The 54,757-nt window shown below is 40.9% G+C and carries 52 protein-coding genes and 1 pseudogene; 29 read left to right on the top strand and 24 right to left on the bottom strand.

Annotation, left to right across the window (positions count from 1 at the left end; translation table 11 throughout):
* Positions 1 to 405: 405 nt before the first annotated feature.
* From ESV85_RS20585 to queA, 5 genes are all read right to left on the bottom strand, one after another.
* Positions 406 to 1,131 (bottom strand): LytR/AlgR family response regulator transcription factor, encoded by a 726-nt coding sequence (locus ESV85_RS20585; RefSeq protein WP_146920971.1) that lies wholly within the window; start codon positions 1,129 to 1,131, stop codon positions 406 to 408.
* On the bottom strand, positions 1,128 to 2,168 hold the full coding sequence (locus ESV85_RS20580; RefSeq protein ID WP_223276072.1) for a sensor histidine kinase: 1,041 nt from the start codon (positions 2,166 to 2,168) through the stop codon (positions 1,128 to 1,130). Before ESV85_RS20580 ends, ESV85_RS20585 begins: the two co-directional genes overlap by 4 nt.
* Before the next feature lie 26 nt (positions 2,169 to 2,194).
* Positions 2,195 to 3,040 carry a LiaF transmembrane domain-containing protein gene (locus ESV85_RS20575; protein ID WP_146920969.1) on the bottom strand — a complete coding sequence of 282 codons (846 nt, stop codon included), beginning with the start codon at positions 3,038 to 3,040 and terminating at the stop codon, positions 2,195 to 2,197.
* A gap of 218 nt (positions 3,041 to 3,258) precedes the next feature.
* Positions 3,259 to 3,948 carry a 2-C-methyl-D-erythritol 4-phosphate cytidylyltransferase gene (locus tag ESV85_RS20570; protein WP_146920967.1) on the bottom strand — a complete coding sequence of 230 codons (690 nt, stop codon included), beginning with the start codon at positions 3,946 to 3,948 and terminating at the stop codon, positions 3,259 to 3,261.
* A gap of 100 nt (positions 3,949 to 4,048) precedes the next feature.
* Positions 4,049 to 5,098 (bottom strand): tRNA preQ1(34) S-adenosylmethionine ribosyltransferase-isomerase QueA, encoded by a 1,050-nt coding sequence (gene queA, locus ESV85_RS20565; protein ID WP_146920965.1) that lies wholly within the window; start codon positions 5,096 to 5,098, stop codon positions 4,049 to 4,051.
* A gap of 117 nt (positions 5,099 to 5,215) precedes the next feature.
* Between queA and ESV85_RS20560 the strand changes: the two genes are divergently transcribed.
* Positions 5,216 to 6,463: an ABC transporter permease gene (locus tag ESV85_RS20560; RefSeq protein ID WP_146920963.1), complete on the top strand. Its 1,248-nt coding sequence runs from the start codon at positions 5,216 to 5,218 to the stop codon at positions 6,461 to 6,463.
* Positions 6,464 to 6,546: 83 nt separating this feature from the next.
* On the opposite strand, the gene recA is transcribed toward ESV85_RS20560, so the two are convergent.
* Entirely contained in the window at positions 6,547 to 7,584 is a 1,038-nt protein-coding gene (gene recA, locus ESV85_RS20555) for a recombinase RecA (RefSeq protein WP_146920961.1), read from the bottom strand.
* A gap of 180 nt (positions 7,585 to 7,764) precedes the next feature.
* Here recA and ESV85_RS20550 point away from each other — a divergent pair, with 180 nt between their 5' ends.
* The 8 genes from ESV85_RS20550 (at position 7,765) to tsf (ending at position 14,125) form a co-directional block, all read left to right on the top strand.
* The gene (locus ESV85_RS20550; protein ID WP_146920959.1) at positions 7,765 to 8,556 is read left to right on the top strand and encodes a DUF3108 domain-containing protein; all 792 of its coding nucleotides are present in this window, start codon (positions 7,765 to 7,767) and stop codon (positions 8,554 to 8,556) included.
* 151 nt (positions 8,557 to 8,707) lie between these two features.
* Entirely contained in the window at positions 8,708 to 9,400 is a 693-nt protein-coding gene (locus ESV85_RS20545; protein WP_146920957.1) for a response regulator, read from the top strand.
* The gene (locus tag ESV85_RS20540) at positions 9,401 to 10,477 is read left to right on the top strand and encodes a sensor histidine kinase (RefSeq protein WP_146920956.1); all 1,077 of its coding nucleotides are present in this window, start codon (positions 9,401 to 9,403) and stop codon (positions 10,475 to 10,477) included.
* A gap of 78 nt (positions 10,478 to 10,555) precedes the next feature.
* A complete protein-coding gene (locus ESV85_RS20535) occupies positions 10,556 to 11,266 on the top strand; it encodes an RluA family pseudouridine synthase (protein ID WP_146920954.1) in 711 nt (236 codons plus the stop codon).
* A 181-nt stretch (positions 11,267 to 11,447) separates the two neighbouring features.
* Entirely contained in the window at positions 11,448 to 11,891 is a 444-nt protein-coding gene (gene rplM, locus ESV85_RS20530; protein WP_092896200.1) for a 50S ribosomal protein L13, read from the top strand.
* Between the two features lie 11 nt (positions 11,892 to 11,902).
* Complete coding sequence (rpsI, locus tag ESV85_RS20525; protein ID WP_146920952.1) at positions 11,903 to 12,289, top strand: 30S ribosomal protein S9; 387 nt, start codon at positions 11,903 to 11,905, stop codon at positions 12,287 to 12,289.
* A gap of 42 nt (positions 12,290 to 12,331) precedes the next feature.
* Positions 12,332 to 13,093, top strand: a complete 762-nt coding sequence (rpsB, locus tag ESV85_RS20520) for a 30S ribosomal protein S2 (RefSeq protein ID WP_146920951.1) — start codon at positions 12,332 to 12,334, stop codon at positions 13,091 to 13,093.
* A gap of 201 nt (positions 13,094 to 13,294) precedes the next feature.
* Positions 13,295 to 14,125 (top strand): translation elongation factor Ts, encoded by an 831-nt coding sequence (gene tsf / locus ESV85_RS20515; RefSeq protein WP_146920949.1) that lies wholly within the window; start codon positions 13,295 to 13,297, stop codon positions 14,123 to 14,125.
* Between the two features lie 73 nt (positions 14,126 to 14,198).
* Here the strand turns inward: tsf and thiL are convergent, their stop codons facing one another.
* Both thiL and mce read right to left on the bottom strand, forming a co-directional pair.
* On the bottom strand, positions 14,199 to 15,227 hold the full coding sequence (gene thiL / locus ESV85_RS20510; RefSeq protein WP_146920947.1) for a thiamine-phosphate kinase: 1,029 nt from the start codon (positions 15,225 to 15,227) through the stop codon (positions 14,199 to 14,201).
* A gap of 227 nt (positions 15,228 to 15,454) precedes the next feature.
* On the bottom strand, positions 15,455 to 15,859 hold the full coding sequence (gene mce, locus ESV85_RS20505) for a methylmalonyl-CoA epimerase (RefSeq protein WP_146920945.1): 405 nt from the start codon (positions 15,857 to 15,859) through the stop codon (positions 15,455 to 15,457).
* A gap of 90 nt (positions 15,860 to 15,949) precedes the next feature.
* Here mce and ESV85_RS20500 point away from each other — a divergent pair, with 90 nt between their 5' ends.
* The 5 genes from ESV85_RS20500 to ESV85_RS20480 all read left to right on the top strand — a co-directional run bounded on the left by ESV85_RS20500 (position 15,950) and on the right by ESV85_RS20480 (position 21,485).
* On the top strand, positions 15,950 to 16,276 hold the full coding sequence (locus ESV85_RS20500; RefSeq protein ID WP_091697428.1) for a HesB/IscA family protein: 327 nt from the start codon (positions 15,950 to 15,952) through the stop codon (positions 16,274 to 16,276).
* A 107-nt stretch (positions 16,277 to 16,383) separates the two neighbouring features.
* Positions 16,384 to 17,478 carry a glycine cleavage system aminomethyltransferase GcvT gene (gcvT, locus tag ESV85_RS20495; RefSeq protein ID WP_146920943.1) on the top strand — a complete coding sequence of 365 codons (1,095 nt, stop codon included), beginning with the start codon at positions 16,384 to 16,386 and terminating at the stop codon, positions 17,476 to 17,478.
* Positions 17,479 to 18,192 (top strand): 2-phosphosulfolactate phosphatase, encoded by a 714-nt coding sequence (locus tag ESV85_RS20490; protein ID WP_146920942.1) that lies wholly within the window; start codon positions 17,479 to 17,481, stop codon positions 18,190 to 18,192. It abuts the gene before it with no gap.
* Positions 18,193 to 18,377: 185 nt separating this feature from the next.
* Entirely contained in the window at positions 18,378 to 19,856 is a 1,479-nt protein-coding gene (locus ESV85_RS20485; protein WP_146920940.1) for an alpha-amylase, read from the top strand.
* Positions 19,857 to 20,006: 150 nt separating this feature from the next.
* Entirely contained in the window at positions 20,007 to 21,485 is a 1,479-nt protein-coding gene (locus ESV85_RS20480; RefSeq protein ID WP_146920938.1) for a sulfatase, read from the top strand.
* Positions 21,486 to 21,488: 3 nt separating this feature from the next.
* Here ESV85_RS20480 and ESV85_RS20475 read toward each other — a convergent pair whose 3' ends face one another.
* The gene (locus ESV85_RS20475; RefSeq protein WP_191322073.1) at positions 21,489 to 21,827 is read right to left on the bottom strand and encodes a nucleotide pyrophosphohydrolase; all 339 of its coding nucleotides are present in this window, start codon (positions 21,825 to 21,827) and stop codon (positions 21,489 to 21,491) included.
* Positions 21,828 to 22,082: 255 nt separating this feature from the next.
* Between ESV85_RS20475 and ESV85_RS20470 the strand changes: the two genes are divergently transcribed.
* From ESV85_RS20470 to ESV85_RS20460, 3 genes are all read left to right on the top strand, one after another.
* Positions 22,083 to 23,180 carry a VanZ family protein gene (locus ESV85_RS20470; protein WP_146920936.1) on the top strand — a complete coding sequence of 366 codons (1,098 nt, stop codon included), beginning with the start codon at positions 22,083 to 22,085 and terminating at the stop codon, positions 23,178 to 23,180.
* A gap of 140 nt (positions 23,181 to 23,320) precedes the next feature.
* On the top strand, positions 23,321 to 24,880 hold the full coding sequence (locus ESV85_RS20465; RefSeq protein ID WP_146920934.1) for a M81 family metallopeptidase: 1,560 nt from the start codon (positions 23,321 to 23,323) through the stop codon (positions 24,878 to 24,880).
* A gap of 56 nt (positions 24,881 to 24,936) precedes the next feature.
* Positions 24,937 to 25,320 (top strand): iron chaperone, encoded by a 384-nt coding sequence (locus ESV85_RS20460; protein ID WP_223276071.1) that lies wholly within the window; start codon positions 24,937 to 24,939, stop codon positions 25,318 to 25,320.
* Between the two features lie 94 nt (positions 25,321 to 25,414).
* Here the strand turns inward: ESV85_RS20460 and ESV85_RS20455 are convergent, their stop codons facing one another.
* From ESV85_RS20455 to ESV85_RS20440, 4 genes are all read right to left on the bottom strand, one after another.
* Positions 25,415 to 26,683 carry an aminotransferase class V-fold PLP-dependent enzyme gene (locus ESV85_RS20455; RefSeq protein ID WP_146920933.1) on the bottom strand — a complete coding sequence of 423 codons (1,269 nt, stop codon included), beginning with the start codon at positions 26,681 to 26,683 and terminating at the stop codon, positions 25,415 to 25,417.
* Between the two features lie 399 nt (positions 26,684 to 27,082).
* Positions 27,083 to 27,472 (bottom strand): DUF302 domain-containing protein, encoded by a 390-nt coding sequence (locus tag ESV85_RS20450; protein WP_146920931.1) that lies wholly within the window; start codon positions 27,470 to 27,472, stop codon positions 27,083 to 27,085.
* Between the two features lie 141 nt (positions 27,473 to 27,613).
* A complete protein-coding gene (locus ESV85_RS20445) occupies positions 27,614 to 27,997 on the bottom strand; it encodes a PIN domain-containing protein (RefSeq protein WP_146920929.1) in 384 nt (127 codons plus the stop codon).
* The gene (locus ESV85_RS20440; protein WP_146920927.1) at positions 27,994 to 28,200 is read right to left on the bottom strand and encodes a DUF2191 domain-containing protein; all 207 of its coding nucleotides are present in this window, start codon (positions 28,198 to 28,200) and stop codon (positions 27,994 to 27,996) included. The genes ESV85_RS20445 and ESV85_RS20440 overlap by 4 nt, the downstream gene beginning before the upstream one ends.
* 139 nt (positions 28,201 to 28,339) lie before the next feature.
* Between ESV85_RS20440 and ESV85_RS20435 the strand changes: the two are divergent.
* Both ESV85_RS20435 and ESV85_RS20430 read left to right on the top strand, forming a co-directional pair.
* Positions 28,340 to 29,308 (top strand): annotated as a pseudogene (locus ESV85_RS20435) (alginate lyase family protein); the annotation flags it as partial.
* 162 nt (positions 29,309 to 29,470) lie between these two features.
* Positions 29,471 to 31,042, top strand: a complete 1,572-nt coding sequence (locus ESV85_RS20430) for a right-handed parallel beta-helix repeat-containing protein (protein WP_223276073.1) — start codon at positions 29,471 to 29,473, stop codon at positions 31,040 to 31,042.
* Between the two features lie 108 nt (positions 31,043 to 31,150).
* On the opposite strand, the gene ESV85_RS20425 is transcribed toward ESV85_RS20430, so the two are convergent.
* The 8 genes from ESV85_RS20425 to ESV85_RS20390 all read right to left on the bottom strand — a co-directional run bounded on the left by ESV85_RS20425 (position 31,151) and on the right by ESV85_RS20390 (position 37,771).
* The gene (locus ESV85_RS20425; RefSeq protein WP_223276070.1) at positions 31,151 to 31,504 is read right to left on the bottom strand and encodes a 3D domain-containing protein; all 354 of its coding nucleotides are present in this window, start codon (positions 31,502 to 31,504) and stop codon (positions 31,151 to 31,153) included.
* Positions 31,505 to 31,883: 379 nt separating this feature from the next.
* Positions 31,884 to 33,353: an ATP-binding cassette domain-containing protein gene (locus tag ESV85_RS20420; protein WP_146920923.1), complete on the bottom strand. Its 1,470-nt coding sequence runs from the start codon at positions 33,351 to 33,353 to the stop codon at positions 31,884 to 31,886.
* A gap of 77 nt (positions 33,354 to 33,430) precedes the next feature.
* Positions 33,431 to 34,909, bottom strand: coding sequence for a sulfatase (locus ESV85_RS20415; RefSeq protein ID WP_146920922.1), 1,479 nt, complete (start codon positions 34,907 to 34,909; stop codon positions 33,431 to 33,433).
* 94 nt (positions 34,910 to 35,003) lie between these two features.
* Positions 35,004 to 35,456, bottom strand: coding sequence for a D-aminoacyl-tRNA deacylase (dtd, locus tag ESV85_RS20410; protein ID WP_146920920.1), 453 nt, complete (start codon positions 35,454 to 35,456; stop codon positions 35,004 to 35,006).
* Positions 35,453 to 36,172, bottom strand: a complete 720-nt coding sequence (locus tag ESV85_RS20405; RefSeq protein ID WP_146920918.1) for an NAD-dependent epimerase/dehydratase family protein — start codon at positions 36,170 to 36,172, stop codon at positions 35,453 to 35,455. The genes dtd and ESV85_RS20405 overlap by 4 nt, the downstream gene beginning before the upstream one ends.
* A gap of 9 nt (positions 36,173 to 36,181) precedes the next feature.
* A complete protein-coding gene (locus ESV85_RS20400; protein WP_146920916.1) occupies positions 36,182 to 36,802 on the bottom strand; it encodes a thioredoxin family protein in 621 nt (206 codons plus the stop codon).
* Positions 36,803 to 36,833: 31 nt separating this feature from the next.
* On the bottom strand, positions 36,834 to 37,247 hold the full coding sequence (locus ESV85_RS20395) for a YkvA family protein (RefSeq protein WP_146920914.1): 414 nt from the start codon (positions 37,245 to 37,247) through the stop codon (positions 36,834 to 36,836).
* A 2-nt stretch (positions 37,248 to 37,249) separates the two neighbouring features.
* Entirely contained in the window at positions 37,250 to 37,771 is a 522-nt protein-coding gene (locus ESV85_RS20390) for a hypothetical protein (protein WP_146920913.1), read from the bottom strand.
* A gap of 109 nt (positions 37,772 to 37,880) precedes the next feature.
* Between ESV85_RS20390 and ESV85_RS20385 the strand changes: the two genes are divergently transcribed.
* The gene (locus ESV85_RS20385) at positions 37,881 to 38,195 is read left to right on the top strand and encodes a HesB/IscA family protein (RefSeq protein WP_146920911.1); all 315 of its coding nucleotides are present in this window, start codon (positions 37,881 to 37,883) and stop codon (positions 38,193 to 38,195) included.
* Positions 38,196 to 38,345: 150 nt separating this feature from the next.
* Positions 38,346 to 38,840: a DUF6265 family protein gene (locus ESV85_RS20380; RefSeq protein WP_146920909.1), complete on the top strand. Its 495-nt coding sequence runs from the start codon at positions 38,346 to 38,348 to the stop codon at positions 38,838 to 38,840.
* A gap of 224 nt (positions 38,841 to 39,064) precedes the next feature.
* Here ESV85_RS20380 and ESV85_RS20375 read toward each other — a convergent pair whose 3' ends face one another.
* The 3 genes from ESV85_RS20375 to ESV85_RS20365 are packed head-to-tail and all read right to left on the bottom strand — an operon-like array spanning position 39,065 to position 41,876.
* A complete protein-coding gene (locus ESV85_RS20375) occupies positions 39,065 to 40,450 on the bottom strand; it encodes an NAD(P)(+) transhydrogenase (Re/Si-specific) subunit beta (RefSeq protein WP_146920908.1) in 1,386 nt (461 codons plus the stop codon).
* A complete protein-coding gene (locus ESV85_RS20370; RefSeq protein WP_092896151.1) occupies positions 40,447 to 40,734 on the bottom strand; it encodes an NAD(P) transhydrogenase subunit alpha in 288 nt (95 codons plus the stop codon). Before ESV85_RS20370 ends, ESV85_RS20375 begins: the two co-directional genes overlap by 4 nt.
* 20 nt (positions 40,735 to 40,754) lie before the next feature.
* Positions 40,755 to 41,876: a Re/Si-specific NAD(P)(+) transhydrogenase subunit alpha gene (locus ESV85_RS20365; protein ID WP_146920906.1), complete on the bottom strand. Its 1,122-nt coding sequence runs from the start codon at positions 41,874 to 41,876 to the stop codon at positions 40,755 to 40,757.
* Positions 41,877 to 42,287: 411 nt separating this feature from the next.
* Here ESV85_RS20365 and ESV85_RS20360 point away from each other — a divergent pair, with 411 nt between their 5' ends.
* From ESV85_RS20360 to ESV85_RS20325, 8 genes are all read left to right on the top strand, one after another.
* Complete coding sequence (locus ESV85_RS20360; RefSeq protein ID WP_146920904.1) at positions 42,288 to 43,754, top strand: Gfo/Idh/MocA family protein; 1,467 nt, start codon at positions 42,288 to 42,290, stop codon at positions 43,752 to 43,754.
* A 304-nt stretch (positions 43,755 to 44,058) separates the two neighbouring features.
* Positions 44,059 to 44,292 carry a hypothetical protein gene (locus ESV85_RS20355; protein WP_146920902.1) on the top strand — a complete coding sequence of 78 codons (234 nt, stop codon included), beginning with the start codon at positions 44,059 to 44,061 and terminating at the stop codon, positions 44,290 to 44,292.
* A gap of 314 nt (positions 44,293 to 44,606) precedes the next feature.
* Positions 44,607 to 45,116: a heme-binding domain-containing protein gene (locus ESV85_RS20350; protein ID WP_146920900.1), complete on the top strand. Its 510-nt coding sequence runs from the start codon at positions 44,607 to 44,609 to the stop codon at positions 45,114 to 45,116.
* Positions 45,117 to 45,375: 259 nt separating this feature from the next.
* A complete protein-coding gene (locus ESV85_RS20345) occupies positions 45,376 to 46,377 on the top strand; it encodes a Gfo/Idh/MocA family protein (RefSeq protein WP_146920899.1) in 1,002 nt (333 codons plus the stop codon).
* Between the two features lie 99 nt (positions 46,378 to 46,476).
* Entirely contained in the window at positions 46,477 to 47,271 is a 795-nt protein-coding gene (locus ESV85_RS20340) for an SDR family NAD(P)-dependent oxidoreductase (RefSeq protein WP_146920897.1), read from the top strand.
* Between the two features lie 67 nt (positions 47,272 to 47,338).
* The gene (locus ESV85_RS20335) at positions 47,339 to 49,546 is read left to right on the top strand and encodes an alpha-galactosidase (protein ID WP_223276069.1); all 2,208 of its coding nucleotides are present in this window, start codon (positions 47,339 to 47,341) and stop codon (positions 49,544 to 49,546) included.
* A 915-nt stretch (positions 49,547 to 50,461) separates the two neighbouring features.
* A complete protein-coding gene (locus tag ESV85_RS20330; RefSeq protein ID WP_146920895.1) occupies positions 50,462 to 53,269 on the top strand; it encodes a PQQ-dependent sugar dehydrogenase in 2,808 nt (935 codons plus the stop codon).
* An 830-nt stretch (positions 53,270 to 54,099) separates the two neighbouring features.
* The coding region (locus ESV85_RS20325) for a DUF2231 domain-containing protein (protein WP_317130811.1) at positions 54,100 to 54,757 on the top strand (658 nt) is incomplete at its 3' end.

Here is a 54,757-nt window from a genome sequence, read left to right as displayed (position 1 = left end):
CAGGAAAGACCTCACCTAAGTCTCAATATGAAAACCCCAAATGAAATCCATCAAAAAACCGAGGAAGAAAATCTCCCTCGGCTAATTTTACTAACTTAAATCTGTCAATCTATTTCAGGACGGGTCAGATTGAACTTTAACCGCAGATTTGGCAGATGCTCAGTTAGTTCAAGTCTTCAGACCACTTGGTTCAAGTCTCATGACTTGGACCAAAAGCATTGCAGTCTTCAGACTGCATTTCAGTGTGATTAGGATTAATTTAACTATAGCAGTCTTCAGACTGCATTTCAAAAGGCACAAGCCTGCCTGCTGCAGGCAGGTCTGAAGACTTGCGCCAGCATTATCCACAATTGGCAGGTTTGCGCTAGCCTGTGCCTGAAAACTGAGACTGACCACTTTCCCTCCCTACAACCCAAGCACCTGCCTAAGCCTAGCATAGCCCGTCTTACTCACTGGTACTTTTTTACCATCCCGAAGTAACACAAGGTAATTATCTCGCTCGTACGGCTCTATTTTGGTGATCTCATTCAGGTTGATCAGGTAAGATCTGTGCACCCGAACAAACTTGGCAGGATCTAGCGCTTCCTCAAGGGACTTCATCGTCATCTTCTTTAGGTATTTGCCAGATGAAGTATGAATAGCGATGTAATCATCTTCGGCTTCGAAAAAACTTACCTCATGAGTTGGAATGATTTTGATCTCATTTTTCACCCGAACAACTAAACGATTTCGCTTCTCGGCCAATTCATTTAGTTTCTGAGTGGATTCTCTATTTCCTCCTTGCTGAGCTAGGAATTTTTCTATGGATTGGTCAAAACGATCTTGGGAAAACGGTTTGAGTAAGTAATCAATTGCCATTGCATCAAAAGCTTTCAAAGCATATTGGTCAAAAGCCGTTGTAAAAATCACAGATGGAGGTCCATCAAGTAATTCCAGCATTTCAAATCCTGTGATTTTGGGCATCTGAACATCCAAAAAGATCAGATCTGGCTCATGCTCTTGGATGGCTTTCAGTCCTTGAAATCCATTTTGACAAACACCTAAAAGTTCAAACTGTGGGTAATTTGCTAAAAACTCTTGCACTATACTCGCGGCCAAAGGCTCGTCATCTATGATTAAAGTCTTGATCATTTCTGTTGGGGGATTTTTAAACTAACTGTAAATAGTGAATCCACAGATTTCGATTCGAGCAAATCCTTTCTACCAAAAAGTAAAAATAATCTACGGCCTACCGAGCTCAAACCGAAACCTGTTCCTTTGGGTGCTGCCACCTCAGGATCATAAGGGTTTTCAATTTTTAGCATCAAATAGTTTTGGTCCTTATACGCTTGAACAATGATTTTCACATCTTCAATAATGCCGTAAAGTCCATGCTTAATCGCATTTTCAAGAAGCGGTTGAATCAGCAATTGAGGCAAACGCATCTGCTTCACCTCATCTGTCACCTCAAATTCTATCTCGAGTCTATGTCCAAACCGAACGCGCTCGATATCCAGATACATTTTCAGATAACTCAGCTCCTCTTCCAAACTGACCCACTGCTGATGATCCTTTCTGATCGTTCCCCGAAGAAAATCTGAAAGCTGCAGCACCATTTCACGAGCCTTCAAAGGCTGCGAAACGGTCAGCGCACTAATGGAATTAAGACTATTAAACAAAAAATGCGGCTGAAGCTGCTGCCTCAGTTGTGTCAATTCTGCCTCTCTCGAAAGCTCATTCATCATGGCTTCCCTCTTCTGAGTTTCATCCTGCTGTTCGAGCTTCGATACTACGATAGCGATCAAAGCAACAAGAACTTCAGCCAAACCCAATATAGCCCAACGAAGGTAAAAGTGAGATTTAAGAAAAACTAGATAAGCTTCTTTGTCCGAATACACCCATTTAAGCAAATATTGATGTCCCAAAACGGCGATAAAACTATATAAAAGAGGTAGACCAAGAAGCAGCCAATTGTTACTTCCTTTGGGAATGTAAAACCCAAAAACCCGATCCAGCATTTTTACTCCTAGAGAGAAAAACAAGGCGAAAATCAAGGAGTCTACGATGGCTATGGATTGCTCAATACCATAAAACATGAACAACCCAAACGTAGCAAGAAACCAGATTACTCCGGCTCCTTGTACGATCCAATTACTTTTAGAAGGATTTGAAAATGCTTTTGAGAACAATCGATTGGGGATTTATGGGAATTTCGTTAATAAGATTTGATTTCCAAACCTCCGAAGAATACTGTTCCTCTTATCACCAATACTTTATCAGGATCAACTTCAGACTGACGATAAGCACGCTTATCTTCTACTCCCGCAGCTATATTGGTCACTTCTACACGCACATCCCAATGTGGAGGAACTACAAGCTTGATCGCACCAAAAATAACATCAACTTGAAGCGTCACCATCCCTGAGAAGTCCGCTTGAGTTAAATCCAGATCAATACCTCCAAATGCAGCGGTTAATTTTCCACCTTGAAAATTCTTGGTCAGCATTCTCTTATTGATGCCGCTCATGATAGAATCTATAGACACACTATCTGAGTAGCTTGTGCCTGAGACACCTGACATGCCTGCATAAGATTTTGCTCCGCTGGCTTGGCTGGAGAAAGTAGACTTTTCCCCTTTATTGTATTCCTCTCCTATTTTATATTCCTCGGTTGAAGCTGTCGAAGATGTAGATTTAGCCCTGATTTTTTCTTGGATATCATTGAGCACCTGCTGCTCCTTACGCTTCTTGGTGATCAGGTAAATCCCTACGAAAATCAGAGCAATCGGGAATACAAATCGCTGTAGCCCAAAATCAAAATTAAACTCTCGCTCAAAGAGAAAGTACATTCCTAATCCCAGCATCATTACTCCAAAAAAACTTTTGAATTCGTGCTTAACCAATGTAATCACTCCGACGCCTATTAATATCATTGGCCAGGATAGTAACCAATCAGGATAAAAAATATCCAGTTTCCTTAATAAAATCAGGACTCCTACAGCGAGGATTATAAATCCAAAGATCATCCCTCCATCATTATTGTTTATGCGATTTCGTTTCATCTGTTTATAATTTGTTTTTTTAGGCCAGATGGAATCTCACATGGTTGATAATCATTTCATGGTGTAACACCTGAGTCATGTTCGATTTCATCGTTTTATTGTTTAATTGATGATCGAAAGTAGTCTAAGCAATTACACCCTGAAATAATCAAAAGGCCAATTCATCCTAAAAGTCGGTAAAGCCCACTAAAAAGTCGGTGAAATTTCACCACGAAAACTTACCGATCAGCCAATTGCTTAGCGGCGATGAATTCAGCATAATCCATGTCTTCAGGTGTGGTTATCTTGATGTTTTCTGGATTTCCCGAGATCAAAGTCACTTGCCAGCCTTGGTTTTCATAGACTGTAGCATCGTCGGTAAACTGTTGTAGTTCGGTCACGGCAAAAGCTTTCTTGATTTTTTCTACTTGAAAAGTCTGTGGAGTCTGCACTAAACGATAATATTGTCGCTCCTCATAGAATGACTTCCCGTCATCTTTAAGCTTCCTGATAGAATCCTTCAATGCGATCACCGCAATGGCACTTCCTGCACGTTCTGCTACCTCAAAACTCTCCTCTATCACTTTTTGACTAACAAAGGGTCTTACTCCATCATGGATCGCCACCAGTTTAGTGTTAGAATCCAGAGAACTCAACCCATTTCTCACTGATTGAAATCTAGAATTTCCACCTGCTACGAGACGATGAGGGATAGTAAATCTATATTCCGCACATAATTCCTCCCAGTAAGAAAAATCACTTTCTGGCAAGACCAGAATCAAATCAATCGAAGGGTCTACCTGATAAAAAACAGAAAGTGTACGCATCAGTACTGGCTGCCCTGCAACTGGTAAATATTGCTTGGCGATTGGCCCACCCATTCTTGTACCTCTACCTCCTGCTACCAGGATCGCTGCTTTATTGGTCATACTTATTTTTCGCAAAAGTAAGGATTGAAATCGCTAAAGGTTTTACTGCAAAGTTATATCAGTGTGAACATAAAAAAAGCTCCTTTCGGAGCTTTCAGTATTAAAGGATCAACATCGCATCTCCATAGGAGAAGAATCGATATTTCTCTTTGATGGCTTCTTTGTATGCTTTCATTACCAAGTCATATCCCCCAAAAGCTGATGCAGTCATCAGCAAAGTTGATTCTGGAAGGTGGAAATTGGTGATCAATGCATTAGCTATTTTAAACTCGTAAGGAGGAATGATAAACTTATCTGTCCATCCGCTACTTGCTTTCAATCGACCATTTGCAGTCACAGAGGACTCAATGGTTTTCAAAGATGTAGTTCCCACAGCTACCACTCTCTTTTTGGCATCCAATGATCTATTTACCAACTCAACAGTCCCTTCAGGAATGCTATAGTTTTCTGAATCCATTTTATGCTTAGTCAGATCTTCCACATCTACCTGACGGAAAGTACCCAAGCCAACATGAAGTGTGATTGGAGTCACATCCACACCTTGAAGTTCTAGTCTTTTCAGCAAATGAGGAGTAAAGTGCAAACCAGCTGTTGGCGCAGCTACAGCGCCCACGTTCTTCGCGAATACAGTTTGGTATCTTTCTTTATCTTCTGCTTCTACTTTTCTTTCGATAAATTCTTTCAAAAGTGGCGTCTCACCAAGCGTATCGATAGTCTTATGGAATTCTTCATCAGTACCGTCAAACAAGAAACGAATTGTTCTACCTCTAGAAGTAGTGTTATCAATCACCTCTGCTACGAGATCTGAATCTCCGAAATAAAGCTTGTTCCCAACTCTGATTTTACGTGCTGGATCTACCAACACGTCCCAAAGCTTCAATTCAGCATTTAATTCTCTCAATAGAAAAACCTCTATTTCTGCACCGGTTTTCTCTTTGTTGCCATATAATCTAGCTGGGAAAACTTTGGTATCATTAGTTACAAAGACATCACCCTCACCGAAGTATTCGGTAATATCTTTGAAAATTCTGTGTTCAATTTTACCTGTATCTCGATGGAGTACCATCAACCTGGATTCATCCCGGTTTGCCGCAGGATAATGAGCTACTAGTTTCTTTGGAACGTCAAATTTGAAATCCGATAATTTCATAGATAAGTTTTAGATGTCTTGAGTGATTTAGAATAACTCTAAAAAATGCAAAGATACTAACAATATCAGGCAAAATCAGCTAACTTGATAAATTGTTTTAAACCAACTATATAACATATGCTGTTTTTCAAACTCACATGGGAAAGTTTTCGCTTCGCGATTTCAGCATTAAAAACTAGTCTGACCCGTACAATATTGTCTCTATTGGGAGTTACGGTGGGTATTTTCGCAATTATTGCGGTATTCACTTTGGTTGACTCACTTGAAAACAATATTAAATCTTCCTTCTCTTTTTTAGGGACTAATGTAGTGCGAGTAGATAGATTTCCCTTTGCAAATGGCCCGCAAGACTATCCATGGTGGAAATATTTCCGCAGACCTCCAGGAACTGTGGCAGAATATGAATTTCTCCAACAAAGACTCACTTCTGCAGAAGGAGTGACTATCTCAGCCTCATCCACCACCACGGTAAAAGCAGGAAGCAATGCCTATGAAGGTATGGCTCTCACAGGCGCAGTTTACTCCTATCAAGATGTTTATGAAATCTCTTTGGAGGAAGGCAGGTATTTCTCGCAATCAGAAATAAATGCTTCAAGAAATTTTGCAATAATAGGAAGGGAAATAGCAAACACGCTGTACCCTCAGCAGGAAGTTATCGGTAAACAGATCAAAATCAAAGGGATGAAATTCGTCGTAATTGGCGTATTTGAAGAGGAGGGCGAAGGATTATTCGACACACCTTCCAAAGATCAGGCATGTTTGATTCCTTACGGTGCTTTTAGCAAAATGTATTATACAGGAAGAAATGGAATGGAGCCAACCATAGCTGTTAAAGGCATGGAAGAAGACATTGGACTTGTTGCCTTAGAAAATGAAATGACTGGGCTGCTTCGTGCCAAGAGAGGCCTGAGACCAAGAGACGAAGATAATTTCGCTCTTAACAAGACAGAATTTATTCAAAATGCTATCGGATCTATATTTGACGTGATTTCTATAGCAGGATGGGTAATCGGTGGATTTTCAATTCTAGTTGGTGGATTCGGTATTGCAAACATCATGTTTGTATCTGTTCGTGAGCGAACCAATATTATTGGCATCCAAAAGTCTTTAGGTGCAAAAAATTACTTTATACTATTCCAGTTTCTTTTCGAATCAGTTTGCCTGAGTTTGATCGGTGGGATTACCGGAATTTTCATTGTATTCCTGCTGAGCTTTATTCAACTGGGCACATTGGATATCGTACTTTCATTCAGTAACATCATGCTTGGATTAGGTGTATCCACTATCATTGGAGTTGTTTCTGGAATAGTCCCAGCAACACTTGCAGCCAGAATGGATCCTGTGGAAGCTATCAGAACAACCTAAATAAAGTATTCCCCATAAAAAAGAGGTTGCTCATTGATTGAGCAACCTCTTTTTGTATAAAGACTTTTGAAAAACTCCAGTGCTTACTCTTCTTTCTCAGCAACTACTTTACTTCCACCTTTAGATATTAATCCAGACGCAGCTCTGATCTTCACTTCTAGCTCATCCATTAATTCAGGATTGTCCAGAAGAAGTGTTTTCACAGATTCACGGCCCTGGCCAAGCTTTTCTCCATTATAGGAAAACCATGAACCAGCCTTTTTGATGATATCCAACTCCACTCCAAGGTCAATGATTTCCCCTACTTTGGAGATTCCTTGCCCATACATGATATCAAACTCTACAACTTTAAAAGGAGGCGCAACCTTATTTTTTACCACTTTCACCTTGGTTCTATTCCCAAGGATATTATCTGCACTTTCCTTAATCTGACCAATTCTACGAATATCCAGACGAACTGAAGCATAGAATTTCAGCGCGTTACCACCAGTAGTTGTCTCAGGATTACCGAACATTACTCCGATCTTTTCACGAAGCTGGTTAATGAAAATACATGAACAGCCAGTCTTATTGATAGCACCTGTTAGCTTTCGCAAAGCCTGAGACATCAATCTAGCTTGCAAGCCCATTTTGCTATCGCCCATATCCCCTTCTAATTCACTTTTTGGAACCAAGGCAGCTACGGAGTCAATTACGATAATATCAATTGCACCAGAGCGGATCAAATGCTCAGCTATCTCTAGTGCCTGCTCTCCATTGTCAGGCTGAGAGATCAAAAGATTCTCTGTATCAATCCCCAACTTCTCAGCATAAGCTTTATCAAAGGCGTGTTCTGCATCAATAAATGCAGCTAAACCGCCAGCCTTCTGCGCTTCAGCGATACAATGCAAAGTCAAAGTCGTTTTACCAGAAGATTCCGGTCCGTATATTTCAATCACACGGCCACGAGGTATTCCTCCTATACCCAAAGCGATATCCAAACCCAATGAACCGGTAGATATAGCTGGGATATCCACCACTTTATTGTCACTAAGCTTCATTACGGTGCCTTTACCGTAAGTTTTATCCAACTTATCGATAGTCAGCTGTAGTGCCTTTAATTTTTCAGCGTTGTTACTCATATCTTTAAAATTTGTAAAATCAATTGTTTAGTGAAAGTAAATAAACGACAGACCATTACCAAGGTGGACTTGCCTATTGTTTCGGGACACTAAATTCGTAATTTTAAACGCCTTTCGGCACGCTTTTTCGTAATACCTATAGAATACTACCCATTTCGTCAGGTATTGTCAATATAATTTATGAAAAGAATCCTCGGATCACTTACACTTCTTATTTTTCTTACCCTCTCTGATCTATCAGCACAGGGTTCAGCAGGTATCACTCCCTTTACTTTTGGAGAGGAGTTATCCTTTGAAGTTTCCTATGGATGGTTAAATCTTGCAGATGCAAAAATGCAAATCTCTAGAAGGCCACAAGAACAGAACGACAAATCACATTATAAAATAGATGTGTATGGCAAAACTAAAGGAGCAGCAACGATTTTCGGGAAAGTAAACGACAACTGGGGCACTTACCTAGATGTAGAAACTAATTTACCATCCTTGTCTTACAGACATATTGAAGAAGGAAAATACAGAAAGCATGAATTTGTCCACTTCGATCAGAAGAACAAAAAAGCGACAATGAAGCTTTTTGATAAGGAGAATAAAAATCTAAAAGAGACGAAAGATTTTGACCTTCCTGGACAGGTGCAGGATTTAGTCAGTGGTTTTTATTACTTAAGGACTCAAGATTTACGGGGTTTGAAGAAGGGAGAAAGCATAGATATCAAAGGATTCTTCGATAAAGAAATATATAACATAAAGTTAATCTACGAGGGCACCGAAACCCTGGAGACAAACCTTGGAAAAAAAGAAACCTATATCTTTTCCCCGCAGCTACCAAAGAATAAACTATTCCGAGGTGAGTTCCCTATCACAGTGTGGGTCACAAAGGATCAGAACAAAATCCCTGTGAAAATAAAAGCTAACCTATTCATTGGTTCATTAAATTTGGATATAATATCTGCTAAAGGTTTGAAAAGCAATTAATTCAAAATGGCATAACATAGAGATAACATAGTGTTGTATTTACCAAATATTCCTATGCTTTTCAGGGAGGAGCTGGGTGATTGACAATCTTTTATTTGGCTTCAATCCTTAAATATTCCTTAATTTTAAGCAAAACATTAAGAAATCACTGATGAGCGATAAGCAAAAAATCAAAGTTCTGGTAGTTGACGATGAACCTGATATTGTTGAAATTCTGAAATACAATCTTGTAAAGGAAGGCTACGATGTAGCGACTGCCGAAGATGGACTAAAAGCAGTCAAGACTGCTGCAAAATTTTTACCTGATGTGATTTTACTTGACATCATGATGCCTAATCAGGATGGCGTAGAAACTTGTCTTCAGATCCGGCAAATCCCCGAACTCAAAAATACCTTCATTATTTTTCTTACTGCACGTATGGAAGAGTACTCTGAAGTCGCAGCGTTTGATGTGGGAGCGGATGATTATATCACGAAGCCCATCAAGCCTAGAGCATTGATGAGTAGGATTTCAGCCTTATTCAGACGGGAGTCCAAGAAGGAACAAGAACAGATCCAAGTCAAGATTAAAGATCTGATCATTGACCGTGGTAGCTATACGATTGACAAAGCTGGCAAGACGATCACTTTGCCTAAGAAAGAATTTGAGCTTTTGCATTTCCTAGCCAAAAACCCTAATATCGTTTTCAGTAGAGACGAGCTTCTTCAGAATATCTGGGGCGCTGACGTATTTGTATTGGCAAGAACCGTCGATGTTCATATCAGAAAAGTGCGCGAGAAAATCGGAGAAGACTATATCACTACCGTAAAAGGTGTAGGTTATAAATTCGAATTAGGGCAATAAATGTTTACCACTTCCAGAGGAATTTCTTTGATCCTGGCTTTAGCCATTTCGGCTCTGGTTGCAGCCTTTTTGTCATTAATGGATGAGTCAACTCCGATTTTGCTCTTTGTGGCTTGGGGCGTATCTTTTTCATCTGCCTACCTGCTTATATCTTTCATGCTAGAGTTTTTGATCTTTAAAGAGATCGGGGATATATATTCCCTGATGGAAAAAATTCAGCGAAAAGACCTATCCGAAATCAGCGAAAAAGGCAGAAAAGGATCGATTTCTCCCCTGCGGAAAATCAATAAAGTCATCAATTCCTATGCGATTGCCCGACAAAAGGAAATTGACACCCTACAGAAAAATGCTGAGTTCAGACGAGAATTCATCGCGGACATTTCACATGAGCTAAAGACTCCTATTTTCGCTACTCAAGGCTACATACACACGCTATTGGATGGAGCTATTGATGACAAGCAAGTTCGGATGCGATTCTTGAAGCGTGCTGCCAAAAGCCTAGATTCGCTAGACATCCTAGTCCAAGATCTACTTACTCTAAACCAGATGGAAAGCGGCGTAATCAAATTCAATTTCACCGAATTTGATCTACAGGACCTTCTAGAAGAGGTAATGGAGGAGCTGGAACACAAAGCTTCCAAGCGCGAGATGCATATCAAATTCGACTTAGAGCCAAATAAGCATTACTTAACTATTGGCGATAGGCAGAAGATTTATCGTGTGTGCCAAAATCTGATCTTCAACGCTATGAAATATAATCACAATGGCGGAGATGTGAATGTCTCTCTTAGAACTCTTAAAAACACCATTCAAGTCGACATCAAAGACAATGGACAAGGAATTCCGCCAGAAGATTTGAAGCGAATATTTGAGCGATTCTATCGCGTGGAGAAAAGCAGAAACAAAAAAGAAGGTGGTACTGGCTTAGGATTGGCCATCGTAAAACATATTCTGGAAGGACATAAAAGCAAGATTTCCGTGAGTTCGACCGTAGGAAAAGGATCCATTTTCAGCTTTTCACTACCTTTAGTGAAAATTGATTCTCCGGAAGAGACGCTCAAAGTGTTAACTCTCTAATAATAAAAGCCAGAGAAGTTTTTTACACATTCTTTTTTCCTTACTTTTGCAGCCTCATTTGAAGAGGCAGGAGAATCCATGAAGAAAGTAGATTTTGAAAACCTTATTCTGTTTGAAAACGAGGATTACCTGGTAATCAATAAACCGCCGTACCTATCAAGCTTAGACGATAGGCACGAAGCGCAGAACATCCTAGACTTAGCCAAGACACACATCCCCGATTCACAACTGTGTCATCGATTGGATAAGGAAACTTCAGGATGTCTAGTGATTGCCAAGAATCCAGCGGCCTACAGGCATTTGGCTATGCAGTTTGAAAGTAGAAAAGTAAACAAAGTCTATCATGCAGTGGTGGAAGGGATCAAGGAATTCAGCAATGAGCTGGTAGACCGAAATCTCTTAGCCAACAACAAAGGAATCGCCAAAGTAAGTAAGGATGGCAAGCCAGCGCAGACAATTTTCAATACGTTGAAGACCTACTACGCACATACGCTAGTCGAGTGCAAACCCATCACTGGGAGACTGCATCAGATTAGGGTTCATTTGGCTTACCTAAAGTCCCCAATTTGTGGAGACACCTTATACGGAGGCAACCCTTTATACCTTTCTTCTATCAAGCGTCGCTTCAATTTAAAAAAAGAGACAGAAGAATTACCAATTATGCAGCGGGTTTCGCTTCATGCTTATTCGATTGGATTTAAGGGTTTGGACGACACGGAAATATTCGTGAATGCGCCTTATCCGAAGGATTTCAAGGTTTTGGTCAATCAATTAGAGAAAACCAGCTAAGATTTTCAAATCGAAAAGCAGTCAGAAAAACCCGATTTTGATTGGTAGTAAAAAGCTAATCCTGTGAAAATTAGGACTTAGTATTGGAAATATTTTGCATCCAAAACAAAATACTCCTATCTTTGTGTCCCTTTTTGAGGGTGAAATAAATTTAACAAGCTAAATATTAAACAGTTACACAGTGGATACTTTGAGCTATAAGACCGTATCAGCCAATGCCGCAACTGTAGAAAAGCAATGGGTGGTAGTGGATGCCCAAGCTGCAGTTTTAGGTAGATTGGCTAGTGAGGTAGCGAAAATCTTAAGAGGTAAGACGAAGCCAAGCTTCACTCCTCACGTTGATTGTGGTGACAACGTCATTGTAATCAATACAGACAAAATCAGACTAACTGGTGACAAGTGGGACTCCAAAGTTTATGTGAGACACACAGGTTATCCAGGTGGACAGCGTATTTCTACGCCAAGATTATTGAAAGAGAAATCTTCAACAATCTTGATCGAGAAAGCTGTACGAGGCATGTTGCCTAAAAACAGATTGGGAAGAAAATTATACGGCAACTTGTACGTGTATGAAGGATCTGAGCATCCTCATGCAGCGCAAATGCCTAAAGCCATCACTCTTTAATCGTCTATTTCATGGAAATGATCAACAAAATCGGTAGAAGAAAAACCTCTGTAGCCAGAATTTACATGGCTCCAGGAAATGGCACTATCACCGTAAACAATCGTTCTTTGGAAGTTTACTTCCCATTCGAACTTCATCAGATCGTTGTGAAGCAGCCATTGACGTTAGTAGGCGTGAATGGTAACTACGACATCAAGATCAATGTAGACGGAGGAGGAATCACAGGTCAGGCAGAAGCAGCCCGTATGGCTATCTCCAGAGCTTTGTGCGAATTCGACATCGAACACAGACCTGCCTTGAAAAAAGAAGGTTTCCTTACTCGTGATCCAAGAATGGTAGAACGTAAGAAGCCAGGACGTAGAAAAGCAAGAAGAAAATTCCAGTTCTCGAAACGTTAATCTGGAGGTTCTTCCTTACAATAGAAAAACACATTTTATATAATGGCAAAATTAGAATATAAAGACTTACTAGATGCTGGTGTTCACTTCGGACACTTGACGAGAAAGTGGGATCCAAGAATGTCTCCATACATTTTCATGGAGAGAAATGGTATCCACATTATCGATCTTAACAAAACGCTTGTATGCCTCGACGAAGCATCTAACGCAATCAAGCAAATCGTACGTTCAGGCAAAAAGGTGATGTTCGTTGCTACTAAAAAGCAAGCGAAAGATCTTGTAGCTGCTGAAGCGAAGAGACTTAACATGCCTTTCGTAACCGAAAGATGGTTAGGTGGTATGATGACCAACTTCGCTACTATCCGTAAATCATTGAAGAAAATGTCCGGTTTGGACAAATTGATGAAAGAGGAAGCTTACAAGAACCTTGCGAAGAAAGAGCGTTTGATGGTTTCACGTCAGAAAGACAAAATGGAAGATGTTCTTGGCGGTATCGCTGACTTGAGCAGACTACCTGCTGCACTTTTCATCGTGGACATCAAAAGAGAACACATCGCAATTGCTGAAGCAAAAAAGCTTGGTATCCCTGTTTTCGCATTAGTTGATACGAACTCTAACCCAAATGAGGTAGATTTCCCAATCCCAGCTAATGATGATGCTTTCAAGTCCGTTTCTTTACTAGTTAAAGCGTTCGGTGCAGCTATCGAAGAAGGTCTTTCAGAGCGTAAGAAAGACAAAGAAGAAGCTAAACTTTCTGAAGAGGAAGAGGCTAAGAAAGCTGTGGACGCTGAAACAAAAGAATAATCCACAACTTGATTTGAAATAAATTAAAAATTGAACATCAAGTTTCGGCTTATGTTCAATTTTTTTGTTTTATCCTATCCTTCAAGGTGCTAGCCACTTAGAAGTAACTATAATCACTCCTTCGAGTACAGACCTTCTTTAGTGTTCTGTCCTCAAGGTTCCAAAAGAATTTATCCCGTTTTATTTTAAACTGATAACACAATGGCAATTACTGCACAAGAAGTAAACAAATTGAGACAAATGACCGGTGCCGGTATGATGGATTGCAAAAAAGCACTTACCGAATCAGAAGGTGATTTCGAAAAAGCTGTAGACATCCTCAGAAAGAAAGGTCAAAAAGTATCTGCTTCAAGAGCTGACCGTGAGACTAAAGAAGGTGTAGCTGTAACTAAAGTGTCTGAAAATGGCGCTAGAGGCGTATTGCTTACTTTGACTTGCGAAACTGACTTCGTTGCCAAAAATGATGGCTTCGTAACTTTTGCTAATGAGTTGCTTGACCTTGCTGTAGAAAAAGGAGCTTCTTCCGTTGAAGAACTTTATGCTCTTCCTTTCGAAAACTTGACTGTTGCAGAAAAGATCGTTGAGATGACTGGCAAAATAGGTGAGAAAATTGAAGTTTCTCATTTCGAGATCATCGAAGCTGAAACTGTAGTTCCTTACATCCACTCTAACGGTAAATTAGGTGTATTGGTAGGATTGACTAACACAAGCGGAACTGACGTAGAAGAAGCTGGAAAAGATGTAGCAATGCAAATTGCAGCTATGAATCCAGTAGCTCTTGACAAAGACGGAGTTGATTCTTCTGTAGTAGAAAGAGAAATCGAAGTTGGAAAAGAGCAAGCAAGAGCTGAAGGTAAGCCTGAAGAAATGCTTGAGAAAATCGCTCTAGGTAAACTAAACAAGTTCTACAAAGAGAATACTCTTCTTAGCCAGTCTTTTGTAAAAGACAACAACAAAACTATCGCTCAATACCTTGACGGTGTAAGCAAAGGATTGACTGTATCTGCATTCAAAAGAGTATCTATAGGTTAATCCGAAAAGATTCTTAAACAAAAAAAAACCTCTTCAATTGATCTTGAAGAGGTTTTTTGCTTTTTATAGACAATCAAAAATGCTTCCAGCCCTGCGCTTTTATTTGCACTGCGGTTCCACTTTTTGTAACCAAGAATTTACCTTCATCTGACTTGGTGATATGACCTATGAAGTGTATATCAGGATGCTTTTCCAGCTTCGCAAAGTCTTTCTGATCAATCGTGAATAGCAATTCGTAGTCTTCTCCCCCATTCATCACGCAGGTGATAGGATCTAGATTCAACTCCACAGCAGTATCGAAAGTCTGCTTATCTATTGGAAGTTTATCTTCGTAGATCGTTGCTCCTACTCCAGAAGCTTTGCAGATATGAAAAATCTCTGAAGCCAATCCATCAGAAATATCCATCATACTTGTCGGCACCACTTCCATTTCCCGAAGTTCATGGATGATATCCACACGAGCATCTGGCTTCAATTGACGAGCAGTCACCAACGTGTACTTGCCTAGATCAGGCTTCATATCAGGATTGGCAAGGAAGACTTCCTTCTCTCGCTCCAAAATCTGCAATCCAACCAAAGCCCCGCCCAAGTCACCAGTGACACAAAGAATGTCGTTTTCTTTGGCTCCAGATCTATAAGAAATTTGTTCAGGGTTGGCCTCTCCGATCGCAGTCACAGAGATCACTAGACCACTCCTGGATGCAGTGGTATCACCACCAATCAAATCCACACCATAATGCTCACATGCAGCATGAATACCTTCATAGAGTGCATCAATTGCCTCTACTGAGAATCTGTTGGATAACGCGATGCTTACCGTGATCTGCTTAGGCACGGCATTCATAGCCGCCACGTCGGACACATTCACCGCTACTGCTTTGAATCCCAAGTGAGGCAGAGGCGCATAGGACAGATCAAAATGAACCCCTTCCACCAATAGATCAGTGGTCACGACTTTGACCATGTCTCCAGCTTCAATTACCGCAGCATCGTCTCCAATCCCTTTCAAGGTGCTGGAATTTTTAATAATCACTTTCTCATTGAGGTGATCGATCAAGCCGAATTCACCCAAATCGCTTATTTCTGTTCTCTTTTCTGACATATTTTTATATCCTCCCGCTCCCGATAGCTATCGGGAGGCGCAAAGGCGCTATTTATTTATAACTATGGAGTTTCCCTCCTCCTTTTATTTGGGATTTACGAAGTCCGATTTACGAGGTTTAGAGTAGAGTTGAGGTTCTTTTTCTAACCTTACCACTTTCCAAGCTTCACACACCAGACCTTCAACTATTTCTAATTTTAAAATCTTCCAATCTTTCAATTTTCCAATCAAATACCCCTCTCCTGACACAACTCAATCAAAACACCATTCGTGCTCCGAGGATGCAAAAATACCATTAATTTATTATCGGCTCCCAGTTTTGGAGTTTCATTCAAGATTTCGAAGCCTTCGCCTTTCAATCGCTCCACCTCAGCCTGGATATCCTCCACGTCAAATGCAATATGATGAACGCCTTCGGATCTTCTTTCAAGGTATTTGGCAATTGGGCTATTTTCATCAGTTGCTTGGAGTAGTTCTACTTTTGTTTCTCCTACTTGGAAAAAGGATGTAGCCACCTTTTCTCCATCTACTTCCTCCGTTTTGAAGTGTTCTTTTCCAAGAAGCTTCGCAAAAAGTGAATTAGACTTCTCAAGATCCTTTACCGCTATTCCAATATGCTCGATTTTCCTCATGTTTAAATTTGCTATATTTGCAGTGAATCATTTTGGGATTCTTACTGTTTTCCCAATACTTCAACTTAAGACAAAGTAATATATAAAAATATGATAATCGTTTCTGACAAAGCCAAAGAGCGTATCCTAGAGCTCAAAAAAGAGGAAGGACGCGCAGAAAATGAGAATATACGTGTTTCGGTGAAAGGTGGGGGCTGTTCAGGTCTAATGTACGATTTAGGCTTTGATGGGGCTCAGGTGGAAACTGACCACGTATTTGAAGATAAAGGAGTGAAAATTCTTGTGGATAGAAAAAGCTTACTTTACCTAGCTGGAACTACGCTGGAATTCACAGACGGACTAAATGGAAAAGGTTTCCAATTCGTCAATCCAAATGCAAGCAGAACCTGCGGCTGTGGTGAAAGCTTCTCCGTTTAAACTAGATTAGCACACAAATAGTAGAAGGCAACCCTAACAGGTTGCCTTTTTTAGTGCATTTTTCACCTCAATCCTTACCTTTGCCCACTAGAAAATTAACCCAGATTATGGAAGACCAAATCAAAAAAATCCAACTCAATGACTTGCACGTTGCCCTTGGTGGTAAAATGGTGCCTTTTGCAGGATATAACATGCCTGTACGTTACAGTTCTGATAATGAAGAGCACCTTTGCGTGAGAAATGGCGTTGGCGTTTTTGATGTGTCTCACATGGGTGAATTCATGGTAGAAGGCCCAGAGGCTTTAAACTTGATCCAAAAGGTCACTTCAAATGATGCTTCCAAGATCGTTGATGGACAGGCACAATACTCTTGCTTCCCAAATGAAACTGGTGGAATCGTAGATGATTTGATCGTTTACAAGTTTGAAGACGAAAAGTATATGCTTGTTGTAAATGCTTCAAACATTGATAAAGATTGGGCTTGGGTAAACAGCCACAATACGATGGGCGCTACCTTGACCAATATCTCTGATGGGATTTCACTTTTCGCTATCCAAGGCCCAAAAGCTATCGAAGCTGTACAAGCCTTGACTCCTGTTAATCTTGCTGATATTAAATTCTATCATTTCACCGTAGGAGAATTTGCAGGAGTTCAGGATGTGATCATCTCTGGAACGGGATACACAGGTTCTGGTGGATTTGAGATCTACATAAAAAACGAAGATGCTGAAAAAGTATGGAATGCTGTTTTCGAAGCTGGAAAAGACTTTGACATCAAGCCCATAGGTCTAGGTGCTAGAGACACACTTAGAATGGAAATGGGTTATTGCCTATACGGAAATGACATCACTGATACCACTTCACCTTTGGAAGCTGGGCTGGGTTGGATCACCAAATTCACCAAAGACTTCACCAATTCTGAAGCGCTAAAAGCACAGAAAGAAGCTGGCGTTTCTAAGAAATTGGTTGGCTTCATTATGCAAGAAAGAGGTATTCCAAGAGGGCATTATCCTATCGTGGATGCCGCCGGAGAAGTGATCGGAGAGGTAACTTCAGGCACTCAATCTCCTAGCATGAGCGTAGGAATTGGAATGGGTTATGTGAAAACTGAGTTCAGCAAAGCTGGAACAGAGATTTTCATCCAAGTAAGAAATAAGAACCTTAAAGCTCAGGTGGAAAAACTTCCGCTATTGAAAAAATAAATGAAGCAAGTAGAAATCTGTTTCAGTCCAGAGTTAATCCACCTGCATGAGTTGCAAGGTAAACTAGTGGTAGTAGTCGATATTTTTCGCGCTACTTCCACCATGGTTGCTGCACTTGCAAATGGAATTTCGGAAATAAAAACCTGTGCTGATCTCGAAGAATGTAGAGCCATGGCATCATCCGGCTACTTAATAGCTGGTGAAAGAAATGGTATTAAAGCGGAAGGCTTTCAATTAGGAAACTCTCCCCTAGCTTACCTCACCGGTGAACACCAAAGCCAAAAGCTGGCAATGACCACTACAAATGGCACTCTTGCTATTTCTAAATCTGCTGGGGCTGATGAGATTCTTATCGGAGCTTTTCCAAATCTACAAGCGACTGTCAGTTACATTCAGTCACGTAATAAGGACGTACTGATTCACTGTGCTGGCTGGAAAGGGAAATTCAATTTAGAAGATTCACTTTATGCTGGAGCATTAGCCAAAGCACTAGAATCCACTCATGAGGCTGAGGATGATGGTGCGATAGCCATGAAATCTCTTTACGAGAAAGAAGGCCACAATTTGAAAGGATTTCTATCTCAGGCTTCCCACGCAAAACGCCTTCAAAATCATAACATTGATTCAGACATAAACTTTTGTTTGACTTTGGATCTTTTTTCCCTAGTCGGAAAAGTAGAAAATGAAACATTAATTGCAGTCGATAATTGGTAATTCCACACACTTCCATAAAATCAACCCTACAAGACCCGATATGATTTATATCGGGTTTTGCTCTTTTTCAGGACTACTTTCTCCCCATTTTGATTCAAATTATCCCGCTTTAAAACTGCCAAAACCATCTTTAAAATTTGGCGTTTACCGTTTAATCTAAACCACCAACTAACCAACTTTTAAAGATGAAAAACGGAACAATGATCCAATTCTTCCATTGGTATTCTCCAGAAGATACACTTTGGAAAGAAGTAATAGAAAAAGCCGAATATCTGGGAAACCTAGGAATCACCAGCGTCTGGCTGCCTCCTGCTTCAAAAGGAGAACAAGGCGGAATGAGTGTTGGCTATGATACGTATGACTTATTTGACCTTGGGGAATTTGACCAAAAAGGAAGCGTACGTACCAAATATGGCACTAAGGATGAATTCATAGAAGCTACCCAAGCACTACATGATCGTGGTATCCAAATCATCGTTGACTTTGTCTTCAATCACAAGGCTGGAGGAGATGAATCCGAACTGATGAAAGTGATGAAAGTAAATGAGAAAAATCGGTTGGAAAATATCTCCGAACTCTATGAAATCGAAGCTTTCACACGTTTTACCTTTCCCGGTAGAAATGGCCAATACTCCGATTTCATCTGGGACAAGCATTGCTTCAGCGGAGTAGATTATGACCATAGAAATCAAGAACATGGAATATTCAACCTGATGAGTGAATATGGAAATGACTGGGAGGAAATGATAACGAACGAAAAAGGAAACTATGACTTCCTGATGTTTTGTGACATTGAATTCAGAAATCCTGCCGTCAAGGATGAATTGCTAAAATATGCTACATGGTTACACGAACTCACCTATTATGACGGGGTGCGTTTGGATGCCGTGAAACACATCCCTCCAGCTTACTTCCAAGAATTTCTATATTTACTCAGAGAGCGAACTGGCAAAGACATCTTTGCTGTAGGCGAGTATTGGGCTCCAGGGAATTTGGAAGTGCTCACTAAATACATTGATGCGACAGACGGCACGATGAGCCTATTTGATTCTGCTTTGCAAGAGAGTTTTCACGTAGCTTCTAATATGGGAAGTCAATTTGACTTAAGAGAGATTTTCACCAAATCTCTTGTTTCAGATAACCAAGAATTAGCAGTGACGCTAGTTGATAATCACGATACTCAGCCGCTTCAAGCTCTGGCAGCACCTGTTGAAGCTTGGTTTAAGCCTTTGGCGTATGCGCTTATTTTACTTCGAAAAGACGGGTACCCATGTGTTTTTTACCCAGATCTATTTGGTACTAGCTATTGGGACAAAGGAGATGACGGTCAGGATTATGAGATTTTCATCAACCGAGTGGATGAATTAGAATCTATGCTCTACGTACGAAAAGATTTTGCATTTGGTACGCAGCGGAATTACTTCGAAAGTGCAAATGCAATCGCCTGGACAAGAGAAGGAGATGAAAACCACTCGGGCTGTGCTGTAGTCATGTCAAACGGTGAAGGAGCGACTATTTCCATGGAAATCGGATCAAGATATACTGGAAGACGTTTCCGTGATATATTGGGCAAGATCCAGGATGAAGTTTGGGTGAATGAATCTGGATGGGCAGATTTCCACTGTGCTCCGGGATCAGTTTCGGTTTGGACTGAAGTAATTTAGCATTTATCAAAAGAGCTGGAACATAAATTTCCAGCTCTTCTTACTTCCCCCATCCCCACTTCTTCGCTCCCAAAAGTTCTTCCTCCAATAATTCATCTTTTATCTACAGAGCGAATGACCTAGATTGACTATCTGAAAATCAAGCAAGAAATGGAACACAAGTTTTTAAGACAACCACTACTCATTACTTTACTAGGGTTACTCTTTCTCCCGAGTTTTGCACAATCAACCAGACCCAACGTCCTCTTTATCGCAGTAGATGACTTGCGATCAGAGTTAGGCCATTTTGAAAACAGTACCATCATTACTCCGAATCTTGACAAACTAGCTGCCGAAGGTGTGAGTTTCACCAATCAATTTGTCCAAGTCCCTACCTGTGGAGCATCTCGTGCTGCATTTCTCACTGGAAAAAGACCAAGTCGACAAGCGCAACTAGGGAATAATATCATGCAGGATGAATTCCATCAAACCCCAGAATCAGAGACGCCGGAGACATTCATCCATCATCTCAAAAGAAATGGATATCATACGGTAGGAATTGGAAAAATCTCTCATTCCGCTGATGGCTATGTGTATGGCTATGAGGAAGAAGTTTCTAGCCAAAGAGAATTGCCCTACAGCTGGGATGAATTGCTATTCGACCATGGAAAATGGGGCACAGGTTGGAATGCATTTTTTGCATATGCAGATGGAGAAAATCGTCAGAGCATGAACAAGCAAGTCAAACCTTATGAAGCTGGAGACGTGGATGACTTGGGTTATCCAGACGGACTTACTACCCAATTGGCCATCAAAAAGTTAAGAGAACTGAAAAACAGCTCCCAACCGTTTTTCCTAGGCGTAGGTTTGTTCAAGCCACATCTTCCTTTCACCGCTCCGAAAAAATATTGGGACCTTTATGATGAGGATAAAATTCCACTGGCTCAAAACCCAGAAAAACCTCAACATGTCTCCAACAATAGTCTCTTGGAAAGCGGTGAATTCAACGGATATCAACTCGGCGAGGAAAAGGCTGGATTAGATCGACAGCTTTCAGATGCTTACGCAAAGAAAATTAAGCATGCTTACTACGCTGCAGCAAGTTATTCAGATGCTCAGATAGGCTTGATACTTGACGAGTTAAAAGCGCTGGAACTGGATCAAAATACGATTGTAATTGTGTGGGGAGATCATGGCTGGCACCTAGGTGAGCAGCAAATATGGGGCAAGCATACCCTGTTTGAAAATGCGCTAAACTCAGCTTTGATATTCAAAATTCCAGGCTCTAAAGTCAGCAAAATCGATGATTCAATTGTGGAATCTGTAGACATTTACCCAACGATCATGGAATTGTTAGGAGTTAAGAATCCTACCAATTTGGATGGAGAAAGCTTTGCTAGCTTATTAAATTCAAAGGAATCTCAAGTCGGAAACATAGCCTACTCCTACTTTCATAATGGCATATCCATGCGGACAGATCGCTACAGGCTGACAAAGTACTTCCTAGCCGCCGAGCCAACTATTGAGCTATATGATCATCATACGGATCCTTTGGAAACAGTGAATATTGCGGCAGAAAACCCCAAAATCGTTAATGAATTGATTCCTGTTCTGGAAAAAGGAAATACTGGGCTTTACGATAAAAAGTAATTCCTATTTCAGTTTCTCGTTATTCTTATGCCTATCAATGTCACGAACATTCTTCTTTTCGAAGTTCTTTTTCATAGCTTCAGTAAGATCAACACCAGTCTGATTGGCTAGACAAATGAGAACCCAAAGCACATCAGCCATTTCATCTCCGAGATCTTTACCTTTATCTGATTCCTTGAAAGATTGCTCTCCATAGGTTCTGGACATGATTCTGGCCAATTCGCCCACTTCTTCCATCAAAATAGTCATATTGGTCAATTCATTGAAGTAGCGAACGCCAACTGTTTTGATCCAATGATCAACTTGCTCTTGAGCTTCTTTTAAAGTGATTTCGTCTTTCATATGATTATAATTGTTTTCTAAAGGCCATATGTAATCTCGCTGGGCCTACCAATCATTCCTCTGTGTTTTGTGTCTACCTAAGGCAGGCTAGATTTCATGGGTAAGGAATGATTTAGTCAAAATTAACAATCTATCGTTGCACTATCTGATGAATTCGCCTCTAAAAGGATCGGTTATTGTAAAAGGAGTTCCTTTGGAATGAAAACCTAAGGAGCTGAAGCTTTAAAAGCTATCGGCGGAGCCAACGCAGATTGCATGAACAGTTATTTTGAAGTTATCAGAACTTCAATTATTTATTTCCCAGCGCTTGCCGCGGCAAGCGTTGTCCCTTATGCTTATTTCCAGTATAAGAAAATAGGCTATGTACAGTTTAACAGAAGTTTAGTTTTATACATTTTCGCATTCTATGCGATGACTGCCTTCTTACTCACAGTCCTTCCACTTCCTGTGATCTCCGAAGGGTTTTGTGACTACAGAATAGGAAAAGTTGATCCCAGATTTTTCCCTTTCCGATTTGTAAAACAAACCTTTCGAGAAGTTCAAGGTAATATTTCGCTTTTCAGCATCGTGAAAAGTAATGCGTTTATGGTGACAGCTTTCAATGTGTTACTTCTGATACCACTTGGCTTTTTCCTAAGGTATTTGTTCCAAATAAAGAATGCTGGCCTAGCCACTCTAATTGGTTTTCTAGCCTCCTTATTCTTTGAAATCACTCAACTCACAGCGCTTTACGGTTTGTACCCTTGTAGATATCGACATTTTGAAGTCGATGATTTGATTACAAATACTTTTGGATGTTTCATTGGATTTGTGATCTCCAGATATTCCAACGTCTTGCCAAACGTATCGAAAAAACCACTTCTAGACAGATCTGAAGTCACGTTGACCCAGCGGTTTTTAGCAATCTTTGTTGACTCATTACTGGTGATTTTATTTACTGCCTATATCATAGAGGGAATATCTGAAAACGTATGGCTACTTTCATTGATGAAAGTCAGCCTGATTTTCTTCTATTTTATTTTCGTTAGTAAAATGACCAATGGGCAGACTTTTGGCAAAAAGTTGCTCGGAATCCGAATCATCAGAATGGATGGTTTAAAGCTTACTTATAAGGTTCTTATTGCCCGATATGGTGTGTTTTTGATCCTTCCATTTTTAGTCGGGGAAGTCTCAAAATTCCTCATAGACACCCGATTTGATAACAGACTCTATCTATTCCTTTATCTGCTTTTCTTGGCGATTTGGTTTGTCGGAACTGTCATGGTGACCTTTATAAGAAAAGATCATAGAGGCTGGCTGGATAGATTTGCGCATACTACCCAGATTCTTGCCAATCGATCTGATGTAAACTAATGGATCTTTGGAAAAAATATTGATTTAGAATTACACCATTCTTAGAAATTTTTGATAATGTTTCGAGATGTTAGTTTAAATTGAAATCTGTTATTGGCGAATGCCATTTTCATTTGAAAATAAAAACTAGCCCTTCCGCTATGAGAAATTTTATCGCGCTTCTGTTCATCCTCTTAGTTAGCATTTCTTGTTCAACCAAGGAGGAATCAAAACCCCTACCTCGTATAGCCATCGCAGGATTGGCAATTGAGTCCAGTACTTTTTCGCCTGCTACCAGTGATGTAGATGCATTTCGTACGCGCGAAGGAAATGATGTTTTCTCATATTATCCTTTTCTAGATTCAGCCTCGGAAGATAGGGCAAGAGCTGAATGGTTTCCCACGCTTAGGGGTCATGCCATCCCAGGCGGAATCGTAACTCGGGAAGCTTATGAAGAGTTAGTTGGCAAAACCTTAGATATGCTCAAGGAAAACCTGCCATACGATGGACTTTTCTTCGATATCCATGGGGCCATGAGTGTGGTTGGATTGGATGATCCTGAGGGTGATTTCATCATTCGCGTTCGTGAAGTTGTAGGACCTGAGACTTTGATCTCTACGTCCATGGATTTGCATGGCAATGTCTCTTGGAGATTAGCGGAAAATACAGATTTGATCACCTGCTATAGAATGGCTCCACATGAAGATGCGCTGGAGTCCAAGCAACGTGCGGTAGAAAACATGCTGGATCGCTTGGAAAGTGGCAAAGGAAAGCCTGCCTTTAAAGCTTGGATTCCGGTTCCAATTTTGCTTCCTGGCGAAAAAACAAGTACTCGAATTGATCCGGGAATGAGCTTATATGCTAAAGTAGATCCAATGACCAAAAAGGAAGGCGTGATTGATGCTGCGATTTGGATAGGTTATGCTTGGGCAGATGAGCCTAGAAACCATGCCGTGGTAATGGTAACTGGAGATGATGAGAAAGCTGTGACCGAGTCAGCTGAAGAGCTTGCGCAAAGCTTTTGGAATGTGAGAAATGAATTTGAGTTCGTTGCACCTGTTGCTACGTTGGATGAAAGCTTGAAGATGGCACTTGCCTCTGATAAAAAGCCTTTCATGATCTCTGATATGGGAGACAACCCAACTGCTGGTGGAGCAGGAGATGTGACGTGGACTTTGACAGAAATCCTGAAGCGACCTGAGTTTAAATCCGAGAATGGCCCAACGCTGATTTATGCATCTATCCCGGGCCCTGAGTTTGTCCAGAAGGCAATTGCCGCAGGCGTAGGAGGAAAAGTGGAAGGAACTGCAGGAGCAGCAATCGATGATAGATTTGCTCCGCCAGTAATGCTAAAAGGAACAGTGGAAGCAATCAAAGAAGGTGACAGTGCTGCGGAGGTAGAAGTAGTAGTAAAAGTTGGCTCCGTACATGTGATAGTCACCAAAAAACGTAAGCCCTATCATAATGAAAGCGACTTCACAGACCTAGGTTTGAAGCCAAGAGAAGCAAATATCGTTGTGGTAAAAATCGGATATCTTGTTCCTGAACTTTACGACATGCGGGCAGATTGGGTGATGGCCCTGACTCCAGGTGGCGTAGATCAGGATTTGGAACGACTTGGATACAAGCGCATCAATCGACCTATGTTCCCGCTGGATAAAGATATGGCGGAACCGGATTTGAATGCTAAATTGGTGCCTGCTGCAGATAAGCTCGACTGATATATAATGAAATAAAAGTCTTAAATCTTATGTCTAACGTCTAAAATCTCAAGAGTATGATGAACGCAAAACCATCCTCAGTTGAGGAATATCTAAGCTGGTGCTCTCCTGAAGTGAGGGAAAAACTAGAGCAAATGCGCGCGACAATTCTGAAAGCTATTCCAAAAGCCAAAGAAGTGGTCAGCTACAGTATGCCGGCGTACAAAACCACAGAGGTGTTGGTCTATTTCGCAGCTGCGAAAAAACACATAGGATTTTATCCTACAAATAGCGGAGTAAGCCAATTCAAGAAAGAACTTAAGAAATACGTGACCTCAACTGGGGCCATTCAATTCCCATTGGACAAACCTTTGCCTCTAAAGTTGATTGCTGATATCTCACAATTCCGAGCTGCCGAAGCAGAGGCAAAAGTGGAATTGAAGAAGAAAAAAAACTTATAAAAAGGCTTCGACTTCGCTCAGCCTGACTCTCAACAAACTACTTTTTACTTACTGAAGTCTCCATGTTCCCTGCAATTAAAATCTAAAAAAAACCTTAACCCAACACCTTTTTAGTCGCTTCAAGAAAGCTGTCAATTTCTGTTTTGCTATTATAAATATGAGTTGAAATCCGGATAGCGTCCAACTTACTCTCCGGAACTTGCCTTATCCTAAAACCTTCCTTGCTTATCAAGCCAGCAGCTTCTTGGTATCCCATATTTTTCGCTTTGAAGGTGACCATACTGATCCGAGATTCTGGCTCTGACGAAGACAAAATATCCAACTGAGAATTCATTTCAGACAGTCCTTCAAACAAGTATTGATTTAGCTCCCTTATTCTGGTTTCTATTTTCCCCTTGCCTATTTCTCCATGAAAATCTGCCGCTGCCACTGCGCCTTTCATCATTGGCAAACTTTGGCTTCCATAATCAAAACGATGTGCGGTAGGCACATAGCCTTTGAACTCAGGTGGACTTTGGTACAGATCCCAACCTAAATCTGAATAAGCACCAACTTGGTATGCTTGGACTTGATCCAAAACCTCCTCTCGCACATACAGAAAACCCGTACCATTTGGACCCAACACCCACTTATGATAGCTACTTGCGTAAAGATCACAACCCAGATCTTTCAGATTCAGATCGAATGTCCCAGCTCCATGTGCTCCGTCAATTGCGCTAAATATTCCTTTACTTCTGGCAAAAGCTGAAATCTCTTTAATAGGAAAAACCAACCCAGTTGTGCAAGTGATATGCGGAATCGCGATCACCTTCGTTTTGGGAGTGACTAGGCTTTTGATCAGATCTAAATTTTCAGCTTGAGTAGCTTTAGGTTCAAAGGGCTTCAACACAATTCCATGTAGTTTTGCCCGATTCAGCCATGGTAAGGCATTTCCCACGTGTTCATGCAAAGTGATAATCACCTCATCGCCAGCTTTCAACGGAAGTCCCCAACACATGATATTGATGCCCTCAGTGGTATTATGAGTAAGAGAAATTTCAGAAGTCTTGATTCCTACAAACTCAGCTAACTTCTCACGCTCCGGCTCTATATGGCCATATTCTCCGCTGGTATTTGTTTCAACAAAAGAGCTTTGCAAAGCATCCAAAACCGCCAGTGGCGAAGGACCAAAGGTCCCGTTGTTTAAGTAAATCCTACTGTCGTTCAGTGGAAATTGCTTGCGTATATCATTCCAAAACTCATCTCCTTGAAGAGAATGGTTTATTGATTTCGAATTAATTTGAGTTGGAGAACTGAAGGAAACTAAGCCTGGAATAGCTATTCCCGCACCGAGTTTCTGGATAAATGATCTTCTGCTTTTCATCTGTTTATAATTGTTTTAAGCTGTCAGATAGCCTGTACCGAGAATCGGGAGAATCTTGCGGGATTTATAATCATCCCAGTTTGTGACTTTTAAAATGCTCGATTTCATAAGATCTGTGGCTATCTTATGAGTTAGGAAATCATCTCCAATAAATCAAACTGAATACTATTAGCTAGCTAAAAAACAGGTTAATCGGAAGATATCTTTAACCTGCTCATCCTGCTCTTCGAGATTGTAAATCTCGAAGCTTGATCCGAAGATTTATAAGCTTTAGTTAAAAATACTGGCAATCATCTACTGCTTTTTTTCGGATTGAAAATCCTGAACAGCAGAATACTCAAAAAATATGGCCTGTGGAGACACAGGCCATGGTGGCAAAACACAATTATAACTACGGCTTTACGCTAATGCGTTGATTACTTTTTTCAACTTATCCCGCACTTCTACGGCAACAGGTTCTAACCCATCATTCTTGACTCCCATCATGGAGACCACAGGATCCACTGCCGACACTTCGATTTGGCCAGCTTCCTTTTCTTGTACTATTACATTACATGGAAGCATCAAACCGATTTTATCTTCAGCTTGTAAGGCTTTATATGCATTGGGCGGATTACATGCTCCTAAAATTTGATAGTTATAAAAATCCACATCCAGTTTCTTCTTAAGCGTAGCTTTCATATCAATAGTTGTCAGCACTCCAAAACCTTGCTTTTTCAATTCTTCTGTGACTTTGTCTATCACTTGATTGAAGTCACCTTTTATCGTTGTTGTTATATAATAGCTCATGTGTTCAATAACGAAAAAATCATCTAGAAGGATAGTGACATGAGTCACTTAATTACTTATTAAGCACTTGAAGACTTACAGACCATGCGATAGACCTACATTATTATTAAAGAGTCCGAGTTGCTTTTATTCGTTAGAAAACTACGGGTGAAAAACATTCCTATCTGCTAAAAAGCCAATGATTTTCTTATCCAAAGTCCAGATTTTCAAATCAAATTTTTTCGCAGTATGAATGATCACTGAATCAATCAACCCTATTCCTCGATCCAATAGCTTATTATCTCCTGAAAAAATCCCCGCTTGATAGATTAATCCAGGGCTATCCAGAATTATCATTTGGCCGAAAAACCTATCTATCATTTCGATCTCTCTTTTACCTTTGGCACCTTGCAATAGTTCTGCAAATATCAATTCAATAGAGAAAATTTCCGCATGATCAATGAGCTCCATGCACATATCGAAATAAAACGGGTTTGCCTTGAAAAACTCTATCCAAACGGAAGTATCAATTAATACCCTATTCATTTCTGATTCAAATCACGAATCTGTTGTGCCCCATAATTAAACTCCAAAGGCTCCGCTGCGATGCTATTGGAATATTCACGCAATAGTTTTCGAGATCTGTAGTCTTTCAAGACAATTCTTAATGCTTCAGTAATATTCTTGGCTCCAGAGATTTTCATCACATCTTGGATCAATTCATCTTCAATTAATGCAGTGACTTTCATTACTTTATAGTTTATACACAAAAATACGAAAGCCTATCGTATTTTGTTGTTTTTAACCACAAAGTCCACAGAGGTTAAAGCTCTTTCAAAACACCTCAATAAATTGCATCTTAAAACAGATTTAACTCCCCAACCCAAAATGATTCAATACATCCTTATTCTATTTTTTGCATTCAGCTCATTTTTAACTCTTCAACAAACTGAGAACACCAGCACAGATTACTTCGCAAAAGAACGTGCAAGAGTAATCCGTTTGGCAGAGGAATATGTGAGCGAAAAACCAATCACTGTAACTGCGGAAAGTAGCTCCCGAAGTGCGGGTGGAATTCATGATTTCTATTCCGAAGGAGACTATTGGTGGCCAGATCCAAGTAATCCAGAAGGCCCATACATTCAGCGGGACGGATTGACTAATCCTGATAATTTCACCGCACATCGTGAGGCGATGATCCGATTTAGCCAAATTTCTGGCGCACTGGCTTCTGCCTATTTGGTGACAAAAGAGGATAAATATGTCACAGCTTTAGCTCCGCATCTCAAGGCTTGGTTCATTGACGAAGCCACTAAAATGAACCCAAATTTACTGTATGCTCAAGCGATCAAAGGCAAAGTAACTGGTCGAGGAATCGGAATCATAGATACCATCCAACTCATGGAAGTGGCCAAAGCAATCGAAGCAGTGGAAAACTCAGGAGTGATTTCTGATTTGGAGATAAAGCAGATAAAAGACTGGTTTTCGGAATATTTGAATTGGATAACCACGCATCCATATGGGATTGATGAGCGGGATCATGGAAACAATCACAGTGTGTGCTGGGCGATGCAAGCGGCTGTTTTCGCACAATTTGTCGGTAACCAAGAAGTACTTGACTATTGCAACGAAATGTATAAAACGGTGCTTCTTCCAGATCAAATGGCAACAGACGGAAGCTTCCCTCAGGAACTCAAGCGCACCAAACCATATGGTTATTCCCTTTTCAGTTTAGACGCCATGGCTACCCTTTGCCAGGTTTATGTAGACGATGTCGAAAACTTATTCAGCTACCAAACACCAGATGGTAAATCATTGGCTTTAGGGATTTCATTTCTCTATCCCTTTGTAGAAAACAAAGATGCTTGGCCTTACCAAAAAGATGTAATGTACTGGGACAAATGGCCTGTGCGACATTCATTCTTGCTTTTTGGAGGAGACGCCTATGAGGAGGAAGAATACTTAGAACTCTGGAATTTGCTTGATGCTGATTTTGACACGCCAGAAGTCATCCGAAATATGCCTGTGAGATTCCCGCTGCTTTGGATCTCTGAAGAAACCATACAAGCTAGTGGACAATCACTTGCAAATCTATCTAAAGAGAATGTCGCCAAATTTAAAGCCGCTGGTTCTGTTCATTACAGTGACTTTGGTGCCAAAGGTGATGGTAAAACTGATGATATGGATGCTATCGCAACAACTCATGAATTTGCCAATGAGCACGATCTAAAAGTGAAAGCGGACGATGGTGCAAGCTATTACATCGGAGGAAAAGAGCAGACGGCGATCATACAAACCGACACTGACTTTGGGACAGCTTCCTTCCTAATTGACGATAGAGAAGTAGAAAACCGTAATGCTCCAGTTTTCTTGGTCAGTTCAAGTCTGAAGCCTTATAAACTTGAAGGAATAACCTCACTGAAGAGGAATCAGAAAAAGATCGATATCACTTTGCCCAGCTCTTCTTTGATCTCCGTCACCAATTCCAACGAAATGAAGTACATCCGATTTGGGCTAAATCAAAATAATGGTGCACCGCAAACGGATATTTTTCTGATGGATAAAGACGGAAATGTGGATCAGGATGCACCAATCATTTGGGATTTTGATCAGATCACAGAAATCACTGCGCTCCCTATTGATGAAAAAACACTGACTATAACCGGAGGTCATTTTACCACCATTGCCAATCAGGAGGAATCGAAGTACAACTATTACAGTCGGAATATCTCCATACAGCGCTCCAATGTAATTGTTGATTTCTTGGAACATCACGTTACTGGGGAAGGTGATCATGGCGCTCCCTACAACGGATTCATCAATATCAGCAAAGCTGCCTTCGTAACCGTAAAGAACACTATCCTGACAGGACACAAAACCTACTCAACCATAGGCGCAGCTGGAAAGCCTGTCACCATGGGTACCTATGACATTATAGTGAACCGAGCCCTGAACGTTTCCTTTATCAACTGCAGTCAGACAAATAACATCGATGACAGCATGTATTGGGGAATCATGGGTTCCAACTACAGCAAGAATCTACTTTTCGACACCTGTATTCTTTCCCGCTTCGATGCCCACATGGGTGTGGCCAATGCTACCATCCGCAACTCTACTCTTGGTCATATGGGTATCAATGCAATTGGCACTGGAACTTTCACCGTGGAAAACTCAACTATCCGAGGAAGGAGCCTGATCAATCTTCGTTCCGACTACGGAAGCACCTGGGAAGGAAAACTAATTATCCGTGACTGTACTTTTATTCCAAATGGCGGAAAAACCTATAGTGCTTCCTTGATTAATGGCTATAATTCTGGTCAGCACGATTTCGGCTACACCTGCTATATGCCGGAGCAAATCATAATCGAAAATCTTAAAATCGACGATTCCAATCATCCCGAAGACTATCAGGGCCCAGCTATTTTTGGGAATTTCAATTCTGAAAAGAAAAATGATTCTTACATAGAAAAATATCCTTATGTCCTTACCAAAGAAGTGAATCTGAAGAATGTGACAACTTTAAGTGGAAAGGAATTGAGAGTGAGTGAGAATGAGGTGATGTTTAAGAATGTAAAAGTTGAAAGAAAATAAGAAATTTTAAATGCGGATCGCATCTTTCAATCCAACAACCTTTCTTTCATGCTATATAAATATTTTTATGATTTTATATTTCAAAATAATATTGATATCCAGAAAAATCTACTCAGAAGGCACATAGCTAATGGTTACATATTGCTTACCCCATTGGCGAGCTTCTTGTACATTAACCCCCATGTAAATATCAATTTTTTTAACCCACCTTCTATTCATTTTATCTAGGACTTTATACTTCCCTTCAAGACCATCGATGGTAACATCCATATTATAATGAAGACCTGAATCAAGAAGATCTCTTGAAATAGCAACAGCTTTCATTCCTGGCACCAAAGTGTCTCCCCAAGCCGCTATAGATGGGTCATTGGCTGTTTGCGCCTTCACAGAATTGTAAGCAGTAGCCACCACATCCATGGATTTAGTCTCAGGTTTGCTACAAGCAGAGAGTAAGATTAACATAGCAAAGGGGAAAAATCGTATAGTTTTTAATGAATAGCACATACTATATATACTCATTTTATCCAAAAAAGTTATTTAACAACTCTCATAACTACAATTCAAGCCTCATATAAAGAGCCTAAAATAAACTATAATAAAAGTTAAAAAACCAAATTTAAGTGATATTTTAAACCCTAATTAATGGAAAATTAAAACAATATATATTTAACTAAATCGGCAATGAGAACGGTCTATAATCACATTCAAACAAGTAATACTAAATAGAATAAGTAACTATTAATTTTCTTGAAATATGATTTATAAGATTCTCGAATTTAGGAATAGTTACTTAAAAATCAGTGTTCCATGTCCGCAGGCTACTCTTTAGATTATCGACCAATCACAACTCAATCACCTTCTCCACTGCCTCAGGCACATCTTCAGTATAGTGGCTGACATAAACAACAGTCATTGTAGTTCGCTCGCAGATTTGCTGTACGGTGTCTTTAAAAAGCCTGCGTTGAAACTCATCCATTCCTTGTGAAGCTTCGTCAAGAATCAAGAGTCTGGGTTGTTTGATCAGCGCTCGGGCAAGTAATGTCCAGCGTTGGTTTTCGAGTGAAAGTCGGTTGATAGGAATGTTTGCAAAGGCATGCAGTTGGAAGAGTTTCATCCAAGATTCAGCTAATGCTTCATGCTCAGCTGTTATTTTTTTGTATAAACCCATCGTATCAAAAAGTCCCGATAGGATGACTTTGCGGCAAGTTTGATTGGAAGGAAAGAATCGGCTGAGTTCAGGCGCTACAAACCCCGTAGGTCGCTTCACATCCCAGATGCTTTCTCCAGTTCCTCGTTTGCGTCCAAAGAGCCAGAAATTCTGAGAATAGGCTTGTGGATTCTCACCTATCAGCAAACTGATTAGTGTTGATTTCCCGGAACCATTGGAGCCTTTGAGCAACCAGCGCTCGCCAGATCTTACTTCCCAGTTGAGGTTTTTGAGGATCTGCTTTTCTCCGTATTTGATATTTAGGTTTTCCAGTCGAATAACCTCGGTATTTTCATTTGGCCTTTTTGGTAGAAGGGAATCCAAAAGCTCCCAATCAAAAGAGAGATTTTGCTCCTGCTTGGCTGTCAGATGAAAGTCTGCTAATTCCCAACTCTTCTCGATTCCTATTCCACTTAACTTGGCGACATGAGTGATGCCTTCAGGGATTTCATTAGCTGAAGTAGTTAACAGTACCTGCACTCCTTCAGAAATCATCACTTTCAAAATCTCCCCAAATTCAGCCCTACTTTTCACATCCAATCCTGTCATGGGCTGATCCATGAGGTAGATTTTCGGCTGACGCATCAGCCCTAATCCCAGCGCCAATCGTCGGGTTTCTCCATTAGAAAGCAAGAGCAGTGACTTATCAAGTAAGTTCTCCAAATGCAACAATTCAGAGACCTTCTCCAAAGTCCAAGGTCCAGCCACTTTCGCCTTTACCTCCATCAAATACTCGCGAACGGTGGCAGTATCATTAGATTCGGAAGAATTGAACCGCTGCTGGAAATAGAAGTTCTGCTGATTGGATTTATTCCGGATTTCGTATCGCTGAGACACATAGGCAATTAAGTCTCGGAAAGAATTGATCTCACCTGAACTTGTTTTCTCTTCAGTATACTCCTGAGCAAAAGGCCGAATAATCTCACCCTTTGGAAGCACGGCATTACCTCTGATAGTTTCTATGAAAGCAGTCATCTCTGCTCCGGAAGTGCCGATAATAGCCCAGTTCTGTCCTGTCGACCAGTTGAAATCTAGGGATTCGAAAACTTGTTTTCCCTTGGTAAGAACCTGGGCGGAATGGATGCTAAGAAGAGTATCTGACAAAATAAAGTGATTTGAAAATTGAAGATTGTCAATTTCTCCGAAACAGTCAAAATCCGACTTCACTAAAACGAGCGAAGCTATCTATTCATCTCCAAATAATTGGGTTGACGTACACTATCCTGCGCATCGTAGAGGTAATTGTACTGCTTCATGTACTCATCAGCTGGCAGGAAGGTATCGTTTGTCGCCTTAAGTTTAGCCATCAAAGTAGTCTCCAGCTGATTTTGCAAGTCTGCAAACGCCGGATCATTGACCAAATTATTTTGCTGATAAGGATCTGTTTGATCATCATAAAGCAGCCATGGACCTTTGAGATCTTTCACATAAGTATATCTTTTTGTTCGGATACCACGGAATTCTCGACCTCCATTTTGGAATTTCCACTCATGAAAAGGCACAGGTAGCATAATCAAGGCAGCTTCATTTCCCAAGTCATTTCCTTCAAGTAACTCACTCGAAAAATCTTTTCCCTCAATACTCTCAGGAGAAGCAATTTCACTTAACCCAAGTAGCGTCGGTAATAAATCCGGCGTTCCAATTGGGTCAATCACCCTACGGCTTTTCGCTCCAAATTTGGCTGGGTATCGAATCAGCATCGGCACTTTGATAGCCTCGTCATAGGGTCGCTGCTTTTTCAGAACACCCTTAGACATGAGCATATCTCCATGCTCCGAAGTGAAAACAAGAATGGTGTTATCTGCAATACCTGCTTTATCCAAAGCGTCAAGCAAATTACCTATGGCAAAATCAATAGCAGAGGCATGCGCATAATAGCCTGCCATGACCCTTCTTGCCGAATCTTGTAGAGCGACCGGGACGTTTGGGCGAACTTCCAATGTACTCGCATCATATAAATCCTGAAACTCTTTGGGAGCCGAAAAATACGGATCGTGTGGCGGCCCATAGGACAGCATCAGCACAAATGGATTCTTTTTATTCTTTTGAATATAGCTAATCGCGCTATCCGTCTGAGGAAAAACATCGTAGCCTTCCCAAGTTTGCTTCACGTCATTTTCATCAAAATAAAAGCTGTTGTTATAATTGTGAGTTACCTCTCTCACTTTCCAATAATCAAAGCCTTGCCTTCTATCCTTTGGCACCGGCAAATCCCTAGCGCTGAATGGATGTTCATCTCTAGCATGCCCGTTTAGATGCCATTTACCGATGTAACCCGTAGCATAGCCTTGCTCTTTATAGATTTCAGCCATAGTCAATGCTTCATTTGGCAAAGGCTTATCGTTATAGAAAACCCCGTGTGTCAATGGATATTGCCCTGTTAAAAAGCTCGCTCGCCACGGTGCGCAAACAGCCATAGTGGTAATGGTATTTTCGAAGACTAGACTCTCAGAAGCAAGTTTGTCCAGGTTCGGAGTTTTAATTTGTGTATTCCCCATGTACCCAACTTCCTGGGCTCGCCACTGATCAGCAAGAATGATGATTACGTTCGGCTTCACTTGGCTCTCGCCAGATTCCTGATTCGGCTTACTACAGCCAGCTAGAAATTGAGTGATTATTAGAGAAAAAAGAAAAAATGTAAGGCGATATTGGGTTTTCATGGGACAGGGCTAGAGTTAGTAAAACCTAAATTATACTTCTCTAAAATAGGCAAAACAGACCAGACCCTATCCTGTTCTAACCTGTCAAAAAATACTAAACCTTGTTCTTACTATCCATCAAAATGGTCACCGGACCATCATTGATGAGGCTCACTTTCATATCAGCTCCGAATTCGCCTGTTCCTATAGCTTTCCCTAAATCCGCTTCCAAAGTTTGAATCATCTGCTCATACAATGGAATCGCAATATCCGGTCTCGCCGCTTTGATGTAGGAAGGTCGATTTCCTTTTTTGGTACTGGCATGGAGCGTAAACTGAGAAATCAGCAAAATTTCTCCCTCTACATCCAGCAAACTCTTGTTCATCACTTCATTTTCGTCCGGAAAAATCCGGAGGTTCAGAATCTTTTTGGCTAGCCAGGAAATGTCTTCCTCACCGTCTCCTTCTTCAATTCCCACCAAAATCATTAAACCTGTTCCAATTTCGGCTTTGACTTTACCGTCTATTTTTACCGATGCTTCCGAAGCACGTTGGATTACTACTATCATTTGCTAAGATCTTGTAATTCCCCAGAGCTAATAATTTCAACTGAATGAGCATTTTTTGCCAAAGCAGTTTTCACCATTCCTTTTGCCACCTGGTAATCGTAAATAGGTCGGATGTTCTTGAATAACTTTAACCAGATCAGAGGCTTCATCACTAGTTGCGCAACTTGCTCTCCAAATCGAAACTCATTTCTATTTCCCATTAATAAGGATGGTCTGAATAGACCCACATAGTCAAATCCAAGTGCTTTGAGATCTTCTTCGGTTTTACCTTTTGTTTGACTGTAAAAAATCGAAGAATTCGCATCTGCACCGGAGGAAGAAACATAAAGAAATTTAGATGCACCCAAGGTCTTAGCCCACTTAGCAAATCCAATTACCAAATCATGATCGATCGCAAAAAACTTCTCTTTGGACCCTGCTTGATTGATGGTAGTACCTAAGGAAGAAAAAGCATGCACCTCAGCTGTTTTCTGAGTCAGACCCTCAATAAGTGGGAAATATTCCCCGCTCAAACTCTGCGAAGCAATTTTACCTTCCCAATCCCAGACATCAATTTTCGCCATATCGCCTTCAATCTGTACAAGCTTCTGCTGCTTGATCGCACGCTTTCTACGACCTATGCTCAGCACATAATCATAGTCTTCACTTTTAAAAAGCTGGTGAAGAATTTCCTTACCTACAAGACCTGAAGCCCCAGAAATCAGTGCGATTTTCATAAATAATAGTTATATCGTTGAAGCAATCAAAGGTGTCAATTCCTCAGCTATTGCTTTGTTTTTATCTCTTGCATACCAAAGATGCGTACCGTCCGCAAATTCCTTGGAAGTAATATTCTGAGGATCGAGTTTGTAAGCTTTCAAGCGGTTTTGAAGAAACTCAGGTCTTGGTCCCCAAACAAAAAACTCTTTACTCAAATCTTCATTCAAGGCTATCAAAATCGGTATTGATCTCGCTCCTTCAGTGAGGTAAGCATCCATCAGCTCTGGATTCTCATCGCGCAAAACGAATTTTAGCTCGATCAGCGGATTTAAAGCAGCAAGCTTAGCAATGAATGGTAAACTTTGCGCAGCATCACCACACCAACCCTCTGTGATCACCAGCCATACTTGTGGAGAGGCTATAGAAGCTATGATTTTATCCAGTTCTGGAGAAATCTTAGCCATCTTATCCCAGCGATTCATTCGCTGCACATTCATTTTGGTATAATTCAGATAGCCCTCTGAGTGGTTAATCCCAGTGGTCTTATTCTCAGCTAAAAGCTGATCAATCATTTCTCTGTATTCTGAATAGTTCTGCGCTGACCCAATCAGCTCAGGAGTAATCAATAAAGTTTGTTGGTCTAGCATTTCTTATGATTTTGGAGATTAACAGACCTTACTAGTCCTGAGTTCTCTCCCAATCCAAAAAATCCTCAATCTCATCTTTTACCTTAGCATAAATAGCCAAGACTACACTTAGATCATCTGCAAAACCAAAGAAGCCCAAAAAGTCAGGGATGATATCAATCGGAGAAACAAAATAAACCAAAGCCAAAAGCACCAAACCTAGCGTGCTGTTGGTCATCTTATGTGCTCCGCTGAAGTGTGCCTTGATCATTCGGATGAAAACAGAAACTGGCTCAATGAGTTTTTTCACCCGTGGGTTATCCCCAACCCTTGAAATCTTACTACCAACCCCAGCGATTAACTCTGTGACTTTTTCCTTTTGTTTCACCAGCGCGTCTACTTTTTTGCCAAAAAGTGCTTTGGCATTATCTATAGTTGCTGAGGTTTTAGATTGGAAGGAGCTCATTTTCAAAAGTAAATTTGAATTTCTGATTTCACTTGTTTCAACGCATAACTGATCGCATCGTTTTTTCTTTCCAGCGTTTGCGCAAAAATCGCCTTAGCCATATCTATCCCTTTCGCATCATCATTGAGCATTTGTCTGCTTTGATTGAGAATAGTAGTCACTTCCTCCACTGCTCGCTTCACTGCTTCCCAAGTTTCTTCGGAAAAGTATACCTGCTGAGAAAAATTGTGGTTAAACTCTTCTCTCATCTCTACAAGCAAAAGCGTATGCAATTCACCCGCAGTCAGACTTCCTGGATTTGATCTTCTCACCAAATTGTTTGGCGTGATTCTCTCCAGGAAAAGGCAAATTCGCTCAGCTGCCTGCAGTCGAATTGGGAGTATGGTTTGAGAATTCTGGGTTTTCAATTCTACGAGAGTCCTCTCTCTTTCCTTCGAAAGAAAAGAAACGACCACGAGGTACATGCCATACAGAACAATACCTGCTGGCAAAAGGATTTTCAATAAATCGACTAAGTATTCCATTTTTGGGGATTAAGCTCGAATTTGCACAAATTATCCCCGTAAGAAAACTCCGGGGAATGTAAATTTACATTCTGGCGAACCAATTCCCTGCCAAAACCATTTCTTCCACATGATAATCCCAATCAAAATCACCGAAAAGGCCGAAGCTGAGATCAAAAATATCATGGCCACCAAAAACATTCCTGCTGATTACCACCTACGTGTGGGAGTGAAAGGCGGTGGATGTGGTGGAATGTCTTATGCTTTGGGTTTTGACAAGCCGAAGGAGGAAGATCAGAAATTTGAATTCGCTGGGATACCGGTTCTGATAGAAAAAAAGCACTACATGTTTTTGATGGGAATGCAGATTGATTTTTTTGAAGGAGACGAGGCCCGAGGATTTACTTTTGTGAATCCGGAGATTCCGAAGCGACATGATGTGTGATTTACATTTCTAACCACAGAGGCCACTAAGGTTTCGCAGAGAACGCAATTGACAAAGTTGTCCTGCTTCTCCAGAAGCAGGACTTAACAATACTCAGCCTTTATTGCCATTAAGGATTTTCCTAAATTCGAGAGGTCTAAATCTCCATTTATGAAAAAGTCACTTCTCTCCTTAATTCTATTCTTTACCTGTTTCATCGCTTTTTCTCAAGTAAAACAACTTGATGAAAATCAAGATGCTGGAAAAGGAAATGTTGAAGAGCTAGCTTGGCTGGAAGGTTTATGGACAGGAACAGGATTTGGCGGCGAATGCGAGGAAGTTTGGATGCCGGCGGTCGACGGAAGTATGATCGGGACATTCCGCTTTTGGAGTGAGGGAAAACTTGTTTTTTCGGAATTCATGCATCTTATCCAAGAAGGCGAAACCTTCTCATTGAAGCTCAAACATTTTAATGCTGACCTTTCTCCTTGGGAAGAAAAGGAGGAGTGGACCACATTCCGATTGGTGGAAGTTGGTGAAAACATCGTTTATTTCCATGGGTTGACCATGAAGCGAGAAGGTGATGAAATCACTCTCTGGCTAGCACTAACTGAAGGTGGCGTAAGGACAATTGAGGAGTTGAAATACGTGAAGAAGGCGTTTTAACAAGAGTCGATTCCAATGCCATTTTGATTCCGTCCTTTCAGGACTATGCTAGACTAGCATTCATTTTTACCGATGGGCTGCACCCATCGTTGGGGTATTTGGCCCTTTCAGGGCTGTCTGAAATAAAAAATACAAGAATATTGTGTTAAGAACATAGCGGCACGCAAAAAGAGCGACCTGAAATTCAGGTCGCTCTTTGTAATGTATACTTTTTCTAAACTGACTTACATCTCCTTCATTTCAGAGACAACTTTAGTAATTGTCTGCTTGGCATCTCCGAAGAGCATCAAGCAATTTGGATAGCCGAACAGCTCATTCTCAACTCCTGCATAGCCTTTACCCATGCTTCGCTTACAGACGATTACCGTTCTGGCTTTATCAGCATTCAAGATCGGCATTCCATAAATCGGGCTTTGAGGATTATTTCGAGCAGCTGGATTGACCACGTCATTTGCACCTACAATCAGCACCAAGTCTGTATTTGGAAACTCATCATTGATGGATTCCATTTCTATCAGTTTGTCATAGGAAATATTTGCTTCGGCCAACAACACATTCATGTGACCTGGCATTCTTCCTGCCACTGGGTGAATGGCAAACTTGAAGTCAATATTTCTCTTTTCGCATTGCTCCATCAATTCACGAATCACATGCTGAGCCTGAGCTACTGCCATGCCATAGCCTGGAACTACAATCACAGAAGAAACTCCATCGAACAACATGGCTGTTTCCTCCACCCCTATTTCTTTCACAGTAATAGACGGACCATCTGCTTGTGCTTCATTCACTGTTTGACCAAATCCACCCAAAAGCACATTGACCAAGGATCTATTCATCGCCTTACACATGATCTGCGTGAGAATAATCCCAGATGCTCCTACCAGTGAACCCGCAACGATTAGCACATTATTATTTAGAATAAAACCGGTAGCACAGGCCGCCATTCCTGAATAAGAATTTAGCAAAGAAATCACTACTGGCATATCTGCTCCTCCAATTGGAATCACAGTCAGCACACCCAAAACCAATGCTATCACTATCAGTATGATAATCAGCATAGGATCAGTTTGATCAATTACAGTAAATACAGCCGCTGTCAAAAACCCTAAAAACAAGATCAGATTAATAGGATGTTGCCCTTTGAAAGTAATTGGCGATCCTGAGATATTTCCGTTCAGCTTCAAATAAGCCACCAAGGATCCTGTAAAGGTAAGTCCACCAATAAACACGGAAACAATTATACTGATCACGGTCACCAATTCTATGGATTCCATATTGACTTCTGTCCTCAGGAAATAGTCAGAAAGTGCAACGGAAAAGGAAGCCAAACCACCAAATCCATTGAAAATCGCAACCATTTCTGGCATTTTGGTCATCTCTACTTTATTGGCATAATACAGTCCAATCGCTGATCCCACGACTATACATGCAAGAATCTCCACCATGGAAATGGCATCAATCTGCAGTAATGTAGCTACTATGGCTATGAACATCCCCAAGGCCGACAGACGATTTCCTTTTCGTGCTGACTTGGTTTTATTCATCATTTTCATCCCCAACACAAACAAGATGGAGGCGATCAAATAAGCTAATTCTATGGCTATACTCATTTTTTCTTGAACATTTTAAGCATACGATCTGTGACAGTGTAGCCGCCGACTACGTTGATGGTGGCTAGCACCAAAGCAACCATTCCCAGCCATTTACTAATGGTGGTATAGCCCATCTCATTACAGGCCAAAAGTGCTCCTACGATGGTAATTCCGGATATCGCATTGGAACCAGACATCAGTGGTGTATGCAAGGTTGGAGGAACTTTCGCGATTAGCTCAAACCCCAGAAAACTTGCCAGAACAAGTATATAAATCAGAATAATTAATGCTTCTGAGCTCATAATTTGAAAAGGTTAAATACTTACTTATTTAATATTTTATTTGTGAATTCATGCACTACTTGGCCTTCATAAGTGATCAAAACACCTTTGGTGATTTCTTCCTCACGGTCATTGAATCCATCTTTTGTAGCTAAGTGCATTAGCAGTGTGCTAATGTTTGTTGCATACAGCTGACTGGCATTGGTTGAGAGTAGTGATGGCAAGTTTGATTCTCCAATGATAGTCACTCCATGTTTTTGGACGATTTTATCCTTCTCTGAAATTTCACAATTCCCACCGGACTCCACCGCCATATCCACAATCACAGCACCTTTTTTCATGCTTTTGACCATTTCCTCTGTCACTAGTATTGGAGATTTTTTACCCATCACCAAAGCTGTGGTAATCACCAAGTCAGAATCCTTGATTTTACTTTGAATAAGCTCTTTCTGCTTTTGCAGAAATTCCGCAGATACTTCAGAAGCGTAACCACCTTCTACTTTCACTTCTTCTGCTCCTTCGACAGTCAAAAAACGACCTCCCAAAGACTCGACTTGCTCCTTGGTTTCAGGACGCACATCACTTACTTCCACGACTGCACCCAGTCTTTTGGCAGTAGCAACAGCTTGTAGACCTGCCACACCGGCTCCGAAAATCAGAACTTTGGCAGGAGTAATTGTACCAGAAGCTGTCATCATCAATGGAAAAATCTTCTCCAGGTAGTTTGCTCCCAGTATCACCGATTTATATCCTGCAAGGTTGGCTTGGGAACTCAAACAATCCATTTTTTGAGCTCGGGAGATCCTAGGAACAGCATCCATAGAAAAGGACATTATGGACTTCTTATTCATTTCGTCCAAAATTTCAGGATAATTGTAAGCATACATAATAGACATACAAGCACCACCGTTTTGCATTTGAGCGACTTCCTCTTTCGAGAAAAGATTGACTTTCAGCAAAACATCCGAAGCAAATACATCCTGTACACTTCCTACAATAGCTCCTGCTTCTTTATAATCTTCATCAGAAAAATTGGATCCTATGCCAGCACCTTGCTCCACTGTAACAGAAAATTCTTTTTTGATTAATTGCTTAATTACATCTGGGCTAAGTGCTACCCTTTTTTCACCCGTCTTAGTCTCTTTTAAAACTCCTATTTTCATTTCAGGCTAGTTGAATATATTTCTGTCAAACTTTATACTGTTCAATATATTCAAAGAAACTAGGAAATTGCCGCTCAAGCCACCTGTATTATCCTGTTCTTTTACTATTTCATGATATTTTATATGGGTAAACTGAAAAATATTAAAATTTAATTTAAACCAAAAAATCATCAACCTACTATGTTCTAAAGAATATACGCTGAAATTAGTAACCTACTTTTCATAATTGATAACATTCTAGCAACAGTCTTGGAAACACAGAACCCTATCTTCGTAATACTCTGAAAACTCATCAATTCTACTCCTTACCATTGATCATTTAAGAATAGCTATTCAAATACAAACAGGATTCATCCGAAAAAATAATTCCCTATTTTTAGAATACTTATTTGACCTTAAACTAATAACCTCATGCACAACCCCAAGAAAAATTCCGAGGGACAAACCCGAAGGGATTTTATCAAAAACGCGGCAATAGCCTCCTCTTTTATGATTGTTCCCCGGCATGTCCTGGGCGGAGTAGGGTTCATTGCTCCAAGTGATCAATTGAATTTAGCAGCAATAGGAGCTGGAGGTAAAGGTGCCAGTGATATTAGAAACGCCTCTGTGAATGGGCGTGAGCGAGTAGCTGCACTTTGTGACGTTGATTTTTCGGGATCTGCTAAAGCATCAGTAGAGAGATTCCCAGACGCAAAGCGTTATGCTGACTTCCGTGAAATGCTCGATAAAGAAAAAGATATCGATGCCGTTACGATTTCTACCCCTGATCACGTTCACGGTCCAGCAGCTAAGTATGCAATGGAGCGTGGGAAACACGTCTATGTGCAGAAGCCAATGACTCACAATATTAAGGAAGCTAGAATGCTGACTGAAATGGCAAGAAGTCAGAAGGTGGTAACCCAAATGGGAAATCAAGGTGGATCCAATGATCTATTGAAACTCGTTCAGAAGTGGGTAGATGACGATAAAATCGGTAAAATTTCAAAAGTAGAAGTTTGGACAAATAGACCAGTATGGCCTCAAGGTGGAGCTTTCCCAAAGCCAAACCCAAGTGCAAAGCCAGATGCTTTGAACTGGGATCTATGGCTAGGTCCATCTCCTGAGATTCCTTATACACCAGAGCTTCACCCTTTCAGCTGGAGAGGCTGGTGGAATTACGGTACAGGCGCACTAGGTGATGTGGGATGTCACCTGATAGATATTCCTTTCAGAACATTAGGCTTACATTATCCTACAGATGCAGAATGTAGTGTAGGCTCAGTATATAGTGGCATGTGGACGCCGGATTATCACCCTGATGGTTGCCCTGCTTCTTCATTCATTTCGTTGAATTTTGCGGCTACTGCAAAAAGCAAATCTCCGATTAATATGACTTGGATGGATGGTGGTATTCGACCTGCGCACCCTGATATCATACCCGCTGATCATGATATCGGAGGAGGCGGAAGCGCCAATGGAGTCTTGATTATTGGAGAGAAGGGAATTATCTCAACTAATATCAATGACAGTTCTCCATTGATGCCAAAACTCTATTTGAATGATGGAACACAAGAATTTGGACCTCAGACGGAAGAAAACCTTGAGCCAGAATACGGACACCAGAGAAAATGGGTCGATGCATGTAAAGCAGGTTTTGGAAGTTCTGAGCACAAAGGCTTGACTTCGTCATTTGACTATGCTGGCCCAATGACCGAAACTGTATTGATGGGTAATCTTGCTATACGCAGCTATATGCTTCGCAGAGAAAACAGCAAAGGACAACCAGAATTCTACGGTCGTAAAAAATTGCTTTGGGATGGAGACAAACTTCTCATCACAAACTTCGAAGAAGCCAACCAATTTGTGGGAAGGACATATAGAGAAGGCTGGGAGATGTAATTCATCAACAGCGATAATTCAATCGAAACCCGTTCAAATTGATTTTGGACGGGTTTCGATATTTTAACATACAAGTACTAAATCAACCCTTTCCTGAATCTTAGCAGTCACAAAACTTAAATCCAATTTCTTTGATATGTATTTAAATTAGATATATTGTGGCTTCTGGAAGAAATGGTCCAAGAATGCAATGTTAATATTAGAAGGAAATAATAAAAAGTAGGATTTTATCTATAAATAATCCGCATAGCTTTTTTTTAAACGACAAGCATCCTTAGATTGGCAGGAATTAAACACTTATTAAATGGCACAAATGATTAAAAAGGGAAAAGAGCTAATTCGTATCTGCCCTACCAACACGCTAAAAATTGAATATTCTGTAGATGAAGGCGAGACTTGGGTTCAACGATATATGGGGAATCCAGCCAGTCCAGGCGAATTTACAGACTTAGCCGATGGTGGTAAAGAATTATTAGGAGAAGGCCCAAAAGGAAATTTTTACTCAAAGAACAAAGGTAAATCTTGGCATAAACGATAGTATTTGCTTAGGCATTTCCACATTCCCATTAACGCAAGCAGCTGTTTAGTTAGATAAAAATCACCAGTTTTAAGAACTGATTATATTTCTGCTGAAAAATTAGCACTACAGTGCGAGTTTGTAAACAAGAAATTCACTTGGAATATTAATTTAAAGACCAAATGTGAGCGATTTGACTGTGCATCAAACTTTGCCTCAATTCAAATGCAAACATAATTTTCTTTGAGTGCTTTTATTAATATCTTAAACTTTATCAAACCCTTTGAGTCTAACCATCTTTAAGTCTAAGATCCTATCCAAAAATCAATTCTGTTATGCTAAAAAAAATCGGATTAGTCATATTGGTCATCTTGGTGGCCATCCAGTTTATTCCTTACGAGAAAAACGAAGGTAAGCCTGCTGAGCACCCTATTTCAGGAAGCTATGACATACCTGACAATGTCAATAAACTACTGGTTAACGCCTGTAACAATTGCCACTCAAATAAGTCCGAATACCCTTGGTATGCAAGTATAGAACCAGTTGGTTATTGGCTTAACGACCATATTCAGGACGGTAAAGGGGATTTGAATTTTGACGAATTCACTCATCGCCCATTAGCTTATCAGAATCATAAGTTGGAAGAAGTAATAGAAATGGTGGAAGAAAAGGAAATGCCATTGGAGTCTTACACTTACTTTGGGTTACACCCAGAAGCAGATCTTTCTGATGCAGATCGCCAAGTCATCATTGATTGGGCAAAAGATCAGATGGCTTATCTAAAGGCTACTTATCCGGCTGATAGCTTGGTACTAAAAAGAAGAAGCCCTCCGCCTACAGAGTAAAACCAATCTTCTTCCCCCTTTTAAATAGAGAGTTCTCAAAATATAGAGGAGATGATTAGAGATACCATACAAAAAAACACGCTCAATTAATTTTGAGCGTGTTTTTTTGTTGCCTATTAAATCAATGGAAATACATTTCAATTCAGATGAAAGACTCAATCCATGATATTTCAAAATGGATTATATCAGAATTATAGAATATTAACGATTTGAAAGCCAAGAATAAGGTCACTTCAAACCTTATCCTTATTTTTAGCTTATGAGCAAAATCCAAGATACTGAAGTAAGATGGGGAATTTTAGGCGTAGGAAATGTTTGCGAAGTCAAATCCGCTCCAGCCATGAACCTCATTCCAAATAGCAAAATAGTGGCGGTCATGCGCCGCTCGGAAGAAAAAGTAAAAGATTACGCCCAGCGACACGGGGTCTCCAAGTGGTATACTTCCGCAAGCGACCTGATCAATGACCCAGAAGTGAATGCAATTTACATTGCCACTCCGCCAAATGCTCATCTGGAATTGGCAAAACTGGCTGCCGCTGCCGGCAAACCTGTCTATGTAGAAAAACCTATGGCAAGAACTCATGCAGAATGCTTGGAGATGATAGCCGTTTGTGAGAAAGCGAATGTCCCTCTATACGTAGCCTATTATCGAAGAGAGTTGCCTCACTTCCTCAAAATCAAAGACCTAATGGCTAAGGGGGTTTTGGGAGAAATCCGAACAGTACATATTAACCTCAAACAAAAACTGGACGCTACTTTAATCACAAAAGTGGAAACCAATTGGCGGGTAGATCCTGAACTAGCTGGTGGTGGATACTTCTTTGACCTAGCCTCACACCAATTAGACTTAATGGATTTTTTCTTTGGGAAAATCACACATGCCAGTGGCTTTGCTTCCAACCAGGCTAAAACCTACGAAGCTGAAGATATTGTCACAGGAAGTTTCGTCTTCGATAGTGGAGTTCTGGGCTCTGGCAACTGGTGTTTTACGACTTCTTCAAATGCAGAACTAGACGAAATAACAATCTATGGAAGTAAAGGAACTATCCGATTCGAGACTTTTGGCAAAGGTGAATTCACGCTGGAAACGGACGAAAAAGGAACAGAAAACTTCACTTTCGAACTTCCAAAACATATTCAGCAGCCATTGATCAAAACCATCGTCGGTGATCTACTAGGAACTGATACTTGCCAAAGCACTGGAATCAGTGGAGCTAGAGCCAACTGGGTGATGGATCAATTGGTGAAGGAAAAAGTCTGAAAATTTACTGTAGGCGAATTTTCTTACTCCCACTTTATTTAACCTTATCATGTAGCATTTCGCTGCTTTTCAACTAGTCATTTTTAATAACCACAATCAATGGATTTAAAATTAGAAGATAAAAAAGCATTCATCTCTGGATCCACAGCAGGAATTGGTTTTGCTATCGCAAGGAGATTTTTAGTAGAAGGAGCTACTGTAATCATTAACGGCAGATCTCAAGAAGGTGTAGATAAAGCCATTGCAGAACTTAAAGCAGAAACAGGAAGCGACAAAGTCACTGGTATTCCGGCTGATTTCACCAAAGTGGAAGAAGTAGACAACCTACTTAAAGCACTTCCTGAAGTAGATATTTTGATCAATAATGCAGGCATCTTTGAGCCAAAAGCTTTTGTAGACATTCCCGACGAAGATTGGTTTAGATTCTTCGAAATGAACGTCATGAGCGGAATTCGTCTTTCCAGACAGTATTTCCCGAAAATGCTAACTAAAAACTGGGGCAGAATCATTTTCATTTCCAGCGAATCCGGTGTATTCATCCCTGACGAAATGATCCACTACGGCATGACCAAAACTGCTCAATTGGCAGTAGCAAGAGGTTTAGCTGAACTCACCAAAGGCACGAACGTCACGGTCAATTCAATTTTACCTGGTCCTACCAAATCAAAAGGCGTAGGCAAATTCATCGAAGACATGTCAGAATCAAGTGGAAAGTCAGTGCAAAAAGTAGAGGAAGAATTCTTCCAGGATATGAGACCAACTTCACTGATTCAGCGATTTGCAGCTGTAGAGGAAGTAGCAGATACTGTGGTGTATTATTCCAGTCCGCTGGCTTCCGCCACCAATGGTGCAGCCATCCGGGTTGAAGGTGGACTAGTAAAGTCAATTATTTAAATAAGTTTTGCCTGATCAGTAAAATCATTGTTTATTGATTAGGCAAAACCTCTATTCAAATAAACTCATGCTGAAGCACATATTGGGAAAGCCATGGCTTTCTACACCCTTAATAGGCCATAAAAAAAGGCTTCACATCTGTTCTTTCACTTTCATTTTTTTACTATTCTGCATCAACACTTTTGCGCAGCAAAGCGAAAATGACTGGCTACTTTTTGATAAATCATATCCAGCTGAATTAATCACTACTTCGGAGAATGAACTCACGATAAGTAATGGCCTGGTTCAGCGTAGTTTTCACCTCTCTCCCAACCTCGTTTGTTACGACTTCAAAAACCTAATGAACGGAGAGCAATTGCTACGCTCAGTTTTGCCGGAAGCGGAAGTTACAATCGATGGGAAGGAATATGCTGTGGGAGGTAAACTCAACCTATCTGAAAAAGGATATTTCTTGAAAAAATGGCTGAAAGATCTGGAGAAAGGCGAAAACAATTTCCAATACCAAAGCTATAAAGTCTCCGAAATCACCCCTCATTTCCCAACCAAGATTGCCTACTGGACAGGCAAACCTTTGCCCGCTAATGGCTTCAAGCTATCATTTTCTTATACCCATCCCGATTTGACCGGCTTGACTTTGGAGATTCATTACGAGATTTTCGATAACATTCCACTAATCTCCAAGTATCTAACGATGGAAACTAAAGGAAACAATTCTTATCAAATCGATCAGGTAAAACACGAAATGCTGGCGATAGTAGAGGAAGAGTCTGCAGTAGTGGGAGCAACAGAGAAAATGAAAAAGCAGCATCAATTGTATGTGGAGAACAATTTTGCCTTCAATAATGCCATGCATGCTGAATTGAGCAATCAGGCTTCGCATTGGAAAATGGATTCCAGTTATACTTCTCAGGTTAACTACAATTACGAAACACCAGCTGTTTTGGAAATTTATCCAGATAAAGGAATTGGAATTTCACTTGAGCCAGGTGATAATTTTGAGTCTATCAGAAGCTATGAATTGGTGTTGGATAGCTATGGTCGGGAGAGAAATGGATTGGCGAGGAAAAAGATGTATCGCACGATTGCTCCTTGGGTTCTTCAAAATCCGATTTTCATGCATTTGGTCAGTAAAAATGATGAAGAGGTAAAAACTGCGATTGAGCAATGCGTAGCCACAGGTTACGAAGCTTTAATCCTAAGTTTTGGAAGTCATATCAATATGGAAGATGATTCCCCTGAAAACATTGCCCGTTGGAAATCTCTGGCGGACTATGCACATGAGCGGGGAATTAAAATCGGAGGATATTCACTTTTCAGTTCAAGGAGTATAGATGCAGAAAATGATGTAATCAGCCCTATCACCGGCAAACCGGGAGGAGCTTTCTTTGGAAATGCACCCTGTCTTGCCAGCGAATGGGGTTTGGATTACCTACAAAAACTCAAGAGTTTTTACACTGAAACAGGATTCGATATTTTCGAAAACGATGGTCCATATCCAGGCGATGTTTGCGCCTCCACTTCTCACCCTGGACACCAAGGCTTGGATGATTCTCAGTGGGTTCAGATGAATCTCCAAAAAGGACTTTACCGTTGGATGAATGGCGAAGGTATTTACATCAATGCACCTGATTGGTATTTCCTTGATGGCTCTCACAAAATCGCATTAGGCTACAGAGAAGTCAACTTTTCACTATCACGCGAGCAACAGAAAATACTTAATCGTCAAAATATTTACGATGCCACTTGGGAAAAGACTCCTTCCATGGGCTGGGGCTTTGTGCCGCTCACGGCGTATCACGGAGGTGGAGCAGACGCTGTTCTGGAACCACTTTCTGAGCATTTAACAGACTACAAGCAATTGATGATGCAGTATTATGGAGCAGGTGTGCAGGCTTGCTATCGAGGCCCGAGATTGTATGATACCGAAGATACCAAAGAAGTGGTAATCGATGTAATTGACTGGTACAAAGAATATCGTGACATACTGAATGCAGACATTGTACGACTAAGAAGGGCTGATGGTAGAGACTGGGATGGCTGGATGCATGTGGATCCGAAAGGAAAAGAGAAAGGCTTGGCTATGCTTTTTAACCCTACTTCAGAACCTATCAAGAAATCTATCAATGTGCCACTTTACTACTCGGGCCTAGCTCAAACAGCCAAAATCCAAATCGAAGAGGGAGCAGCAAAGAACTACCAACTCAATCGAGATTACTCCGTTGACATTCAAGTAGAAATTCCTGCTGGTGGCTATACCTGGTTTGTGGTGGAATAAGAGTTCCAATGATTGGATTATAACCCTGAGCAAAGTCGAAGTTACTATCACCCTGAGCAAAATCGAAGTCACTGTCACTCAGTGCGAAACCGAAGTTACTGTCACCCTGAGCGAAGTCGAAGTCACTGTCACCCTGAGTCTTAAATATTCTACGAACATACAAAAAGGAAATGACCGTAATTTGGTTTGCAACCATAATCAGGGTCACCTTGAGCGAAGTCGAAAGGTTCTCGACTCCGCTCGAACTGACCAGCTTTCGTTGTCCTCAAATCAATCTGTCATTGGTAGCGAAGTCGAAGTTACTGTCACCCTGAGCGAAGTCGAAGGGTTAAACACAAAGGTCGCAATGTTCCGATGTCTATCGGGATCGCAGAGACCAACATGTAAACATTTTGATGAAATAGGGATGAAAGTCCGCTATAACATAGCCCAGTTCGATAGGGCTGGGTAAATAAAGCATTAGGTTAGCAAAGCTCTGAAGGAGTGAAATACCACTTTCAATTAGTATTGATCCAGCCTATTAAAAAGTAATGCGATTGTTTTTCGCATATCCTCTAAGCAACGTTACATAGACGCGAAAAATAATTGCTCCAAATCTGTATTTTTTCATTTCGACACAATATATTTAGTCCCACGACTATTCATCCCAAGAAAATGCCGCAAAGCAACTTACGACTTGTATTTCCTGTGGTTTTTAGCCAGAATTAGACAGAAACTACCAATAAACAAGCAGGCTATCCTATTTTATCCGCTTTTCTACTGTCGAGATTCAAAAAGCATAAAAGCTGGTAAACTCAAGAAATGAGGTCCCTCCGATCTCCTGTCTTTGGTCCTCCGTCCTTTTAGGCAAAGAGAATATCATCACTGGCAAAATTGCGGACTTTACTAATATCAATTTGCCCAAACCAATAACCAATGAAACAAACTTACCGATCACTCGCGACGCTGAGTCTAGCGCTGCTACTGGGATTTTTCTCCTGTTCGAAACCCGAACCACAAGAATCCAAAGAAAAACCCGATGAAAACCGATTCACCAAAGTAGTCCTGACTGAAGGCATGGATGAACCTATGGAAATGACTTTTCTGCCCGGCAAAAAAATCCTTTTTGTAGAACGAAAAGGTGGAGTAAAAATACTGGATGAAAATACAGGGGAAGTGACATTAGTGGCGACCATTCCTGTCAATACGAAATACACCAACAAAGAAGGTAACGTCAGGGAAGCCGAAGAAGGACTGATGGGAGTCATCGTTCACCCGAATTATGAAACCAATCATTGGATCTACATGTATTATGCCGATCCTGAGGACACACAGCATGTGTTGGCAAGATGGGAATTGGATGGAAACACACTTGTCGAGTCTTCCAAAAAAGTCATTTTGGCCGTTCCAACACAACGGGAAGAATGCTGCCATACTGGAGGTGGGATGGTCTTTGACCAAGAAGGCAACTTATATCTAACTGTCGGAAATAATACGGTGAATCCGGGCTCTGGAACTTCCAATCTTGATGAACGCCCAGGTCATGAAAATTCCGATGATCAGCGTGCTCCAGGAAACACTAATGATTTGAGAGGAAAAATCCTTAGAATCCACCCTGAAGATGACGGAACTTATACCATTCCTAAGGGCAACCTTTTTCCGGAAGGAACAGAGAAAACAAAACCGGAGATCTACACCATGGGGCATAGAAACGCATGGAGACCAACTTTGGATAGCAAAACTGGCTATTTATACTGGGGTGAAGTAGGTCCTGATGCTGCAAAAGATTCGATCTGGGGGCCACGTGGCTACGACGAATTTAATCAAGCAAAAGGCCCTGGTTTCTTTGGATGGCCATATTTCATTGGTGACAATATCCCTTATAATCGTCATGACTTAGAAACAGACACCTATGGTGCGCCATTTGATGTGAATAAACCGGTGAATGAATCCGTGAATAATACCGGTCTTGTGGAATTACCAACTCCAGTAGTGCCAGCTATGATCTGGTATCCTTATGGAGTTTCCGAGCAGTTCCCAATTCTTGGAAGCTCAGGAAGAAGTGCCACAGGTGGCCCGGTATTTAGAAAATCAGATTTCAAAGCAGGCGCGCCTAATGTATTCCCAGCCTACTATGAAGGAAAATGGCTGATAGTAGACTTTATGCGAGGATGGATCATGTCTGTGACCATGGACGAAAATAGTGACTTTGAGTCCATGGAAAGATTTTTACCAAATGACGCCTTCAGCTCTGCAATCGACATGGACTTTGGCCCGGATGGAGCACTTTATGTCCTAGAATATGGTAGCGCCTGGTTCCGCGGAAATGCAAATTCCCGAATCGTAAAAATTGAATATAATGCAGGCAATCGTAGGCCAAACGTGGTCGCAACTTCAGATAAAATGTCTGGAGCTATTCCATTTACCGCTAATTTCTCTGCGGAAGGCACAAATGACTACGATGATTACGACCAAGGAAAATTGGACTACACATGGAAATTAGAAGGTGCAGATGGCCAGACAACAGAATTGAAAGGCGTCAATGCTACTTATACCTTCGAGAAAGCCGGTAAACATCATGTGATATTGACTGTGACCGACACCAAGGGCGAATCCAACACCTCATCTTTTGATGTAATCGCAGGCAATGATCAGCCTAAAGTCACCATCGACTTCAAAGACGCGAACAAATCCTTCTATTTTGGAGACAATTCCATGCAGTATAGCATTGCTGTAAGTGACAATGAGGACGGCAGTACTGCTGACGGCAAAATACAGGCAAATGAAGTTGCGGTTACTTTTGACTATGTCCCTTCTGGATTTGATCCGATCGAGATCGCATCCAAGCAAAGCGGGGTAGAATCCGAGGCAATAGAGAACATTGGTAGAAATCTCATAGAAACCAGTGATTGCAAATCCTGCCACCAATACTCTGAAACTTCCATCGGCCCGAGCTATGCGGCTGTGGCTGCCAAGTATGAAAATACTCCAGCAAACGTAGATATGCTGGTAGATAAAATCATCAATGGTGGAGCTGGAGTTTGGGGGGAGCACGCAATGAGCGCTCATCCGCAACTGGCAAAAGCTGATGCAAAACGCATGGTGGATTATATCATGAATATGAATGCGTTGAAAGCAACTGCGAAATCATTACCACTCACAGGAACTGTGAAAACCTCTATTCCTGAGGGTGAAGATGGGCAAGGAAGTTTCTTGTTGCATGCAGCATATACTGACAAAGGAAATGGAAACGTCCCTGCTTTGGCCGGAAGTGATTTTGTAGCATTGAAAAACCCATATTTGGATCCTCAAACCGCTGAAGTCAGAAAAGGTGTCAACCTGCTTACTACGCCCAGCGTAAATTTCTTTATGGTAGGCGACCAGTCGCATATAGGTTTCAAAAATCTGGATCTAACCGGCATCAAGGAAATCATTGTATATGCCAGTATCTCGGCAAGAGTGGATGCTAAAGGCGGATCGGTAGAGATCAGAATCGACTCTCCTACCGGTGAAGTAATCGGGCAATCCGAACCTCTTGTAGCCAAGGCAGGCGGAGGATTCAGACCACCTGCTGGTACGAATTTCATCGATTGGAGAAGACAAAATTCCTCTCTGGGAAAAGTCACTTTATCATCCGTATCTGGAAGACATGATGTGTACATCATTTTCAAAAATCCTGAGGTAAAAGGTGAAGAAATTTTGATGAGTGTTAATGAAGTTCAATTCTCAAACACTACGAATTAAAGGTATTCGAGCAGCACAATAGCCCTGTTTCAATTCGAGACAGGGCTTTTTTTTCTGAAAATCTGACTTTCTAACCACAAAGAGCAGAGAGTGTGACAAAGAGAGCACAGCTTATAGTTAAGTTCCTCTGCCCCATTTAGCGTAATACTCCAAACCCTTAGCTACACTATCCTGCTGGATTAGTTCAAGTCTTCAGACCTGTCTAATTCAGGTAGGCTTGGACTCAAATCAATGAAGTCTTCAGACTTCTATTGGATATGACCTAAACCATGGCAGTCTGAAGACTGCATTTCAAAAGGCACAAGTCCGAAGACTTGCGCCATAGGGTCATGAAAAAACATAAAACTACCAAAGCTCTGAAACCTGCTGGCCGGTAGGCGGGGAGCGAATTACATTGATTGCATAATCCCAAAATTCACAATTGCCCCATCGGGGCAGACTATGGGTAGTTATTGATTTGTACGATTTTTTTTGCGGTGCCTTTAGGTACAGCCCTAATATCATTGATTAATACAGAGCCGTACCTAAAGGCACGGCAGGCTTTCAATTTTAAATTTTTCTACCCATAGCTTGTCCCTAAAGGGACGTGTTCTGTGTATTGACTGAACAAGAATCCTCTTGTCAATTAATTGGAGATCTTCGCATGCTCACGGTTGTCAGGCTGAGCGAAGTCGAAGCATACAATATTTCACCTACCTCTTTCCCCATTCATCAAATCAACCCACAAACAGGATACATTTACCCGACAAAACCACTATTTTTCAACTGTTGGATAAGTACTCTTCTAATACTCAGCAAGTATTAAATCGTTTGCTTTATATAGGACACACTTGAAAAATCAATCTCAAAAATCTTCCTCGCTCCCATTTTACCTCTTTCTACTTGGAGGAGCCATGCTTTTCATTAATTCCTCAGCATTTGCACAGACTGAAGTTGTCGAAGAAACCTCCTTTTGGCTGTGGCAATTTATAGGAAGACTGCATCCAATGATTGTCCATTTCCCTATCGCGCTGATTGTGGTGGCAGGATTAATGGAGCTATTCACCTTCGGAAAGTTCAACTCCAAGATCAGGCCTGGAATACTGATTTTAGCAGCTATTGGGGCAATAAGTGCAATTATCGCTGCACCGATGGGCTGGTTATTGGCAAGCAATGAAGGAACAACTGGCGAGCTTTTGGATTTGCATCAATGGATAGGAATAGGTACTGCAGTATTGAGTCTTATCACCTTATTTTTTCTCTCCAAAATCAGAAGTAACCCCAACCCTACTCAGATAAAAGCCTTTCGATCCACACTTTTTCTTACAGCCATTTGCGTATCAGTTGCCGGTCATTTTGGCGGTTCACTTACTCATGGAGCGGATTTCCTTACGGAAGTTTTACCTAGCAGTATCGATGATGAATTAGAAATTGAAAAAACTCCGATAAACCTTGCCTCTTACGAAACAGAACTTTCCCCTGAGAAAGAAATGAAACTGATCGGGGAAG

Origin of the sequence: Algoriphagus aquimarinus (assembly GCF_007997215.1) — a bacterium.
Taxonomy (GTDB): Bacteria; Bacteroidota; Bacteroidia; order Cytophagales; family Cyclobacteriaceae; genus Algoriphagus; species Algoriphagus aquimarinus_A.
Note: the sequence above shows the minus strand (reverse complement) of the source record. Positions and strands in the feature narration are given on the sequence as shown.

Bases quoted from the DNA above. Each gene is read 5' to 3' on its own strand.
- ESV85_RS20585 (WP_146920971.1), bottom strand. From the start codon at position 1,131: ATGATCAAGACTTTAATCATAGATGACGAGCCTTTGGCCGCGAGTATA.
- ESV85_RS20575 (WP_146920969.1), bottom strand. From the start codon at position 3,040: ATGAAACGAAATCGCATAAACAATAATGATGGAGGGATGATCTTTGGA.
- ESV85_RS20570 (WP_146920967.1), bottom strand. From the start codon at position 3,948: ATGACCAATAAAGCAGCGATCCTGGTAGCAGGAGGTAGAGGTACAAGA.
- queA (WP_146920965.1), bottom strand. From the start codon at position 5,098: ATGAAATTATCGGATTTCAAATTTGACGTTCCAAAGAAACTAGTAGCT.
- ESV85_RS20560 (WP_146920963.1), top strand. From the start codon at position 5,216: ATGCTGTTTTTCAAACTCACATGGGAAAGTTTTCGCTTCGCGATTTCA.
- recA (WP_146920961.1), bottom strand. From the start codon at position 7,584: ATGAGTAACAACGCTGAAAAATTAAAGGCACTACAGCTGACTATCGAT.
- ESV85_RS20550 (WP_146920959.1), top strand. From the start codon at position 7,765: ATGAAAAGAATCCTCGGATCACTTACACTTCTTATTTTTCTTACCCTC.
- ESV85_RS20545 (WP_146920957.1), top strand. From the start codon at position 8,708: ATGAGCGATAAGCAAAAAATCAAAGTTCTGGTAGTTGACGATGAACCT.
- ESV85_RS20540 (WP_146920956.1), top strand. From the start codon at position 9,401: ATGTTTACCACTTCCAGAGGAATTTCTTTGATCCTGGCTTTAGCCATT.
- ESV85_RS20535 (WP_146920954.1), top strand. From the start codon at position 10,556: ATGAAGAAAGTAGATTTTGAAAACCTTATTCTGTTTGAAAACGAGGAT.
- rpsI (WP_146920952.1), top strand. From the start codon at position 11,903: ATGGAAATGATCAACAAAATCGGTAGAAGAAAAACCTCTGTAGCCAGA.
- rpsB (WP_146920951.1), top strand. From the start codon at position 12,332: ATGGCAAAATTAGAATATAAAGACTTACTAGATGCTGGTGTTCACTTC.
- tsf (WP_146920949.1), top strand. From the start codon at position 13,295: ATGGCAATTACTGCACAAGAAGTAAACAAATTGAGACAAATGACCGGT.
- thiL (WP_146920947.1), bottom strand. From the start codon at position 15,227: ATGTCAGAAAAGAGAACAGAAATAAGCGATTTGGGTGAATTCGGCTTG.
- mce (WP_146920945.1), bottom strand. From the start codon at position 15,859: ATGAGGAAAATCGAGCATATTGGAATAGCGGTAAAGGATCTTGAGAAG.
- ESV85_RS20500 (WP_091697428.1), top strand. From the start codon at position 15,950: ATGATAATCGTTTCTGACAAAGCCAAAGAGCGTATCCTAGAGCTCAAA.
- gcvT (WP_146920943.1), top strand. From the start codon at position 16,384: ATGGAAGACCAAATCAAAAAAATCCAACTCAATGACTTGCACGTTGCC.
- ESV85_RS20490 (WP_146920942.1), top strand. From the start codon at position 17,479: ATGAAGCAAGTAGAAATCTGTTTCAGTCCAGAGTTAATCCACCTGCAT.
- ESV85_RS20485 (WP_146920940.1), top strand. From the start codon at position 18,378: ATGAAAAACGGAACAATGATCCAATTCTTCCATTGGTATTCTCCAGAA.
- ESV85_RS20480 (WP_146920938.1), top strand. From the start codon at position 20,007: ATGGAACACAAGTTTTTAAGACAACCACTACTCATTACTTTACTAGGG.
- ESV85_RS20475 (WP_191322073.1), bottom strand. From the start codon at position 21,827: ATGAAAGACGAAATCACTTTAAAAGAAGCTCAAGAGCAAGTTGATCAT.
- ESV85_RS20470 (WP_146920936.1), top strand. From the start codon at position 22,083: ATGAACAGTTATTTTGAAGTTATCAGAACTTCAATTATTTATTTCCCA.
- ESV85_RS20465 (WP_146920934.1), top strand. From the start codon at position 23,321: ATGAGAAATTTTATCGCGCTTCTGTTCATCCTCTTAGTTAGCATTTCT.
- ESV85_RS20460 (WP_223276071.1), top strand. From the start codon at position 24,937: ATGATGAACGCAAAACCATCCTCAGTTGAGGAATATCTAAGCTGGTGC.
- ESV85_RS20455 (WP_146920933.1), bottom strand. From the start codon at position 26,683: ATGAAAAGCAGAAGATCATTTATCCAGAAACTCGGTGCGGGAATAGCT.
- ESV85_RS20450 (WP_146920931.1), bottom strand. From the start codon at position 27,472: ATGAGCTATTATATAACAACAACGATAAAAGGTGACTTCAATCAAGTG.
- ESV85_RS20445 (WP_146920929.1), bottom strand. From the start codon at position 27,997: ATGAATAGGGTATTAATTGATACTTCCGTTTGGATAGAGTTTTTCAAG.
- ESV85_RS20440 (WP_146920927.1), bottom strand. From the start codon at position 28,200: ATGAAAGTCACTGCATTAATTGAAGATGAATTGATCCAAGATGTGATG.
- ESV85_RS20430 (WP_223276073.1), top strand. From the start codon at position 29,471: ATGCCTGTGAGATTCCCGCTGCTTTGGATCTCTGAAGAAACCATACAA.
- ESV85_RS20425 (WP_223276070.1), bottom strand. From the start codon at position 31,504: ATGTTAATCTTACTCTCTGCTTGTAGCAAACCTGAGACTAAATCCATG.
- ESV85_RS20415 (WP_146920922.1), bottom strand. From the start codon at position 34,909: ATGAAAACCCAATATCGCCTTACATTTTTTCTTTTTTCTCTAATAATC.
- dtd (WP_146920920.1), bottom strand. From the start codon at position 35,456: ATGATAGTAGTAATCCAACGTGCTTCGGAAGCATCGGTAAAAATAGAC.
- ESV85_RS20405 (WP_146920918.1), bottom strand. From the start codon at position 36,172: ATGAAAATCGCACTGATTTCTGGGGCTTCAGGTCTTGTAGGTAAGGAA.
- ESV85_RS20400 (WP_146920916.1), bottom strand. From the start codon at position 36,802: ATGCTAGACCAACAAACTTTATTGATTACTCCTGAGCTGATTGGGTCA.
- ESV85_RS20395 (WP_146920914.1), bottom strand. From the start codon at position 37,247: ATGAGCTCCTTCCAATCTAAAACCTCAGCAACTATAGATAATGCCAAA.
- ESV85_RS20390 (WP_146920913.1), bottom strand. From the start codon at position 37,771: ATGGAATACTTAGTCGATTTATTGAAAATCCTTTTGCCAGCAGGTATT.
- ESV85_RS20385 (WP_146920911.1), top strand. From the start codon at position 37,881: ATGATAATCCCAATCAAAATCACCGAAAAGGCCGAAGCTGAGATCAAA.
- ESV85_RS20380 (WP_146920909.1), top strand. From the start codon at position 38,346: ATGAAAAAGTCACTTCTCTCCTTAATTCTATTCTTTACCTGTTTCATC.
- ESV85_RS20375 (WP_146920908.1), bottom strand. From the start codon at position 40,450: ATGAGTATAGCCATAGAATTAGCTTATTTGATCGCCTCCATCTTGTTT.
- ESV85_RS20370 (WP_092896151.1), bottom strand. From the start codon at position 40,734: ATGAGCTCAGAAGCATTAATTATTCTGATTTATATACTTGTTCTGGCA.
- ESV85_RS20365 (WP_146920906.1), bottom strand. From the start codon at position 41,876: ATGAAAATAGGAGTTTTAAAAGAGACTAAGACGGGTGAAAAAAGGGTA.
- ESV85_RS20360 (WP_146920904.1), top strand. From the start codon at position 42,288: ATGCACAACCCCAAGAAAAATTCCGAGGGACAAACCCGAAGGGATTTT.
- ESV85_RS20355 (WP_146920902.1), top strand. From the start codon at position 44,059: ATGGCACAAATGATTAAAAAGGGAAAAGAGCTAATTCGTATCTGCCCT.
- ESV85_RS20350 (WP_146920900.1), top strand. From the start codon at position 44,607: ATGCTAAAAAAAATCGGATTAGTCATATTGGTCATCTTGGTGGCCATC.
- ESV85_RS20345 (WP_146920899.1), top strand. From the start codon at position 45,376: ATGAGCAAAATCCAAGATACTGAAGTAAGATGGGGAATTTTAGGCGTA.
- ESV85_RS20340 (WP_146920897.1), top strand. From the start codon at position 46,477: ATGGATTTAAAATTAGAAGATAAAAAAGCATTCATCTCTGGATCCACA.
- ESV85_RS20335 (WP_223276069.1), top strand. From the start codon at position 47,339: ATGCTGAAGCACATATTGGGAAAGCCATGGCTTTCTACACCCTTAATA.
- ESV85_RS20330 (WP_146920895.1), top strand. From the start codon at position 50,462: ATGAAACAAACTTACCGATCACTCGCGACGCTGAGTCTAGCGCTGCTA.